51 protein-coding genes (1 of these 51 cut by a window edge) are annotated in these 57,671 nt (G+C 62.0%); 39 read left to right on the top strand and 12 right to left on the bottom strand.

The features are described 5' to 3' along the window. The first annotated feature begins 261 nt into the window (after positions 1-261). From K8B33_RS04940 to K8B33_RS04915, 6 genes are all read left to right on the top strand, one after another. The gene (locus tag K8B33_RS04940; RefSeq protein WP_223423974.1) at positions 262-1,404 is read left to right on the top strand and encodes a ferredoxin reductase; all 1,143 of its coding nucleotides are present in this window, start codon (positions 262-264) and stop codon (positions 1,402-1,404) included. 26 nt (positions 1,405-1,430) lie between these two features. Then, positions 1,431-2,618 carry a fatty acid desaturase family protein gene (locus K8B33_RS04935; RefSeq protein ID WP_223423972.1) on the top strand — a complete coding sequence of 396 codons (1,188 nt, stop codon included), beginning with the start codon at positions 1,431-1,433 and terminating at the stop codon, positions 2,616-2,618. Between the two features lie 204 nt (positions 2,619-2,822). Then, positions 2,823-3,869, top strand: coding sequence for a methyltransferase domain-containing protein (locus K8B33_RS04930; RefSeq protein ID WP_223423970.1), 1,047 nt, complete (start codon positions 2,823-2,825; stop codon positions 3,867-3,869). A 38-nt stretch (positions 3,870-3,907) separates the two neighbouring features. Continuing rightward, a complete protein-coding gene (locus tag K8B33_RS04925; RefSeq protein ID WP_223423968.1) occupies positions 3,908-4,822 on the top strand; it encodes a radical SAM protein in 915 nt (304 codons plus the stop codon). 13 nt (positions 4,823-4,835) lie between these two features. Beyond that, positions 4,836-6,983 (top strand): FAD-dependent oxidoreductase, encoded by a 2,148-nt coding sequence (locus K8B33_RS04920; RefSeq protein ID WP_223423965.1) that lies wholly within the window; start codon positions 4,836-4,838, stop codon positions 6,981-6,983. Then, positions 6,983-7,774, top strand: coding sequence for a DUF547 domain-containing protein (locus K8B33_RS04915; RefSeq protein ID WP_223423962.1), 792 nt, complete (start codon positions 6,983-6,985; stop codon positions 7,772-7,774). Before K8B33_RS04920 ends, K8B33_RS04915 begins: the two co-directional genes overlap by 1 nt. 16 nt (positions 7,775-7,790) lie before the next feature. On the opposite strand, the gene K8B33_RS04910 is transcribed toward K8B33_RS04915, so the two are convergent. Both K8B33_RS04910 and K8B33_RS04905 read right to left on the bottom strand, forming a co-directional pair. After that, positions 7,791-8,807: a PA2778 family cysteine peptidase gene (locus tag K8B33_RS04910; RefSeq protein ID WP_223423960.1), complete on the bottom strand. Its 1,017-nt coding sequence runs from the start codon at positions 8,805-8,807 to the stop codon at positions 7,791-7,793. A 19-nt stretch (positions 8,808-8,826) separates the two neighbouring features. Then, positions 8,827-9,177 (bottom strand): PA2779 family protein, encoded by a 351-nt coding sequence (locus K8B33_RS04905; RefSeq protein WP_223423958.1) that lies wholly within the window; start codon positions 9,175-9,177, stop codon positions 8,827-8,829. 733 nt (positions 9,178-9,910) lie between these two features. Between K8B33_RS04905 and K8B33_RS04900 the strand changes: the two genes are divergently transcribed. The 4 genes from K8B33_RS04900 (at position 9,911) to K8B33_RS04885 (ending at position 13,873) form a co-directional block, all read left to right on the top strand. After that, entirely contained in the window at positions 9,911-10,561 is a 651-nt protein-coding gene (locus tag K8B33_RS04900; RefSeq protein WP_223423955.1) for a TetR/AcrR family transcriptional regulator, read from the top strand. Beyond that, on the top strand, positions 10,533-12,275 hold the full coding sequence (locus K8B33_RS04895) for an acyl-CoA dehydrogenase family protein (protein ID WP_396020960.1): 1,743 nt from the start codon (positions 10,533-10,535) through the stop codon (positions 12,273-12,275). The genes K8B33_RS04900 and K8B33_RS04895 overlap by 29 nt, the downstream gene beginning before the upstream one ends. Positions 12,276-12,423: 148 nt before the next feature. Beyond that, complete coding sequence (locus K8B33_RS04890; RefSeq protein ID WP_223423953.1) at positions 12,424-13,317, top strand: Dyp-type peroxidase; 894 nt, start codon at positions 12,424-12,426, stop codon at positions 13,315-13,317. A 4-nt stretch (positions 13,318-13,321) separates the two neighbouring features. Then, positions 13,322-13,873 carry a DUF2058 domain-containing protein gene (locus K8B33_RS04885; RefSeq protein WP_223423951.1) on the top strand — a complete coding sequence of 184 codons (552 nt, stop codon included), beginning with the start codon at positions 13,322-13,324 and terminating at the stop codon, positions 13,871-13,873. Positions 13,874-13,893: 20 nt separating this feature from the next. Here the strand turns inward: K8B33_RS04885 and K8B33_RS04880 are convergent, their stop codons facing one another. The 10 genes from K8B33_RS04880 to map all read right to left on the bottom strand — a co-directional run bounded on the left by K8B33_RS04880 (position 13,894) and on the right by map (position 26,256). Next, positions 13,894-14,316, bottom strand: a complete 423-nt coding sequence (locus K8B33_RS04880) for a hypothetical protein (protein ID WP_223423949.1) — start codon at positions 14,314-14,316, stop codon at positions 13,894-13,896. Between the two features lie 271 nt (positions 14,317-14,587). After that, entirely contained in the window at positions 14,588-16,285 is a 1,698-nt protein-coding gene (locus K8B33_RS04875; protein ID WP_223423947.1) for an amidase, read from the bottom strand. A gap of 372 nt (positions 16,286-16,657) precedes the next feature. Next, on the bottom strand, positions 16,658-18,256 hold the full coding sequence (locus K8B33_RS04870; RefSeq protein ID WP_223423945.1) for an aldehyde dehydrogenase family protein: 1,599 nt from the start codon (positions 18,254-18,256) through the stop codon (positions 16,658-16,660). Between the two features lie 99 nt (positions 18,257-18,355). Continuing rightward, positions 18,356-18,685: a hypothetical protein gene (locus K8B33_RS04865; protein WP_223423943.1), complete on the bottom strand. Its 330-nt coding sequence runs from the start codon at positions 18,683-18,685 to the stop codon at positions 18,356-18,358. Between the two features lie 69 nt (positions 18,686-18,754). Next, complete coding sequence (dapE, locus tag K8B33_RS04860; protein ID WP_223423941.1) at positions 18,755-19,897, bottom strand: succinyl-diaminopimelate desuccinylase; 1,143 nt, start codon at positions 19,895-19,897, stop codon at positions 18,755-18,757. Between the two features lie 100 nt (positions 19,898-19,997). Further along, positions 19,998-21,032: a 2,3,4,5-tetrahydropyridine-2,6-dicarboxylate N-succinyltransferase gene (gene dapD, locus K8B33_RS04855; protein WP_223423939.1), complete on the bottom strand. Its 1,035-nt coding sequence runs from the start codon at positions 21,030-21,032 to the stop codon at positions 19,998-20,000. A 103-nt stretch (positions 21,033-21,135) separates the two neighbouring features. Continuing rightward, positions 21,136-21,483 carry an arsenate reductase gene (locus K8B33_RS04850; protein WP_223423936.1) on the bottom strand — a complete coding sequence of 116 codons (348 nt, stop codon included), beginning with the start codon at positions 21,481-21,483 and terminating at the stop codon, positions 21,136-21,138. A 6-nt stretch (positions 21,484-21,489) separates the two neighbouring features. After that, the gene (gene dapC, locus K8B33_RS04845) at positions 21,490-22,668 is read right to left on the bottom strand and encodes a succinyldiaminopimelate transaminase (RefSeq protein ID WP_223423934.1); all 1,179 of its coding nucleotides are present in this window, start codon (positions 22,666-22,668) and stop codon (positions 21,490-21,492) included. 22 nt (positions 22,669-22,690) lie between these two features. Further along, positions 22,691-25,402 (bottom strand): [protein-PII] uridylyltransferase, encoded by a 2,712-nt coding sequence (locus K8B33_RS04840; protein WP_223423933.1) that lies wholly within the window; start codon positions 25,400-25,402, stop codon positions 22,691-22,693. 77 nt (positions 25,403-25,479) lie between these two features. Beyond that, entirely contained in the window at positions 25,480-26,256 is a 777-nt protein-coding gene (gene map / locus K8B33_RS04835) for a type I methionyl aminopeptidase (RefSeq protein WP_223423931.1), read from the bottom strand. Between the two features lie 299 nt (positions 26,257-26,555). Here map and rpsB point away from each other — a divergent pair, with 299 nt between their 5' ends. From rpsB to K8B33_RS04690, 29 genes are all read left to right on the top strand, one after another. Next, complete coding sequence (rpsB, locus tag K8B33_RS04830; RefSeq protein WP_223423929.1) at positions 26,556-27,317, top strand: 30S ribosomal protein S2; 762 nt, start codon at positions 26,556-26,558, stop codon at positions 27,315-27,317. A 124-nt stretch (positions 27,318-27,441) separates the two neighbouring features. Beyond that, complete coding sequence (tsf, locus tag K8B33_RS04825) at positions 27,442-28,323, top strand: translation elongation factor Ts (RefSeq protein WP_223423927.1); 882 nt, start codon at positions 27,442-27,444, stop codon at positions 28,321-28,323. Positions 28,324-28,540: 217 nt separating this feature from the next. After that, complete coding sequence (pyrH, locus tag K8B33_RS04820; RefSeq protein ID WP_223423925.1) at positions 28,541-29,293, top strand: UMP kinase; 753 nt, start codon at positions 28,541-28,543, stop codon at positions 29,291-29,293. A gap of 59 nt (positions 29,294-29,352) precedes the next feature. Beyond that, complete coding sequence (frr, locus tag K8B33_RS04815) at positions 29,353-29,910, top strand: ribosome recycling factor (RefSeq protein ID WP_223423923.1); 558 nt, start codon at positions 29,353-29,355, stop codon at positions 29,908-29,910. Positions 29,911-30,025: 115 nt separating this feature from the next. Beyond that, the gene (uppS, locus tag K8B33_RS04810; protein WP_223423921.1) at positions 30,026-30,763 is read left to right on the top strand and encodes a polyprenyl diphosphate synthase; all 738 of its coding nucleotides are present in this window, start codon (positions 30,026-30,028) and stop codon (positions 30,761-30,763) included. Further along, positions 30,764-31,585, top strand: coding sequence for a phosphatidate cytidylyltransferase (locus K8B33_RS04805; RefSeq protein ID WP_223423918.1), 822 nt, complete (start codon positions 30,764-30,766; stop codon positions 31,583-31,585). Next, positions 31,585-32,832 (top strand): 1-deoxy-D-xylulose-5-phosphate reductoisomerase, encoded by a 1,248-nt coding sequence (gene ispC / locus K8B33_RS04800; protein WP_223423916.1) that lies wholly within the window; start codon positions 31,585-31,587, stop codon positions 32,830-32,832. The genes K8B33_RS04805 and ispC overlap by 1 nt, the downstream gene beginning before the upstream one ends. Beyond that, on the top strand, positions 32,832-34,151 hold the full coding sequence (gene rseP / locus K8B33_RS04795) for an RIP metalloprotease RseP (protein ID WP_223423914.1): 1,320 nt from the start codon (positions 32,832-32,834) through the stop codon (positions 34,149-34,151). The genes ispC and rseP overlap by 1 nt, the downstream gene beginning before the upstream one ends. Further along, the gene (bamA, locus tag K8B33_RS04790) at positions 34,148-36,502 is read left to right on the top strand and encodes an outer membrane protein assembly factor BamA (protein WP_223423912.1); all 2,355 of its coding nucleotides are present in this window, start codon (positions 34,148-34,150) and stop codon (positions 36,500-36,502) included. Before rseP ends, bamA begins: the two co-directional genes overlap by 4 nt. A 9-nt stretch (positions 36,503-36,511) precedes the next feature. Continuing rightward, positions 36,512-37,015, top strand: a complete 504-nt coding sequence (locus K8B33_RS04785; RefSeq protein WP_223423910.1) for an OmpH family outer membrane protein — start codon at positions 36,512-36,514, stop codon at positions 37,013-37,015. Positions 37,016-37,035: 20 nt separating this feature from the next. Next, the gene (gene lpxD / locus K8B33_RS04780; RefSeq protein ID WP_223423908.1) at positions 37,036-38,049 is read left to right on the top strand and encodes a UDP-3-O-(3-hydroxymyristoyl)glucosamine N-acyltransferase; all 1,014 of its coding nucleotides are present in this window, start codon (positions 37,036-37,038) and stop codon (positions 38,047-38,049) included. Positions 38,050-38,144: 95 nt separating this feature from the next. Beyond that, positions 38,145-38,594: a 3-hydroxyacyl-ACP dehydratase FabZ gene (gene fabZ / locus K8B33_RS04775; RefSeq protein ID WP_223424503.1), complete on the top strand. Its 450-nt coding sequence runs from the start codon at positions 38,145-38,147 to the stop codon at positions 38,592-38,594. 62 nt (positions 38,595-38,656) lie between these two features. Next, positions 38,657-39,424: an acyl-ACP--UDP-N-acetylglucosamine O-acyltransferase gene (gene lpxA, locus K8B33_RS04770; RefSeq protein WP_223423906.1), complete on the top strand. Its 768-nt coding sequence runs from the start codon at positions 38,657-38,659 to the stop codon at positions 39,422-39,424. After that, the gene (gene lpxB, locus K8B33_RS04765; protein WP_223423904.1) at positions 39,424-40,599 is read left to right on the top strand and encodes a lipid-A-disaccharide synthase; all 1,176 of its coding nucleotides are present in this window, start codon (positions 39,424-39,426) and stop codon (positions 40,597-40,599) included. Before lpxA ends, lpxB begins: the two co-directional genes overlap by 1 nt. After that, positions 40,596-41,252 carry a ribonuclease HII gene (gene rnhB / locus K8B33_RS04760; protein WP_396020959.1) on the top strand — a complete coding sequence of 219 codons (657 nt, stop codon included), beginning with the start codon at positions 40,596-40,598 and terminating at the stop codon, positions 41,250-41,252. The genes lpxB and rnhB overlap by 4 nt, the downstream gene beginning before the upstream one ends. A 44-nt stretch (positions 41,253-41,296) precedes the next feature. Then, on the top strand, positions 41,297-44,800 hold the full coding sequence (gene dnaE, locus K8B33_RS04755; protein WP_223423901.1) for a DNA polymerase III subunit alpha: 3,504 nt from the start codon (positions 41,297-41,299) through the stop codon (positions 44,798-44,800). A 100-nt stretch (positions 44,801-44,900) separates the two neighbouring features. Next, on the top strand, positions 44,901-45,872 hold the full coding sequence (locus K8B33_RS04750; protein WP_223423899.1) for an acetyl-CoA carboxylase carboxyltransferase subunit alpha: 972 nt from the start codon (positions 44,901-44,903) through the stop codon (positions 45,870-45,872). Positions 45,873-45,954: 82 nt separating this feature from the next. Next, complete coding sequence (gene tilS, locus K8B33_RS04745) at positions 45,955-47,367, top strand: tRNA lysidine(34) synthetase TilS (RefSeq protein WP_223423896.1); 1,413 nt, start codon at positions 45,955-45,957, stop codon at positions 47,365-47,367. Between the two features lie 192 nt (positions 47,368-47,559). Continuing rightward, positions 47,560-49,218 carry a CTP synthase gene (locus K8B33_RS04740; protein WP_223423893.1) on the top strand — a complete coding sequence of 553 codons (1,659 nt, stop codon included), beginning with the start codon at positions 47,560-47,562 and terminating at the stop codon, positions 49,216-49,218. Between the two features lie 32 nt (positions 49,219-49,250). Further along, entirely contained in the window at positions 49,251-50,081 is an 831-nt protein-coding gene (kdsA, locus tag K8B33_RS04735) for a 3-deoxy-8-phosphooctulonate synthase (protein ID WP_263284560.1), read from the top strand. Positions 50,082-50,127: 46 nt separating this feature from the next. Beyond that, on the top strand, positions 50,128-51,417 hold the full coding sequence (gene eno, locus K8B33_RS04730) for a phosphopyruvate hydratase (RefSeq protein WP_223423888.1): 1,290 nt from the start codon (positions 50,128-50,130) through the stop codon (positions 51,415-51,417). A gap of 22 nt (positions 51,418-51,439) precedes the next feature. Beyond that, the gene (locus K8B33_RS04725; protein WP_223423885.1) at positions 51,440-51,778 is read left to right on the top strand and encodes an FtsB family cell division protein; all 339 of its coding nucleotides are present in this window, start codon (positions 51,440-51,442) and stop codon (positions 51,776-51,778) included. Next, on the top strand, positions 51,762-52,502 hold the full coding sequence (gene ispD, locus K8B33_RS04720) for a 2-C-methyl-D-erythritol 4-phosphate cytidylyltransferase (RefSeq protein ID WP_223423883.1): 741 nt from the start codon (positions 51,762-51,764) through the stop codon (positions 52,500-52,502). The genes K8B33_RS04725 and ispD overlap by 17 nt, the downstream gene beginning before the upstream one ends. Beyond that, positions 52,499-52,990: a 2-C-methyl-D-erythritol 2,4-cyclodiphosphate synthase gene (gene ispF, locus K8B33_RS04715; protein ID WP_223423881.1), complete on the top strand. Its 492-nt coding sequence runs from the start codon at positions 52,499-52,501 to the stop codon at positions 52,988-52,990. The genes ispD and ispF overlap by 4 nt, the downstream gene beginning before the upstream one ends. Beyond that, on the top strand, positions 52,983-54,116 hold the full coding sequence (gene truD / locus K8B33_RS04710) for a tRNA pseudouridine(13) synthase TruD (RefSeq protein ID WP_223423879.1): 1,134 nt from the start codon (positions 52,983-52,985) through the stop codon (positions 54,114-54,116). Before ispF ends, truD begins: the two co-directional genes overlap by 8 nt. Positions 54,117-54,273: 157 nt before the next feature. Next, on the top strand, positions 54,274-54,909 hold the full coding sequence (locus K8B33_RS04705) for a protein-L-isoaspartate(D-aspartate) O-methyltransferase (RefSeq protein ID WP_223423876.1): 636 nt from the start codon (positions 54,274-54,276) through the stop codon (positions 54,907-54,909). Positions 54,910-54,928: 19 nt separating this feature from the next. After that, positions 54,929-55,858 carry a DUF368 domain-containing protein gene (locus tag K8B33_RS04700; RefSeq protein WP_223423874.1) on the top strand — a complete coding sequence of 310 codons (930 nt, stop codon included), beginning with the start codon at positions 54,929-54,931 and terminating at the stop codon, positions 55,856-55,858. After that, a complete protein-coding gene (locus tag K8B33_RS04695) occupies positions 55,855-56,781 on the top strand; it encodes a peptidoglycan DD-metalloendopeptidase family protein (RefSeq protein WP_223423872.1) in 927 nt (308 codons plus the stop codon). The genes K8B33_RS04700 and K8B33_RS04695 overlap by 4 nt, the downstream gene beginning before the upstream one ends. A 5-nt stretch (positions 56,782-56,786) precedes the next feature. After that, positions 56,787-57,671 carry the 5' portion of a cation diffusion facilitator family transporter gene (locus tag K8B33_RS04690; protein ID WP_223423870.1) on the top strand. Its footprint extends 36 nt past the window's final position, so only the first 885 of its 921 coding nucleotides appear in the window; it begins with the start codon at positions 56,787-56,789; its stop codon lies off the right edge, out of view.

Below are 57,671 nucleotides of genomic sequence, written 5' to 3'. Positions count from 1 at the left end.
GTAATATTTAAAATTCTTCTTTAATAACAATAAGTAACCATTTTTTGACGTGATAATGACGCGTGATATTTTCTTTTTTCAAGTGAATGTTGTGGCGCAACCGATCGCCACTGTCTGAATTTTGTCTTTACAGGACAGCGTGGGATTTGTCAGCGCGGGTAACGCTATGTAAAGCGGGCATTTATCTTTTGACAGCATCCGGTGCTCCTGACCACTATGGAGTTCGGAATATGCAGTCAAGAACAATAAAAGGAGAAAACAATGGCACCTGCTCCCGCTATGCCACCGCCGGAACGTCCCGCCCGGTCGCCCTGGCACTGGCTGACAACCGTGACGGATATGTTCGCTTTCCCGTTGCGCACGTCGCATTACGTTGAACTGGTCAACCCGTTATGGAGTACGCACAAGCTGCAGGCGCGGGTCGAGGCAGTCTGGGATGAAACTCGTGACGCCCGCACGGTAACACTGCGCCCCGGATTGAACTGGCGGGGCCACCGGGCCGGGCAGCATGTGCGAGTCGGTGTGCCGGTGGAGGGCAAGCATTACACCCGCACCTACACCATTTCCTCTCCGCCGGAACGCGATGACGGCTGTTTCACGATTACCGTCAAGGCGATTGACGGGGGGCGTATTTCCCACCATATCGTGCGCAACCTGAAAGTGGGCGACTACCTGCCGGTAGGGTTACCCCAGGGCGATTTTTACCTGCCGGATGCGCAGCCGGTGTTGCCCTTGTTCATTACCGCTGGCAGCGGCATCACGCCGGCCATGAGCATGTTGCGCAGCCTGATTGCACAGCAGCGCCTGCCGGACACCGTGCATTTGCATTATGCGCCACACAGATTTGATGTGGTGTTTGGCAAGGAGCTGGAGCAACTGGCGGCAAAACACGAGCGATACAATTTGCTCATGCAATTCACCCGGGATATTGATGAGGTGCCGGATGCCGCGCAGGCAGGGGCGGGCTACTTCAGCGCGGCGCAGTTGGCGGCCTCGTGTCCTGACTGGCGTGAGCGTGAGGTGTATGCCTGCGGACCACCGGCACTGCTGGCTGCCCTGACAGAACATTTCGAGGAAGCCGGGCGTGGCGCGCATCTGCACATCGAGCGCTTCCGGGCGGAATTTGCCCGGGTGCCTGTGGATGCGGTGGGTGGCAGGGTGCGCTTTGCCAAAAGCAGTGCCGAGGTTGAGGCGGACAGTAATACCAGCCTGCTGCGCGTGGCGGAGGATGCCGGTATGAACCCGCCGCACGGGTGCCGTATGGGTATCTGTCATACCTGTAATACGACATTGCTGTCCGGCTGTGTGCGGGACTTGCGTAATGGCGCCGTCATCAACGAGGTGGGTGCCACGGTACAAACGTGTGTATGTGCGGCGGCCGGCGATTGCGAGCTGGATCTGTGAGCCTGATCTGTTAGAGGAATAACCGCATGACAACTGCAAAATTGCCTGTGAATCTGACCGACGCCCAGATCGCCGAACTGGGCCGCGAGCTGGATGCGATTCGCGAGGAAGTAATGGCATCGCGTGGCGAGCGCGACCGCAAGTACATCCTGCGATTGATCAAGACACAACGCAGCATGGCGGTGCTGGGGCGTATCATCATTTACCTGTCACTGTTCCTGTTGCCCGCCTGGGGGCACGCGCTGGCGGGCTGGTGGCCCTGTCTGCTGGTCATGGGTGTGGGCACGCTGATGCTCGGGCTGGCAAAAATCCTGGAGAACATGGAAATCGCCCACAATGTGTTGCACGGCCAGTGGGACTGGATGAAAGACCCGGAGGTGCAGTCCAATACCTGGGAGTGGGACACCATGAGCCCATCGGATCGCTGGATGCAGTCACATAACGTGGTGCATCACACCTGGACCAATGTGGTGGGCAAGGATCTGGATGTGGGCTACGGCATCATGCGTGTGACGCCGTTGCAGAAATGGCATCCGATGTATCTGTTTCAATCGCTGTATTTTGTGCTGTTGATGCTGTTTTTCGAAGAAGGCGTAGCGCTGCATGAGCAGGCCATTGATGATCACCTCAAGGGTAAGAAGACACTCCGGGAGGTACTGCCGACGCTGAAACATATCGGCCGCAAGGTGCGCGGCCAGGTCATCAAGGATTACGTGATGTGGCCGGGTGCGGCGTTGCTCGTGGCGGTGCCCTTGTCATTCGTGGTGCCGCAGTCGCCCTGGCTGGTGTTTGCACTGGTGGCAGGTGCCAATTTTATCGCCAATATCATCCGTAATATCTGGACCTTCACCATTATCTTCTGTGGTCATTTCCCGGCCGGGTCACACAATTTCACCGTGGAGCAGGTGGAAGGGGAGACGCGGGCGCACTGGTATCTGCGGCAGATGCTGGGGTCCTGCAATATCCGCGGTGGTCGGCTGTTCCATATCCTGTCCGGCAATCTGAGCCATCAGATCGAGCATCACCTGTACCCGGACATGTGCAGTAACCGGTATCCGGAGGTCGCGCCACGGGTCAAGGCGCTGGCGGCCCGTTATGGCATTCCCTACAACGAGGGTTCACTGGCCCGTCAGTTCGGGACCACGACCTGGAAGATCTTCCGCTTGTCCTTCCCCGGCGGCGGCACGGATCCGGGCAGCCGACAGCCCGCCTGAGATACCCCTCGGGTCGCCCGCCAGCGGGTGGCCCTGTCCGTCATTCCCTCTTGCGCCAGCACGTATGCTGGCGCTGTCTTCACAGCGCCTCTTCATTCTGTCGTTCACACTGTCTTCAGATGCCACAAATCGTGACATGATGCATCTCTGTACGAGTCCCCATGGCAACAGCAAGAACGATGATTGAGCAGGAGCGACCCCGCAATGCGCGATGAAGTACGTGAATACTACGGCCAGACGCTGCAATCCAGCGACGATCTGCAAACCAATGCCTGCTGTGATCAGATACCGCCTGACTGGCTCAAGCCGGTGCTGGCGCAGCTGCATGACGAGGTGATCACCCGCTATTACGGCTGTGGGCTGGTGGCGCCGCAGCAGCTGGAAGGCATGCGGATACTGGATCTCGGCTGTGGCAGTGGCCGGGATGTTTACGTGCTCTCCGCGCTGGTGGGCGAGCAGGGCGAGGTGGTTGGTGTGGACATGACCGTCGAACAGCTTGAGGTGGCCGAACGTCACAAGGACTACCATCGTCAGCAGTTCGGCCACGCCAGCAGCAATGTGTCGTTCCGGCAGGGCTATATCGAGCAGCTCGACGCGCTGGGGCTGCCGGATGACTACTTCGATATCGTCGTGTCCAACTGCGTCATCAACCTCAGCCCGGACAAGGCGCAGGTGCTGCGTGAGGTGCACCGGGTGCTCAAGCCCGGTGGCGAGATGTATTTCTCTGATGTGTATGCCGACCGCCGTATCCCGGAACCACTGATGCAGGACCCGGTGCTGTATGGCGAGTGTCTGTCCGGGGCGCTCTACTGGAACGATTTCCTGAACCTGGCCAAAACCGCAGGATTTGGCGATCCACGACTGGTGGAAGACCGGCCCATCACCATCGAGAATCCGGCCATCGCCGGGAAGCTGGCGCCGGCCCGGTTCTACTCTGCCACCTGGCGGCTGTTCAAGCTGGACCAGCTCGAGCCGGCTTGCGAGGACTACGGTCAGGCGGTGATCTACCGGGGCACGGTGGCGCGCTCGCCGCAGGTGTTTCACCTGGATGCACATCACCAGATCGAACGTGGCAAGGTGTTTCCGGTCTGCGGCAACACCTGGCATATGCTCAAGGCCACCCGCTTTGCCGAGCACTTCGAGTTCGTGGGTAATTTTGACACCCACTACGGCATCTTCGAGGGATGTGGTACCGCGCTGCCCTTCAACGACGGTGCGCAACGTGACGGTGCAGCAGCGGCCTGTTGTTGAGCGACTGTTGTAAAGGTTGAATTGTGTGTAAAGGTTGAATGATGCAATTGATCAAGACGCAAGACTGGTTTCGCACACCCGGGGGTGAGCCGCGCGGTTACATCGAAGCGCCGGCCCTGCGAGAGCTGTGGTTCCACACGGGCACGGCCTGCAATCTGGCGTGTCCTTTCTGCCTGGAGGGCTCGAAGCCCGGCGATGACCGTCTGGGGCTGACCACGCTGGCAGATGTACAGCCGTTGATCGACGAGGCCTGTGAGCTGGGTGTGGCGCAATTTTCCTTCACTGGCGGCGAGCCGTTTGTGGCGAAGCAGTTCCCGCAGATTCTCGAATATGCCAGCGCCCGCCGTCCCTGCCTGGTGCTGACCAACGGCACACGGCCATTGTTGCGACGTCTGGATCAGATCGCTCACCTGGCGCAAGCGCCGCATCCGGTGTCGTTCCGCATCAGCATCGACTACCCGGACGTTGCGCGCCATGAAGCGGGCCGGGGCGTTGGCACGTTCGATGAATCGTTTCGTGCCATGCGTGCGCTGCATGATCTGGGTTTCCATGTGTCACTGGCACGCCAGTGGTCGGAAGACGAAGACACCGAGAAGGAAGAGGCGGCCTATCGCGCGCTGTTTCGCCAATACGGCCTCCCGGACGACACGCATCTGGTGTCGTTTCCCGATTTCGCACCCCCGGGCACCGAGCGCGAAACGCCGCACATTACCGAACACTGCATGACGACCTACCAGAGCGAGGCAACGCGCGCGCAGTTCATGTGTGCCTTCAGCCGCATGGTGGTCAAGGACAAGGGTCGCATGCGGGTGTACGCCTGTACGCTGGTTGACGACGATCCGCACTACGATCTCGGCAGTACACTGCGGGAAAGTCTCGATGAGCGCATCATGATGCGCCATCACCGGTGTTACAGTTGCTTCCGGTTTGGTTCGTCCTGCAGCGAGTTATAAAAAGGAATCGACTATGAACAGGCAGAAGGCCCTGATTCTGGCGCTGATCGTGGCGGCACTGGCGGTATTTTTCTGGTTCGACCTCGGGCGTTTTCTCACGCTGGAATATCTGCGCAGCAGCCTGGACGGGTTCCAGACCCTGTACAGCGAACATCGCGTGCTGACACTGGTGGTGTTCTTCGTCATATATGTGGCGGTGACCGGGTTGTCGTTGCCGGGTGCGGCCATCATGACGCTGGCGGCGGGGGCCTTCTTCGGGCTGGTGGTGGGCACGTTGCTGGTGTCGTTTGCCTCCAGCCTGGGTGCCACCATCGCGTTTCTGGTATCGCGCCTGTTGTTGCAGGATAGCGTGCAGCGACGCTTCGGCGAGCGGCTGAAACCGATCAATGAGGGCGTGCGCAAGGACGGCGCTTTTTATCTCTTTACGCTGCGGCTGGTGCCGGCGTTTCCGTTTTTTGTGATCAACCTTGTGATGGGGCTGACGCCCATTCGGACCTGGACCTTCTATTGGGTCAGCCAGGTCGGCATGCTCGCAGGCACGCTGGTGTATGTAAATGCCGGCACGCAGTTGGCCGTGATTGAATCCCCCGGTGATCTGTTGTCGCCGGGGCTGATCGGTGCTTTTGTGCTGCTCGGTCTTTTCCCCTGGATCGCCCGGGGCATCATGGGCCGGGTGCAGGCGATGAGAGTCTATGCCGGCTGGAAAAAGCCGGAAAAGTTTGATGCCAATATCGCCGTAATAGGCGCAGGCTCCGCCGGTCTGGTCACGGCCTATATCGGCGCCGCAGTCAAGGCGAAGGTGGTGCTGGTGGAACGTGACCGCATGGGCGGTGATTGCCTGAATACCGGCTGCGTGCCATCGAAAACATTGATCAAGAGCGCCCGGGTGCAGAAGACCATCGCCGGGGCTGGCAAGTACGGCATCACCACCGAGGCAGGGCAGGTGGATTTTGCTGCCGTCATGCAGCGGGTGCAGCGCGTTATCAGCAAGATCGCGCCCCACGATTCCGTTGAGCGTTATTCGGAACTGGGTGTGGATTGTCGTCAGGGACAGGCAACGATCATCTCGCCCTGGGAAATTGATGTCACTCATGCGGGCAAGACCCAACGCATTACCGCAAAAAACATTGTTATCGCCTCTGGCGGCGAACCCGCGGTGCCGCCGATTCCGGGCCTGACGGATATGGACTACCTGACGTCGGACAGCCTCTGGTCTTTGCAGAGCCGGCCGCAACGTTTGCTGGTGCTGGGCGGTGGCCCGATTGGCTGTGAGCTGGCGCAGAGCTTCGCCGGATTGGGGTCCGAGGTCACGCTGGTGGAAATGGCGCCACGCCTGTTATTGAAAGAAGACGAAGATGCAGCTGCGGCAGTGACCGCAGGCCTGGCCGCCGATGGCGTGCAGGTGCTGACCGGCTTCAAGGCGGTGCGGTTCCGCCGCGAGGGTACGGAGCAATGGGCTACAGTAGAGGGTGATAGTGGGGCGCGGGATATTGCCTTTGACCAGGTGCTGGTGGCGCTGGGGCGTCGTGCCCGCACGCAAGGGCTGGGGCTGGAAACACTGGGCATCGAACTCAGCGAGACCGGCACCGTGGCGGTGGACGAATACCTGCGCACACGCTATCCCAATATCTATGCCTGTGGTGATGTCGCCGGGCCGTATCAATTTACCCATGTGGCCGCACACCAGGCCTGGTATGTGGCGGTGAATGCCCTGTTCGGCCGGCTGAAAAAATTCAAGGTCGATTATTCCGTGATTCCCTGGTGCACCTTTACCTCCCCCGAAGTCGCCCGGGTGGGGCTCAGCGAAGCGGAAGCGACAGCGCAGGGCGTGGCCTTCGAAGTCACACGCTACGGCATTGATGATCTGGATCGTGCCATTGCCGACGGTACGGATGAGGGTTTTGTCAAAGTGCTGACCCGGCAGGGTACAGATCGCATTCTGGGCGTCACCATTGTCGGAGAACATGCCGGGGACCTGATTGCCGAGTATGTGCTGGCCATGCGCCACGGCCTGGGCCTGAACAAGATTCTGGGTACCATTCATATTTACCCGACGCTGGCCGAGGCGAACAAGTTTGCCGCTGGCGAATGGAAAAAAGCCCATGCGCCGCAAGGCCTGCTGCGCTGGGTAGAACGCTTTCACCGATGGAGTCGCTCGTGATGAAACGCCTGCTTTTGATAACATTGCTGCTGCTCGCGCCACTGGCGCAGGGCGCTGACCGTAGCTTCGACCACAGCCATGCCTTGTTTGGCGACGTCCTTGCCGCGCATGTCACCTGGCAGGATGACGGCACCGCCTCGACGGTAGACTATGCCGCGCTGAAGCAGGACGCGGCGTCCTTGCAGCGCTACCTCGATCAACTGTCGGCCGTGCCCGCAGACGACTTTGATGCGTGGCAGGCAGAGCAGCAACTGGCCTTCCTGATCAACGCCTATAACGCGTTCACGTTGAAGCTGATACTCGATAATTATCCGCTGGCATCCATCCGCAACATTGGCCGCTTCTGGGAAAACCCCTGGAAAATGCGTTTCTTCGAACTGCTGGGTGAGTCCATGCACCTGGATCAGCTGGAGCATGAGATTATTCGCGAGCCCGGTCGCTATGACGAGCCGCGCATTCACTTTGCGGTCAACTGCGCGTCAGTGGGTTGCCCGGCGCTACGCGACGAGCCTTACGTTGCCGAACAGCTGGACGCGCAACTCGAGGATGCCACGGAACGTTTTCTGCGGGACCGCACGCGCAATCGCTGGGAAGCCGACCGCGAACGCCTGGCGGTATCGAGCATTTTTCGCTGGTACAGCGAAGATTTTGACAAGGCTGCCGGCAGCCTGAAGAAATGGCTTGCGGGTTACGCGGTGTTGTTCAGTGATGACGAGGCGGTGCAGGCGCAATTACGACGCGGTAATTTCAGCGTGCGCTATCTGGATTACGACTGGTCGCTGAACGAATAAAGCACGTCGAAGCGGGTCATTCATTGCCAGCAGAAGGGTGCTGCGCTTGCAGTGCCTCCAGCGCACTGCGATAGCGGCTGCTCTCATCAGCAGCCATCGCCGCCGCCTGCCGCGCGGGCGCTTCAGCATCACTGAAGCGCTGTTGCCGGATCAAGGCCCAGGCAAGATTGTGCCAACCGGCAGGGTGCGCCGCATCGAGCGTCGTCGCGCGCCGGAACGCGACCTCTGCATCGTCAAACCGACCGCGCTGATACTGCACGTTGCCCAGCCCCATCTGCGCATGAAAACTTTGCGGCCAACGCTCAAGCGCAGCTGAGTAAGCGACTTCCGCCACCCCCGGCGACCCGGTCTGCTCAAATGGCGCAGCGGCCTGTAGCCAGGTTTGCTCCGTGGCATGCGCGGGCACCGCATCCGGCGCGTGCAAGGTCATTCCCCAGTGCGCGGCGCGCGCCCAACTCCGCTCGAACCGCTTCAGCGACAGCGTTTCGCGCTGTTGCGTCCCCGAACGCAAAATGACGTTGCCCGCCTCGAGATCAATGCCCACCACCACCGCGTAATGCCAGATCGGCAAGCGCTCGAATCCCAGATTCTGCATCACCAGCACCGGATAACCCTGCGCGAGATTGCTGGCCAGCATCCGCATATCCGCCGGGTGCGCCAATGGCAGCAGACCATAATCACGCACCGCCGCGCGCATCTCAGGCTGCAGACTACCGCGCCGCGCCGGCACGTAAACCCGGTCCCGCAGCTGCGCGACATCCGCCGGATGCCCGGCATACTCCAACACGGTGGCGAGCGCGGCAGGACCGCACTGGTAGCGACGCTGGGGATGGAAGGGCACGTCCGTCAGCTCAATGACGGATGGCCCTGCTGAGCCGTTCTCTGCTGAGCCATGCTCTGAGAAACCGTGCCGCGAGAGATCATCGGTGAGAGGCGTGCGGCTGGCGCAGGCGCCGAGAAGCAGCGCCAGGACCAGCAGGCAGACCGTGCGGGCGCACGCCGTTCGCGCGGCTGTCCGCGCAACAGAGATCATGTCCGCCGTTACGCCTTGCCTAGCGCAGAATCAGGATCAGCAGAATCAGCACCAGCAGGATGGTCACCGCACCGGCGCCGGCAGGCAGCTCATCCATCTGCGCACCGAAGGCCTGCAATTCCTGCTCACTGAGGCTCGCCACCCGCTCGGCGGCGTCCCCGGCGCTGACGCCATGGGCCATCAACGCGGCTTGCACATCATCCCGTTCCAGCAAGGTTGCCAGTCGTTGCCGTTCCTCGCTTACCGCTTGCTCGTGGAGCAGGTAATCCGTGCCGACAATACCGGCGTGGGCGGCTGGTGCGGTGACGCCGATCAACATGAAGATCAGCAGTGCATTAAGCAGGCGGTGGCGCAGTATCCCCTGGGGCATGATTGTTCTCCTGATCCGGTTCTGGTGGCTGCGGTGTGGGGGGCGCAGCGTGTCTTGGGGTATTGGTGATAGTCAGTATGTCACAGCGTGCGTGGGGAAATTTTCTCCAAGTGTTTGTTTTTACTAAATTTTCATTTTGGCTTCGTTGTTGGGTAGTGCGTGAACTGGTGGGGCTTTCCATTCTTTGTTGGTGTTGATGGTTGTGGCCCTCGGCGGAAGGAAAGGTTTTCAGGACACGCCTTAACGGTCGGCGAGCGACGGTCCTCCGGCGGGACTGGTCACCCTCCAGAGAGTACGCGTTGAGCCGGGGTATGCCCTTCCGGGACCGCTCAAGCCGTCCCTGGGCGCTCGCGCTTTGGCCATCCATGGCCAAAGAGGTCCCTACAGGGCATACCCCGGCTCAACGCTGGCAGGAGATTCCAAGTCTGGTGGTTTGTCTCAACTTTCTGGAGGAACAAAACCGGCAGTTGGCTTCGAGTTTGTTAGTCAGGCTGCGCATGACGGCCCTCGGGGGGCGGGGATGTATTTTCAGGACTGTGTGAGACAGGGATGTCGAACACAAGCCTACAGGGACGTATTTACGGCGGGTCCTGAAAATACATCCCCGCCCCCCGAGGGCCACAACCACCAACACCAACAAAGAATGGCAAACACCCGAAACGAGCTGCTCTGGACTTGCACAAAGGTCGGAACAGTGATTCACTTGTTAAAAGAGTGAATAGAGATTCCGACTATGGCCTACCGAGAAACCCTGCGGGTACGCGAACGCAAGGCTGCACAGCGGCAGGCGCTGTTGGGGGCCGCAGAAGCCCTGGTGCGTGAGGGCGGATTTGCCGCCCTGACCGTGCAGGCGCTGGCGCTGCGTGCCGAGGTCGGCGTAGGGACCGTTTATCGCTACTTCGATGCCAAGGACCAACTGGCCGCAGAAGTATTCCGCGTGGCGACCGAGCGTGAGGTCGCGGCAGTTCGCACCGCGCTTGAGGGTGACGGCGCCGTGGCGAGCCGCTTGGTGGCGGCGATTCGCGTGTTCAGCCTGCGCGCACTGCGCGCACCGAGGCTGGCCTGGGCGTTGATTGCCGAACCCGTGGACCCGGCGGTGGATGAGGCCCGGTTGATATACCGGGCCGCCTACCGCGATGCCTTTCAGGCGCTGATCGAACAAGGCATTCGTACCGGTGAGTTGCCGCCACAGCCCTCGCAGCTTGTGGCGGCGGCGCTGGTCGGAGCACTGGCGGAAGCGTTGATCGGTCCGCTGGCTGCCGACGCCGGTAACGATGAGCTGATTGCCGATATCACGACGTTTTGCCTGCGTGCGACAGGCCTGCCCGACACCACAGAACATGAAGGAGACCGTCATGAACAAGCCCACATCACAGCACGATGAGATGGCCCTGAAGCAGGCGGCCAACGCGGCGCCGCTGGCCAATACCCATGAGGTGTTCAATCAGGCGCCGCCGTTGCAGGACTACAACGCCTATGACACAGATACGGCACTGCGTGAGGCCGTGCAGCGCCACGGGGGCGGGTGGGCGCAAGCGCGCTTGTCTGCCCACGGTGCGCGCACGGGCAGTGCCGAGGTGATCGAGTGGGGGTTTCTGGCCAACGAGTTCAAGCCGCAGTTTCATTCCCATGATCGGCAGGGCTACCGGGTGGATCTGGTGCGCTATCACGATGCCTACCACCGGCTGATGAAACTGGGGCTGGAAGCCGGCGTGCATTCGTCGCCCTGGACCGATCCCCGACCGGGTGCGCATGTGGCACGGGCGGCCATGTGTTATCTGCAGGCCCAGGCGGAGGCGGGGCACGGGTGTCCGTTGACCATGACGTTCGCTTCGGTGCCGTCGCTGAAATTGACGCCGTCTATTGCCGAGCAATGGCTGCCGAAGGTGCTCAACAATGCCTATGACCCGCGTAATGTGCCGCATACCGAAAAGCAGGCGCTGACGATCGGCATGGGCATGACCGAGAAGCAGGGTGGCTCGGATGTGCGCGCCAACACGACGACGGCTGTGCCCCTGGCGGCGACGGGGCCGGGGGAGGCCTATGAGCTGGTCGGGCACAAGTGGTTCACCTCTGCGCCCATGTGCGACGGTTTTCTGGTGCTGGGGCAATCTGCGGGCGGGTTGAGCTGTTTTCTGGTGCCGCGCTGGCGTCCGGATGGCAGCAAGAATCCGATTCAGGTGCAGCGTCTGAAGAACAAGATGGGCAACGTGTCCAACGCCTCCTCCGAAATCGAAATGCGCGGTGCGCTCGGCTGGATGGTCGGCGAGGAAGGGCGTGGTGTGCCGGCGATTATCGAGATGGTGGCCATGACCCGTTTTGATTGCATGATCGGTTCGGCGGCGGGGCAGCGTCAGGCGGTGGCGCAGGCTGTCAATCATGCTGCCGGGCGCAGTGCGTTCGGGCAGACGCTGATTGATCAGCCGTTGATGCGGAATGTGCTGGCGGATTTGCAGTTGGAAGTGGAAGGCTCGCTGGCGATTGCCATGCGTATGGCGGAAGCATTGGACAAGAGCGCCGCAGTGCCGGGCAGTCAGCACGACAGTCAGCACGAAAAGCTGCTGCTGCGACTGGGCCTGCCGGCGGGCAAATACTGGATCTGCAAACGCACGCCGTTTCATGCCTATGAGGCGATGGAGTGCCTGGGCGGTAACGGTGTGACGGAAGATTTCATCATGGCGCGCTTGTATCGCGAGGCGCCGATCAATGCGATCTGGGAAGGCTCCGGCAATGTGCAGGCGCTGGATATGTTGCGCGCGCTGGCAAAAACACCGGCGGTGCTCGATACCTGGTTTGCCGAGATGGCCACCACGACCGGCGCCAGCAAGAGGCTGGATCAGGCGGTTCACGGATTGCAGCAAACCTTCGCCGGGTTGCACAAGGCGCCGGATCAGATCGAGTACCGGGCGCGGCAGCTGGTGGATCAGCTTTCCCTGACCATGCAGGCCAGTCTGTTGGTGCGCGCGGGCAATGATGCGGTGGCGGAGGCGTTCATCGCGTCCCGTCTGGGCAGCCAGGGTGATCGCAACTATGGCACCTTGCCCACGGGGCTGGATATTGCGGCCATTCTTGAGCGTGCGGACCCGCGTATTGCCTGATGCGGCTCCTCGCAACCGTGCCCGGCAACCGAGCGCAAACGGGCTGCCGGGTTCACCGGCAGTTCATGCTGCTGCTGGCAGTGTCCGGGCCTGATTGCTATGGTATAGCCGCCCCGACAGGGGCATTACATCAGGGGAGCCAATCAGCGTGACAGATGTTCAAACAGGGGTGTTTCAGCCCGGAATTTTCGACAAGCGTTTTGGCGATCAGGTCTTTCTCGAATATGCACTGGCCCGCGGAGTAGCCGAGGCGGATGTGCGCGAGGCGTTGTCTGCGGTGCTGGCGCTGGGCGGCGATGATGTCCTGATCACGTTGGCCTTCGGCCCGCAGCTGTGGGCGATGTTGGGTGGGCGCTTTGATTTCCCGCCGTTTTCGCTGGAAGGCCAGGTGCCGGCGACCCAGGGCGATTTGCTGGTCTGGGTCCAGACACCGGATCGCAGTCACGGTTTTGACGCAGCGCTGGCGGTACATCGTGCGCTCGGCGATCGTTTCAGCACGCAGCTGGATATCAATGCCTTTGTGTATCATGACATGCGCGACCTGACTGGTTTTGTTGATGGCATTGGCAACCCGGAGGGGGCGCAGGCGCGCAAGGCGGCGCTGGTCGCGGAAGGACATCCCGGTGCCGGTGGCAGCTTCGTGCTGACACAAAAATGGATTCATGATCTGGATGCGTTCGATGCGCTGTCCGTGCCGGAGCAAGAGCGCGTGATCGGCCGCACCAAGGCAGATGCGGTAGAGTTCTCTGATGAAGACATGCCGGCGGACGCCCATGTGGGCCGCACAGATGTCGCCCGCGACGGTGTGCCGCAGAAGATCTGGCGTCGCGGTGTGCCCTATGGCAATACCACGGAGCATGGCAGTTATTTTGTGGCCTTCAGTTGCGAGCTGGATCGCTTCGATTATTTGTTGCGGCGTATGTACGGCATGATTGAGGATGGCGTGCGCGACAGGCTGACCACTTTCTCGTCACCGGTGATGAGTTCCTGGTGGTATGCGCCGACTACGACATTCCTGAAATCCCTCTCCAGTCCGGAATAGCGTCATGGCAGGATCATTGAAAGACCAGTTGCTCAAGGCCGGCCTCGCGGACAAGAAACGCGCAAGGCGGGCGGAGCATGAAAAGCGCCAGGAAAGCACCAGCAAGGCCAAGGGCAAGCCGGTAGAAGATGTTGCTGCGCGGGCCAAGGCATTGCGTGAGGAGCAGTCGCAGCGTTCGAAGGCACTCAATCAGCAGCGTGAGGAAGAGGCCCGGCGCCGCGCGCTGGCCGCCGAGATCAGCCAGCTGATTGATACGCACAAGCTGGACCGGCGCGGTGGCGAAGCGGCCTATCAGTTCGCCGATCAACGCAAGGTCCAGAAGATTTACGTCACTGCGGCGATGGTGGAGCCACTGGCCCGTGGCCAGATGGCAGTGGTGCGGCAGGGGCGCGGTTATGAAGTGGTGCCTGCGGAGATCGGCAAGCGGCTGCGCGAACGCGACGAGGCCGTCGTGGTCGTGCTTCACGACGCTGCGGGTAACAACCCGAACAACGCACCAGCCGAGGAAGACGATCCTTACGCAGCCTACCAGGTGCCCGACGACCTGATGTGGTAGTCGCCAGTGGCCCGCCTGAATTAATCCTCGACGACGCGGCCGCGATACATGCGCTTGTAGTGGGCCTTGTTGTGTTGGGCCTGGGCAGCGCCAGCCAGTTCGGCAACCGGTGCCAGGGAGGGCAGGCCGTCTTCCTCTGTTTGTTCCTCTTCGGTGTGCATCACCTGGCCACGATAGCGGCGCTGGCTGGGCGTCGCCACGGGGGTGACCAGTAAGGGGTCCGGGCCTTCAAATTCAATCAGCGCCAGGCGCAATTCTGCATACACCCGTTGCAGGGCCTGGGTGCGTGTTCTGCCCGCGTAAGCGGCAAGCTCAACGCGCAGGTTTTCATCGGTCAGGGTAAGGCGCACGCCGAATTCGGACTGGATCAGTCTGCGGCACTGGTTTACCAGGCGCAGCAGCCGGTATTGCATCAGCCAGTTGGTATCTGTCCCGTTACTCATAGGTCTGCGCTCGCAAGTCTGTACGCTTCAGCTGTTTGCAACAGCATGGACACCTACACAGGCGGTGGGCCTGCATCCCTGTCTTGGTGGATGCACTGAGTTACACGCAGAAACCGTGCCAGCATCACATTCCCGCCAAAGCCCCTGAGCATAATGTCTGAGTCGAGAGGGGCGGCCGTAGCAGTGCATCGTCATGTAGCACGACAAAAACGGCGCACCCGATTGGTGCGCCGTTGTCGGTTGCGCCTCGGGCGCGCGACGATCAACTCGGTTACGGGAGCTCACCGCCTGCGTCAGCCACCAGGTCCGGGTAGTGCACCGGTGTGGCGCGGGGCTTGACGGTTTCCTGGAAAGCATAGGCAATGCGGATCAGTGTGGCTTCGTCGAATTCCCGTGCCAGCAATTCCATGCCCACCGGCAGTGCCGGGTCGATGTCGTACTCTTCGCCTGCCATACCTGCGGGCATGCTCAATGCCGGGAAGCCGGAGAAGGGACTCATGCGGTTGGCGCTGCCTGCGCTGGGGCTGCCGCCGAGTGAACCGGCCAGGCCCTGCAGGGTCGGGTAGAGCAGCACATCGTAGGCGGGGCCGGCCGGGCGACCCGTCGCATCAATGTTGTCCAGCGCAGCCATCAGGCGCGGGCGCACAAAACCGGGGCGCTCCACGGTGTTGCGAATGTAGCTTTCATTCTGCGACAGGTCTTCGCCGATGTTGTTACGGGAGGCGATGGTGTTGGCGTTGCGATCCAGATAACCACCGCTGTCCTGCATGGCCTGATAGGTGCGCAGGTGGCCGTCCATATCGCTGGTCCAGCTTTGCAGATAAATCTCCATGTCCCGGGCAAATTCCTGATTGGAGAGGCTGGAATAGCGGCTCAGGATCGTGCTCAGGTCAGGCACCACGACATCCTCGACCACCGCACCGGCAGCGCGCATTTTTGCGATGGCGTCATCGAGCACGGTCTGAACGATCGCATTCTGGCCATTGCCGTTACCGAACAGCGCGCGCACCACACCGATCCGTGCGCCTTTCAGGCCGTCAGGTTCGAGAAATGCAGTGTAGCTTGCGGGGATGCGCGTGACGCTCTGGTACTCACCGGCTGAACTGATCAGCGGCGCGTCAATGGCGAAGGCGGAACGCTGGTTGGCGTAGGGCGAGGTATCAAACCCGACCAGTGCATCCATGGCCAGCGCACAATCCTGCACGGTGCGGCACATCGGCCCCGCGGTGTCCTGCCAGCTGGAGAGCGGCATGACCCCATCCTGGCTGACCAGTCTCATGCTCGGGCGAATGCCCACCAGACCAGCGACCGATGACGGCACGCGAATAGAGCCGCCGGTGTCGGAGCCCAGCGCGAAGATGGCCAGGCTGGCACCGATGCTGGTGCCGCTGCCGGAGGAGGAGCCACCCGCGCCGCGGGAGTGATCGTAGGCGTTTTTGGTCAGACCGCGAATGGAGCTTTCACCACGGAAGCCAAAGGCCAGTTCGTCCTGGTTGGCTTTGCCGATGATGATGGCGCCGGCATCGCGCAGCCGTTCGATGACATAGGCGTCTTCGGTGGGCTGGTTGAACTCGAATGCGGTGATGCCGCCGGAGGTGGGCATTTCAGCGGTATTGATATTGTCCTTCGGCAATACCGGAATACAGTACAGAGGCGAATCGATGCCGGTGACGGCGAAGTTCAGGTCTTTTTCGATGGCCTGATTGAGGGCGTCCGGGTTGGTACGCACGACAGAGCGAAGCTCCGGGCCCGAGATGTCGAAGTCATAGGCTTCGATGCGATCCAGGTAGCCTTGAATGATGTCTTCGCAGGTTTTTTCGCCGGAAGCGATGGCCTCGTGCACGCTGGCGACGGTTGCTTCGACAAAGGAAAACGGTGCGGGTGATGCGCTGTTGCTGCTGGAGCCCCCGCAGCCGGCAAGCGCTGTGGCACACAGGGCGGTGCCAATGATCAGTCTGGTATTCAGCATTTTCTGCGTTCCCGATACGAAGCCACATGCCATACACCGGCCTTCAGGCCGGAAGCAGCAGGATGTGGCGAAGTTGAATTGCCTCCATACGGTTTGTGCATGGCCAATCCATTACGTGGCCGCAGCGGGGAGAGAGCAGGTTGTGTGCCAGTGATTTCACTTTGCCATCACGCGAATGTGAGTGATTGTTTTATAGGGATTTTTTCTGATCTGGCGAGGCGGAGGAGGGTGTCAGGGCGGGAGCGCACCAAGTGTTACTTTGAGTAACATTGGTGCGCGATGCCCTGAAATAATGCAGATTTTTCCGAAAATGACTATAAAAAAATGATAGTTATCAATAAGTTGAGACGTGTGTTCGTTATGACTGCCTGGTCAGTCCGTCTTCCAGCCGGTGAACATCTTCTTCACCAGGAAGGGGGTCAGCGCCAGGCTGCTGCGTAACCATTCGCCGGCAGAGCGCGGGAAGACAAAACGCAGGGCGTTGAGCAGGGCCTTGTAGGTCGTCTCGTCAAAGGGGTACCACCAGAGGTTGCGTTTGCTGGGCAGCATGTCCCAGTTGATCGCCTTGGCCTGGGTCATCTCCAGCAAGCCTTCCGGCCCATGGGTACGACCGATGCCGGACTCCTTCCAGCCGCCCCAGGGGGTTTCGGACAGCCCGTGGGTATAAAGATGGTCGTTGACGGTCGTCACCCCGGACTCGAGGCGCGCACCGATAGCACGGCCGCGCTTGTTGCTGCGCGTCCAGACTGACGAGGTCAGTGCCAGATTGGAGGCATTGGCGCGACGGATGGCTTCCTCTTCATCAGCAACCCGCGCCACGGCGATGACCGGGCCAAAGGTTTCGTCACAGACGGTGATCATGTCGTCAGACACATCGGTCAGCAGTGTGGCGGGATAGAACAGTCCTGCATCCGTGGCGCTGCCCGTGGGTTGCGACTGGGCTGCGATAGTGGCGCCCTTGCCGAGCGCATCCTCGACATGCTGCTGCACGGTGCGCAGCTGCCCCGGGGTGGTGATGCTGCCCATCTCCACGTCGAAGTTGTCATGCCCGGCGCCGTGGCGCATGGCGCGGGTCTTGGCGGCCAGCAACTGTACGAAGGCGTCGTACACCGGGGCCACCACATAGATGCGCTCGACGCCGCCACAGGACTGGCCGGCATTCTGATAGCCCGCCCAGGCGGCGCCATTGGCGGCGCGTTCCAGGTCCGCATCTTCCAGCACGATCATCGGGTCATTGCCGCCCAGTTCCAGGGATACCGGGGTCAGGGTCGCGGCAGCCTGAGCCATCAGTTGCTTGCCGGCATTGACCGAACCGGTGAAGAACAGCTTGTTGATGCCGTTATCGAAAAACGCGGTGGCGACCTTGCTGCCAGAGCCGACGACGTGCTGGAACAGGCCGGGGGGCAGATCGCCGGCAGCGATGATGTCTTCGATGGCGCGGCCCACGGCGGGCGTGGCGGCGGCGACTTTCAGCAACACGGCATTGCCGGCCATCAAGGCCATGACGATCTCACCGAAGGGGATCGACAGGGGGTAGTTCCAGGGGCTGATGATGCCAACGACGCCCAGCGGCACATGCTGCATTTGCGTGCGCTTGTTGATGAACAGCAGGGTGCCCGCAGGGCGCATGCGCGGCTTGAGCACGCTGGCGGCGTGCTTCGCGTACCAGTTACAGGCCAGCGCGCAGGGCAGGACTTCGGTGGCCAGGGCGTCGGTGCGGGTCTTGCCGTTGCTCTGGCTCACGGTCAACGCGAGCTGCTCGGCGTGCTCGACAATATACCGGCGCATGCGCTGGATATGTGTAGCCCGCTCCTTGAAGGACTTCGCCGCCCAGAGGCGCTGCGCCTGGCGGGCATCCGCCATCATGGCAGGCATGCGGGAAAGGTCGGTCTCGGCAATGCTGAAGAAGGCGTGACCGGTGGCAGGATTCACATCCTCCACCATGCGGGCGTCGGGCGCGGCAGCGTTCATGGCTCGGGTCCTTGGTTATTGGTAGATGGGTGCCATGTGTGAATGGCAGCACGTGCGAAAGCTAAAATGGGAACACAAGTGTACGCCCGTCGCAATCGGCTATTCATCCACCCATTGCCAGCGCAGGGGTTCACCGAAATCGTCATAGATGAGCTTGCGGCGGGGTTTGCGGCGCAGGGTCACGCGGCTGCTGCTGCGACGCGCCTGCTTGCGTGCTTCGATGGCGGCAATGACGTGGTTGAGCGGGATGCGCTCCTGGGGCGGCGGCTTCTGTTCCCCTGAAGGGTGACGGCGCCAGTCTCCGCCATGGTGGGCGCCGGAGACGCCGGGAGCGACTTCCTTGATGCGCCCGCCATGGGACAGATAGTCATCTATCTTGCGGCGCAGGGCTTCCCGCTGCTGGGCTTTGTATGACAGATCCTTGGCCATGGCGCGATTCAGACATCGTGACGTGACCCATCAGCATAGCATGAGCGCATCGCTGTTGTGTGAGAGCGCTCACGCACCCGCCAGCAGGCGCGTGAGAATGCCGTGGTAGGCCTGTGCCAGTGGCCCCAGTTCGGCGACCGGGGTGCATTCATCGATCTTGTGAATGCTCGCATTGACCGGGCCCAGTTCCAGCACCTGGGCGCCGGTCGGCGCGATAAAGCGCCCGTCGGAGGTGCCGCCTGCTGTGGACAGCAGCGTTTCCCGGCCGGTGGCGTCGCGCAGCGCGGCCACGGCCGCGTTGACCAACTCGCCGGGCTCGGTCAGAAAGGGCTGGCCGGACAGGGTCCAGGTCAGCGCGTACTCCAGCCCGTGGCGATCAAGAATCGCTACCGTGCGTGCTTTCAGATCATCGGCAGTGAGCGCCGTGGAAAAACGGAAATTGAAGATCACTTCGCAGGTGCCGGGGACCACGTTGGTGGCGCCGGTGCCGGCATGGATATTGGAGATCTGGAAGCTGGTGGCGGGAAAAAAGTCGTTGCCCTCATCCCACTGCTCGGCGGCCAGTTCGGCCAGCGCAGGTGCGACCTGATGCACCGGATTGCGGGCCAGATGGGGATAGGCCACGTGGCCCTGAATACCCTTGACCTCCAGGCGTGCCCCGAGGGAGCCCCGGCGGCCATTCTTGATGACATCCCCGAAAGTATCGCTGGATGACGGCTCGCCGACCAGGCACCAGGTGATCTTCTCGTTACGTGCTTCCAGTGTTTCAACCACCTTGACGGTGCCGTCCACGGACGGCCCTTCCTCATCGGAGGTGATCAGGAAGGCGATGCTGCCCTGGTGATCGGCATGGTCGGCAATGAAATCTTCCACCGCCACCAGCATGGCGGCTATGGAGGATTTCATGTCGGCCGCGCCGCGACCGTACAGCAGACCGTCACGGATTTCGGGGCGGAACGGGTCGGAGGTCCAGGCGGCCAGATCGCCGGTGGGTACCACATCCGTATGGCCGGCAAAGGCCAGCACCGGTGCGGCGTCGCCGCGCCGGGCCCAGAGGTTGTCCACATCACCGAAGCGCAGGTGCTCACACTGGAAGCCCAGAGCGGCCAGTTTGTCGGCGAGCCAGGCCTGGCAGCCGGCATCGTCAGGGGTAACAGACGCCCGGCCGATCAGCTCTTGCGCATAGGCGAGTACGCGTTCCTGTAATGCCATGTTTGCCATGCTTGTCACACTCATATTCTGTTGTTGCTGCAATGCGTTGTCGCAATATGTGGCTGCGCAAATGTGTGGCTGCGCAAATGTGCGGTCGCGATCAATTATGCTTGTGCAGCGCTTCGTTGAGCGTGACGGCGTTCTTGTTGGTCAGGCACTCGACAACGCCGCTTTCGGAATTGCGACGGAACAGCAGGTCATTCTGGCCTGCCAGATCACGGGCCTTGACGCTCTGCACCAGCTGGCCCTGATCGTCCAGCAACTTCACTTTGGTGCCGGCGGTGATATACAGCCCGGACTCGATAGTGCAGCGATCGCCCAGCGGGATGCCGGTGCCGGCGTTGGCGCCCAGCAGGCAGTCTTCACCCAGGGAAATGATGATGTTGCCGCCGCCAGAGAGGGTGCCCATGGTGGAGGCGCCGCCGCCGATGTCGGAGCCTTTGCCGACAAACACGCCAGCAGAAATACGCCCCTCGATCATGCCGGGCCCGGCGGTGCCGGCGTTAAAGTTGACGAAGCCCTCATGCATGATGGTGGTGCCTTCGCCGACATAGGCGCCAAGACGGACCCGTGAGGTATCGGCAATACGCACGCCCTTGGGCACCACGTAGTCAGTCATCTTCGGAAACTTGTCCACCGAATCGACACTCAGCACCTTGCCGTCCAGGCGCGCCATCAGCTGGCGCTCTGGCAGTTCGTTCAGGTCTACCGCGCCTTCGTTGGTCCAGGCTACGTTGGGCAGCAGCGGGAAGATGCCGGAGAGATCAATGCCATGGGGTTTGACCAGCCGATGGGAGAGCAGGTGCAGCTTGAGATACGCTTCGGGCGTCGACACCGGCGCTGCATCGGTTTCGAGAATGGTCAGCACGACCGGCTTGTCGGATTCCTGGAAGGCCACGGCGTAGCTGGCCTGATCCTCATGGTCGCCCTCACGCCAGGCGCGGGCCAGATGACCGACCTGGCGGTGGCTGAGTTCGATGGCCACGTTGCCGCCCTCGTAATCCAGTGTTTCCCGCACGGCCTCTATCAATGCCGCATCCGGGTTCAGGACCGGGGCAGGGTAGTAGACTTCGAGCCACTGCTCATCACGATTCTGTGTGCCACAGCCGAGGGCGAGGGCGAAAACCTTGCTCATGAGAATCCCTTATTTCTGTCTGTCGGTGATCGAGCGGACATTATGCCCGACCTTGCGGTGCATTTCAGTGGCCCAGAGGCTCAGTGGCGCCGTGCCAGGAAAATCAGCGCAGCGCCTCGGCCCAGGCGGCCGGGTCGAAGCCCACCAGAATGCCGCCGGGGTACTCGACGATCGGGCGCTTGATCAGTGAGGGGTTGGCGACAGCGGCGGCGACGGCGGAGGTGTCGTCCATGGCATCACGTTCCGCCTGTGGCAATTTGCGCCAGCTGGTGCCGCGCCGGTTGATGATGGTGTCCCGACCTTTTGCCGTGATCCAGGCGGGCAATTTCTTTTCCGGCGCGCCGGCTTTCTTGTAGTCATGAAATGCGTAGGCAATGCCGTGCTGGTCCAGCCAGGTAAAGGCCTTCTTCATGGTGTCGCAGGCCTTGATGCCGTAAACGGTAAGCGTCATTGGCGGTTATCTCCCTCGCAAAAAAGTGCGGATACGTTCGGCACCTTCGGTGCACTCATCAAGCGTTGCCACCAGCGCCATGCGCACGCGTCCGGCGCCCGGGTTCACCCCGTCGACTTCGCGGGACAGATAGCTGCCGGGCAATACCGTAACGTTCTGTGTGCGTTTCAGTTCCCGTGCAAAGGCTTGGTCATCCATGGGCGTTTCGGGCCACAGATAAAACCCGGCCTCCGGTGCACTGACCGGCAGGGTGTCACCGAGTATATCCAGCACGGCAGCAAATTTTTCCCGATACAGGCGCCGGTTTTCATCGACGTGTGCTTCATCGTTCCAGGCGGCGATGCTGGCCAGCTGATGGTGCGGCGGCATGGCGCAGCCATGGTAGGTGCGATAGCGCAGGAACTGTTTCAGTAGCGCGGCGTCTCCGGCGACGAAGCCGGAGCGCAGGCCGGGCAGGTTCGAGCGCTTGGACAATGAGTGGAACACCGTGCAGCGGGCGTAATCGTGGCGCCCCATGTCCGCGCAGGCTTCCAGCAGGCCCGGCGGCGGCGTCTGGTTGTAGATTTCCGAGTAGCACTCGTCCGAGGCAATGATGAAATCGTGCTCGTCCGCCAGGCGGATCAGACGCTGCATGGTCGCAATGTCCAGCAGGGCCCCGGTGGGGTTGCCGGGCGAGCAGAGATAAAGCAGCTGGCACCGGGCCCAGGTGTCATCGCTGACCGCATCGAAGTCCGGTTGCAGGCCGGTTTCGCCCGTGCAGGGCAGGTACACCGGTGTGCCGCCTGCCAACAGCGCAGCGCCTTCGTAGATCTGATAGAAGGGATTGGGCATCAGCACCAGCGGTGCGCGGCTGCGATCCAGCACCGCCTGGGCGAACGCGAACAGGGCTTCCCGCGTGCCGGTTACGGGCAGCACATTATCCGCGCTCAGTTGGCGCAGCGGATAACGGCGGCACAACCAGTCGACGATGGTGTCTCTGAGTGCGGGGATGCCGGCGGTGGTGGGGTAGCGACACAGTTCGGCGGCGTGTTGCCGCAGGGCCTCCCGGACCAGGGCGGGTGCCGGGTGTTGTGGTTCGCCGATAGACAGGGCGATGGGCGAAAGCGTCGGTGTTTCCAGCCCGGCGAACAATTGCGCGAGCTTCTCGAACGGATAAGGGTGCAGCAGATCGAGATCGGGATTCATCGGTATCCTGTTTGTTCTGGTGTTAAAAGGTCAGTGACGCCGGTGTGGCGTCGTTGACGTCATCGAGTTCTTCCTTGATACGCTGTTGCAGACGCTCACACAGGTCCGGATCGGAAATCGGGCTGCCGTCTTTCTGTGTCACGAAGAAAACGTCTTCTGCGCGCTCGCCCAGTGTGGCAATGCGTGCGTTCTGCAACAACAGGCCGAATTCCATGAACAGTCGCCCGATGCGGGCCAGCAGGCCGGGGCGATCGAGCGTGTGGATATCCACCACCGTGTGGTCATGCACCAGATCGTTGCTGATGATAACGCGCGTTGGCACGCTGAAATGCTTGTGCCGCCGTGGCATGCGGCGTTGCACGATGGCGCGGAACCCACTGGGGTCGGCCAGTGCGCGGGTCAGTGTGTCGCGAATGACATCCAGCCGGGCATGGTCGTTGCCAATCGGTGTGCCGTGTTCATCCAGGACGACATAACTGTCCAGGCTGAAGCCGTCACCGGAGGTGATGATGCGCGCGTCCATGATGGTCAGGTTCAATTGATCCAGTGCGTTCACGGTGGCCGCGAAAAGATTTTCCGTGTCCGGTGTGTAGACGAATATCTGCGTGCCGCCGTCATGCTGGGCGCTGCTGGTGTCGCGAATCAGCACCAGCGGCTGATCGGTGTTGTCACGGGTCAGCATGGCTTCTGTATGCCAGGCGATATCCACCGCGTTTTCGCGCAGGAAATACTCGTCACCAATGCTGGCCCACAAGTGCTCCACCTTGTCCGCCGGTAGCTGGCGCTGTTCCAGAATGCGCAGGGCTTCATCGCGGGTTTCGTCGATCCAGTCCTGCTTGTCCACCGGGTTGTTGAGGCCCCGGCGCAGGGCGCGCTTGGTTTCGATATACAGCTGCCGCAGCAGCGAATCACGCCAGGAATTCCACAGCGCCGGATTGGTCGCGTTGATATCCGACACGGTCAGCAGGTACAGATAATCCAGATGCACCAGATCGCCGACTTGCCGGGCAAATTCATACACCACTTCCGGATCGGCAATATCCTTGCGCTGTGCGGTCACCGACATGACCAGGTGGCTGCGCACCAGCCAGGCGACCAGTTTGGCGTCCCAGGTGGACAGGCCATGCCGCTTGCAGAACGCGATGGCATCATCGGCACCCAGCTCGGAGTGGTCGCCGCCGCGGCCCTTGGCAATGTCGTGATACAGGCCGGCGACATATAACAACTCCGGCTTCGGCAGCCGGTAAAAGACGTCGCAGGCCAGCGGGAAGTGCTCGCGGGTTTCTTCATGGCGCAGGCGGCGCATGTTCTTGACCACCAGCAGTGTATGGGCGTCAACGGTATAAATATGAAACAGGTCGTATTGCATCATGCCGATGATGTTGCCGAACTCCGGCAGGTACTGGCCGAGGATGCCGTAGCGTTTCATGCGCCGCAGTTGCGTGAACAGTGCATGGGGGGAGCGCAACAGTTGCATGAACAGCGCTGTATTGCGCGGGTCGTTGCGGAAATCGTCATCGATCAGTTTGCGTTGCTCAATGGCATGACGAATGGTGCTGGCGCGCACGCCCTTGAGGTCCGGGTGCTGGGCCAGCACCACGAACATTTCCATCAGGGCCGAGGGCTGCCGGGCAAACACATCGGGCGCGGTGATTTCCAGGTAGTCGTTGTGAATCTGGAAGCGGCGGTTCAGCGGCAGTACCCGCTGCGGCTTGTCGTGCTGCAGGATCGCTTCGTCAAACAGCTGCAGCAGCATTTCGTTGAGCACTGACAGGGCGAGCGAGACGCGATAGAAGCGCTTCATGAACACTTCTACGGCCAGATTCGAGCTGGAGTCTTCGTGCCCGAGCAGGGCGGCGACCTGGCGCTGGTGATCAAACAGCAGCCGGTTTTCATTACGGCCGCTGACGTTGTGCAGGGCCCAGCGGATCTGGAACAGGATCTCCTGGCAGCGCTGCAGCATGGAATACTCGCGCTCTGTGAGAAAGCCGAGATCGATCAGTTGTTCGAGGCGATCCACATCGAAGTGCCGTTTGGCCACCCAGCCGACCATCTGCAGGTCGCGCAGGCCGCCGGGCGCATTCTTGGTGTCCGGCTCCAGATTGTATTCGGTGTCGTTGTGCTTCTTGTGGCGGGCGACCTGCTCCTGCCACTTGGCTTCGAAGAACGACGCGGTCGGCCAGATGACGTCCGGGCCGGTGCGGGCGGCTAGCTGCTGGCGCAGGGTGTCGTCACCCGCCAGGGTGCGGGATTCCATGATATTGGTGGCGACGGTGATGTCTTCCCGGGCCAGATCGACGCATTCGTCCATGGTGCGCACGCTGTGGCCGATTTCCAGGCCGGTATCCCAGAGCAGGGCGATGAATTGCTCCAGCTTGCTGCACAGCGCGTCTCCCGGTGCGTTGGCCAGCAGAATCAGCACGTCCACATCGGAGTGCGGGTGCAGTTCGCCACGACCGTAGCCGCCGACGGCAACCAGTGCCAGGGCAGGGCCATCATCGTCGCCGTGCGGGGACGGGTGGTCGAGATCAAATAATGACCAGGCGGCCTGGAGCACCTGATCCACCATGGCAGAGCGCCCGCTGACCAGCTCGCGAATCGGCGTGGCCGGGAAGGCCGCGTCCAGACGCTGCTGCCCCTGCATCAGCAGGTCGCGCGCGGTCATACCGGGCGATGTGCTCTGCCTCAGGGTGTCAGTGATCTGCGCCAGGGTGGCGGCGGGCTCAAGGGTCATGGTGTCCGGGCTCTGCATTCGGGAATCGGGGTGTTGGCACGCAACTATCGGGCCAGTCTCGGATCAGGCCAGGCCAGTCAGGCCAAATCGGTTTCTTCCTGTCGCCGGGTCAGTACCTCGAATCCGTCGCGGGTGACGGCAATGGTGTGTTCCCACTGCGCGGAAAGCTTGTGGTCCTTGGTCACCACGGTCCAGCCGTCCGGGAGCAGTTTGGTCTGGGCCTTGCCCGCATTGATCATCGGCTCAATGGTGAACACCATGCCCTCTTCCAGCACGAGGCCGGTACCGGCCTTGCCATAATGCAGCACCTGCGGTTCCTCGTGGAAGATCTTGCCGATGCCGTGCCCGCAATATTCACGCACCACCGAGAAGCGGTGCTGCTCGGCGTGCTGCTGGATGGCCTGGCCGATATCGCCCAGCCGGGTGCCGGGGCGGACCAGCTCGATGCCCTTCATCATGCACTCGCGTGTCACCTCCACCAGGCGCTTCGCCAGCACCGAGGGCTCGCCAACGAAGAACATCTTGCTGGTGTCGCCGTGCCAGCCGTCCTTGATGACGGTGACGTCGATATTGATGATGTCGCCCTTCTTCAGGGCCTTGCGCTCGTTGGGGATGCCGTGGCAGATGACATGGTTGACCGAGGTGCAGACGGACTTCGGGAAGCCCCGATAGCCCAGACACGCCGGGATCACCTGCTGGGTGTTGACCATATAGTCGTGGCAGATGCGGTCCAGTTCCTCGGTCGTGACGCCGGGCTGGACGTGTTCGCCGATCATGTCCAGGACTTCGCCGGCGAGGCGACCGGCCTCGCGCATGGCCAGGATATCTTCAGGGCTTTTCAGGCTGATGGTCATCGAATGCTCTATTCAGATCAGTGACTTGGGCGCCGGGTTGGCCGTTGTGCGGGGCACAATCGACGGCCTCTATAGTACACCGGATGATTGTTGTCGGGGCGTGATCATGGTATAAAGCGCGCCCCTGACCGGCCCGCAGGGGTACGCATTGTACCTGTGAGGACCGCGCCAAGGGAAATCCACACATGCTCCGTCACATGGCCCTGGGTGCCCCTCGCAGACCGTCACTACTGAAGACAGTCCGGGAGGTTGGGTGATGCGGGAGCATGGAGGCCCAACCCGAAACGGAGAAAACTGAAATGCCTAACGTCACCATGCGCGACATGCTCAAGGCGGGCGTTCACTTCGGCCACCAGACACGTTACTGGAACCCGAAGATGAAGCCGTTCATCTATGGCGCTCGCAACAAGATTCACATCGTGAATCTGGAAAAGACCCTGCCACTGTTCAACGAAGCGCTGAGCTTCGTCAACAAGCTGGCTTCCAGCAACAACAAGATTCTGTTCGTCGGCACCAAGCGTGCGGCACAGAAGGCGGTTGCGGATGAAGCGACCCGCTGCGGTATGCCCTATGTGGACCACCGCTGGCTGGGCGGCATGCTCACCAACTGGAAGACCATTCGTCAGTCCATCAAGCGTTATCGTGATCTGGAAGCCCAGTCCGCTGATGGCACCTTTGACAAGCTGACCAAGAAAGAAGCGCTGATGCGCCGTCGTGAGATGGAGAAGCTGGAGCGCTCCATCGGCGGTATCAAGGACATGGGCGGCCTGCCGGACGCACTGTTCATCATCGACGTGGACCACGAAGACATCGCCGTACAGGAAGCGCGCAAGCTGGGCATTCCGGTTATCGCAGTGGTGGATACCAACAGCAACCCGGACGGTGTCGACTACATCGTACCTGGCAACGATGACGCGATTCGCGCCATCCAGCTGTACGTGGGTGCAGTGGCTGACGCCATCATCGAAGGTCGCCAGTACGCCGCAACACAGGCGCCGGGCGGCGATACCGATGGTTTCGTTGAAGTTCAGGACGCGGCGGCTGAAGAAGCGCGCGGCTGATCCGGCCAGGCGTATTCCGGAAAGCACTTTTCCGGAAAAGCGGTACCGGTGCGGGGGCTTGGCCCCCGCATCCAAATTTCATACCCGGTGTCCCGCCAACGGATGCCGCTGAGAGAGGTGAATCATGGCTGCTGTAACTGCTGCTCTGGTGAAAGAACTGCGTGAACGCACCGGCCTGGGCATGATGGAGTGCAAGAAGGCTCTGGTCGAAGCCGACGCCGATATCGAACGCGCCATTGATGACCTGCGCAAGTCAGGTCAGGCCAAGGCCGCCAAGAAGGCCGGTCGCACCGCTGCGGAAGGCGCTGTCGCCGTCGCGGTCAGTGATGACGGCAAGACCGCCATCATGGTGGAAATCAATTCCGAAACCGACTTTGTTGCCCGTGACGACAACTTCCTGGGCTTTGCCAACAAGGTGGCTGCGGCTGCACTGGCGGCAGGCGAGGCAGACGTAGCGAAAATCGCTGAGCTGACGCTGGAAGATGGCGCCACTGTGGAAAAGGCCCGCGAGGCACTGATCCAGAAGATCGGCGAGAACATCCAGATTCGCCGCGGCGCGCTGCTCTCCGCCGAGACGGCCATTGGTGCTTATGTACACGGCGGCAAGATCGGTGTGCTGGTCGGCCTCAAAGGTGGTGATGAAGCGCTGGGCAAAGACGTGGCCATGCATGTGGCAGCGGTCGCCCCGATGGTCGTCAACACCAACGAAGTGCCGGAAGCGGAGCTGGAGCGCGAGAAAGACATCATTCGTGCACAGCCTGATATGGCGGGCAAACCGGCGGAAATCGTCGAGAAGATGCTCGGTGGCCGGATCCAGAAGTTCCTCAAGGAAATCAGCCTGGTCGAGCAGCCGTTCGTGAAAGATCCCAACACCACCGTTGGCAAGCTGGCGAAAGACGCCGGTGCCGAAATCCAGAGCTTTGTGCGTCTGGTGGTCGGTGAAGGTATCGAGAAAGAAGAGACTGATTTCGCAGCTGAGGTGATGGCCCAGGTCAACAAGGGCTGATTCATCGTGCGACGGTCAACTCAAACGCCTTGCCGGACCCCGTTCGGCAGGGCGTTTTTGTAAGTGCATTCCGCCCGGGAAACAGGTCACAGTGATGGCGATAACCGGGCGAATAGCGCATCATCACAGGCGCTGGTGAACACCATGGCGCCAGCGAAGTCTGATCAGGCAATCACAAGCTGTTGGCTGGTATCTTATGAGTGGTGGAGAGTTGGATATGCCCAGTGCAAGCAAGGACCGATCGCCGCGTTATAACCGCATATTGCTGAAGCTGAGCGGGGAAGCGCTGGCTGGCGATGAAGGCTTCGGCATTGATCCCAAGGTGCTGGACGCCATGTCCCTGGAGATCGGCCAGCTGGTGGGTATCGGTGTCCAGGTCGGCCTGGTCATCGGCGGCGGCAACCTGTTTCGCGGTGCTGCATTGCAGTCCGCCGGCCTGGATCGGGTCGCCGGGGACCACATGGGCATGCTGGCCACGGTCATGAATGGCCTGGCCTTGCGCGATGCGCTGGAACGTTCGAATATTCGTACCCGTCTGATGTCCGCGATTCCCATGAGTGGGGTGGTGGAGCACTATGACCATCGCCACGCGATCCGGTATCTGAAGAACGGTGAAGTGGTGATTTTCTGCGCCGGTACCGGCAATCCCTTCTTTACCACCGACTCTGCCGCTTGCCTGCGGGGGATCGAGATCAATGCCGATGTGGTGCTGAAGGCGACCAAGGTGGACGGTGTGTATGATTCCGATCCGGTCAAGAATCCGGATGCGGTACGCTATGACCGGCTGACGTATGATGATGTGCTGAGAATGAAGCTGGGCGTGATGGATCTTACGGCCATCTGCCTGTGCCAGGATCACAGCATGCCGTTGCGCGTGTTCAACATGAACAAGAAAGGTGCGTTGTTGAGCCTGATGCTGGGGAGCAGTGAAGGGACCCTGGTGGAAGCCGACCGCGCAGAGACCGGGTAAGATTGGGTCAGATTGATTGAGAAATCGAGTAAAAAGTCGAGTGAGAAGAGGATTCGCAAGTGATCGATGAAATCAGGAAAGATGCCGAATCGCGCATGAAGAAGAGCCTGGAAGCGCTGGAAACGGCGTTGCGGCGTGTGCGTACCGGGCGCGCTCACCCGAGCCTGCTGGATACGATCTCGGTGTCCTATTATGGCGCTGATACGCCATTGTCCCAGTTGGCCAACATCGGCGTGGAAGAAGGGCGCACCCTGATCGTGTCGCCGTTTGACAAGCAGCTGGTGCCGGACATCGAAAAGGCAATCATGAAATCCGATCTGGGTCTGAACCCGTCCACTGCCGGCACCGTGATTCGCCTGCCGCTGCCGCCGTTGACGGAAGAAACCCGCCGTGATCTGGTCAAGGTCGTGCGCGCCGAGTGCGAGCATGCGCGCGTGGCACTGCGTAACGTGCGTCGCGATGCCAACAGCGATCTGAAAGAGCTGTTGAAAGAGAAAGAAATTTCCGAAGACGAGGCACGCCACGGTGAAGAGCAGATCCAGCAGCTGACCGATAAAATGGTGGCTGAGGCGGATAAAGCGCTCAAGACCAAGGAAGAAGAACTGATGTCCATCTGACCGGCACGGGTCCGTGGAAACGGGCCTGTCGGTAGAGTGGGTGGCCGGGCTGCATGTCAGCCCGGTTTTGTTTCCGGCAGGTGATGCCGGCGCTGCAGCCTTCAGGTAGATCGTGATGACACAGCAGAAGCAGCCGGTGGCAGCCGCACTGCCACGCCATATTGCCATCATCATGGATGGCAACAATCGCTGGGCCCGGGCCCGGGGCCTGCCCGGTGCAGAAGGGCACAAGGCCGGCGAGGCAGCGGTTCAGGGCGTGATCCGGCGTTGCGCTGAACGGGGTGTCGAGGTGTTGACGCTGTTTGCCTTCAGTTCCGAGAACTGGCGCCGCCCGGAAGACGAGGTGCAGCATCTGATGCGCCTGTTCCTGCATGCTCTGGGAGAGCGGGTCGCTGAGCTGCACGAGAACGGTGTGCGCCTGCGCTTTATCGGCGAGCGCAGCGCCTTCAGCGACGATCTCCAGCGGGGCATGGCGGAATCGGAGGCGCTGACAGCCGCCAACGGCGGTATGACAGTCGCGATCGCCGTGAATTATGGCGGACAATGGGACATCACACGTGCCGCGCGTCATCTCGCAGAGGAAGTGGCTGCAGGGCGTCTGGCCGCAGAGGCCATTGACGAGGACGCCATGGCGGCGCAACTGAGCCTGTCGGACCTGCCGCCGCCGGATCTGCTGATCCGCACCGGCGGCGAATGCCGCATCAGCAATTTCCTGTTGTGGCAGGCCGCTTACAGCGAGCTCTGTTTTACACCGGTTCTGTGGCCCGATTTCGATGATCAGGCCCTGACCGCCGCACTGACGGATTATGCCGGTCGCCAGCGTCGCTTTGGTGGCAGGGTGGAGGATATATAGATGCTCAAACTGCGCGTGATCACCGCATTGGTACTGCTGCCGATCGTACTGGCGGCCCTGTTTCTGCTGGAGCGCACCGCGTTTGCCTGGGTGGCGGGTGTTTTCTTCCTGATAGCGGGCTGGGAATGGTCTGCGCTGATGGGGCGTCTGGCGACACCGACGCGACTGCTCTGGGTGGCGAGTCTGGGGCTGCTGTGCCTGCTTGCAGAATGGCTTCGTCCGCAGTGGCTCTACACGCTGCTGCCGTTGTGGTGGCTGCTGGCGTTGGTGATGGTGGTGACCTATCCGGCGACCGCCGCGCGCTGGGCGCGCCTGCCGGTCATGATGCTGCTTGGCTGGTTGCTGCTGGTGCCCTCCTGGGCGGCAGTGGTGCATATCCAGAGCGCGGGGGTGCTGGGGCTGCCGGGCGCCTGGGCGCTGCTGTTCATCCTGGTCTGGGTCTGGGCGGCGGATACCGGCGCCTATTTTGCCGGCCGGGCGTTTGGTCGGCACAAGCTGGCGCCGTCGGTCAGCCCCGGCAAGACCCTGGAAGGGCTGGTCGGTGGCGTGATCCTGGCGCTGGCCGTTGCCGCGCTGGTGCCGATCTGGGCGCCGGTGTCTGCCGCGCTGCCGTTGTTGCTCATCGCGGCGGCCCTGACCGTGCTGGCCTCCGTACTGGGTGACCTGTTCGAGAGCATGGTCAAGCGCCAGCGCGGCGTTAAGGACAGCGGCACCATACTGCCCGGCCACGGCGGCATGCTGGATCGCATTGACAGTGTGACGGCGGCACTGCCGGTGGCGTTGGCCGCGATCAGCTGGCTCGGCTTGCCCGGGGGCTTCTGATGCGTGCCGGGGCGAAGGGCAACAGGCCGCAACAGATTACCCTTCTCGGTGCTACGGGCAGTATCGGCACGCAGACGCTGGACGTATTGGCGCTGCATCCGGAGCGCTATCAGGTTTATGCCCTGACCGCAGGCCACCGCTGGGAAGCGCTGGCGGAGCAATGCCTGCGTTGGCGGCCGCGTTATGCCGTGCTGGCGGATGAGCAGGCTGCTGAGGCCCTCAGGAACCATCTCCGGGGCCTCGGGTCAGACACCGAAGTGCTGGCCGGGGCGCAAGCCCAGTGTCAGGTGGCCGCCGCCGCAGACGTGGATACCGTGGTGGCCGCCATCGTCGGCGCCGCCGGGGTGTATCCGACGCTCGCCGCCGTGGATGCGGGGAAACGCATCTTGCTGGCAAACAAAGAGGCCCTGGTCGTGACCGGGCAGCTGTTCATGGATGCGGTGCGGCGCAGTGGTGCCGAATTGATCCCGGTGGACTCTGAGCACAGTGCCATTTTCCAGTGCCTGCCCTGGGGATTGCCGGCCGGGGGTGACCGGTTGCGTGGCGTCAGCAAGTTGTTGCTGACCGCATCCGGCGGTCCTTTTCGGGGTATGGACGCTGAAGCACTGGCCCGGGTGACGCCCGCCGAGGCGGTCAGACATCCGAACTGGAGCATGGGGCCGAAAATTTCCGTGGATTCCGCAACCCTGATGAACAAGGGGCTGGAATTGATCGAGGCGTGCTGGTTGTTTGCGGTGACGCCCGCACAGGTAGAGGTCGTGGTGCATCCGCAAAGCGTGCTGCATTCCATGGTCGAATATGACGACGGTTCGGTGCTCGCGCAGCTGGGTTCGCCCGACATGAAAACGCCGATCGCCTGCGCTCTGGCATGGCCGGAGCGCATTCGCTCCGGTGCCGAACGTCTGGACTTCACACGCCTCGGCGGGCTGGATTTCGAGGCACCGGACGAGACCTGCTTTCCGTGCCTGCGTCTGGCCCGTGAAGCGATGGATACCGGCGGTGTGGCAACGGCGGTCCTTAACGCCGCCAACGAGGTGGCCGTGGCAGCCTTTCTGGCCGGTCACCTGGATTTTCCGGGCATTGCGGCGGTGGTCGAGCAGACGCTGGCAACCACGGCGATGCCTGCCTGCAGTGATGTAGAGGCCGTCATGGCGGTGGATGCGCAGGCCCGGCGACAGGCGCGCGACATCGCGGTGAAGGTGGCGAAAGTGGTGAAGCATAAAGACGTCTCTGAGAGGGCACAGTAATGCTGATGACGCTGCTGGCGTTTGCGGTCACCATCGTGATTATCGTGGCGATACACGAATATGGTCATTATCTGAGCATGCGCGCCTTCGGTGTGCGGGTGCTGACATTCTCTGTGGGGTTCGGTCCGCGCCTGCTGGCATGGCGCAGCAAATCCGGTACTGATTTCATCCTGAGTGCTATTCCATTGGGCGGCTACGTCAAGCCGCTGGATCGTCGTGATTGCGACATAGCGCCGGGTGAGGAAGATCAGGAGTTTTCCGGCAAGCCGCCCTGGCAGCGCATCGTGACCTACGCCGCCGGGCCGGCGGCGAATCTGGTGCTCGCGGTGTTTCTCTACTGGATCATCCTCATGGGCGGTCAGACTGGCATGGCGCCGGTAGTGGGCGATGTCGCGCCGGATTCCGCCGCAGCCAGCGCCGGGTTGCAGGCCGATGATGAATTGCTCCGTGTTGGCACTCGTGAGGTGAAGACCTGGGAGCAGTTCGGCATGGCCATGCTCGGCTACGTCGGCGATGACCGGGATGTGACGCTGACAGTGCGAGACGCTGCTGGCCGCGACCGTCAGGTTGCCCTGCCGGTCGCCGCCTGGGCGCGGGATCCGGAGCAGCCGCTGTTGGCGGCGCTGGGCATCACGCCGCAGGCACTGCAGGCCCGGGTGGGCGAGGTGATCAGCGGCGGTGCTGCGGATCGCGCAGGTTTGCGGCAGGGTGATCGCATCACGGCGGTGAACGGCGAGCCGGTGGCAACCTGGGGCGAGTGGGTACAGCACGTCAGTCAGGCACCGGGCGAGCTGCTCCAGCTGGATGTGCAGCGTGGTGGTCGCACCATCGGCATCGCGATGACCCCGGATGCTGTGGAAGCAGAGGGCCAGACGCTGGGGCGGGCCGGTGTCATGGTTGGCGGCTTGCGAGAGATTCGTTACGGACCGGTGGAGGCAATTCCTGCCGCTTTCTCGCGTCTGGGCCAACAGACCAGTATGATCCTCGGCGCGATAGGCAAAATGATTACTGGCGATCTGTCAGTGAAAACCCTGGGAGGGCCGATCACCATTGCCCAGGCAGCAGGTGAAACTGCAGCCATCGGTGTGTTGACGTTCCTGATGTTCCTGGCATTTTTCAGTGTCAGTCTGGGCATCATCAATCTGCTGCCGATTCCGATGCTGGATGGCGGCTGGATTGTATTTTCCCTGGTGGAAATGATTCGGGGCAAGGCGCTGTCGGAGCGTTTTCTTGCTACAGCGCAGGGTGTGGGCATGATGCTGGTATTCGGTCTCATGTCCATCGCCATATACAACGACCTGATGCGGCAGTTTGCATGAGATTTGCTTTAGTTATTCTGACCAGCGCCTGGCTTGCGGCAACATTGACTTTCGGGGCGGCCACGGCGGCGGCCAGCGAGCGGTTCCGCGTCAGTGATATTCGTGTCGAGGGCCTGCAGCGCCTTCCCGTTGACCGGGTATTCACGGCCCTGCCTATCCAGTCCGGTGATCTGGTTGGCACCAGTGAAGTGGCAGAGGCAGTCCGCCGTCTTTACGGCTCTGGTGATTTTGAAGACGTGCAGATTGGTCGCGACGGCGATCAACTGGTTGTCGTCGTGTCCGAGCGCCCCTCCATTGCCCGTCTGGAGATCAAGGGCAACCGCTCCATTGATGAAGATAACCTGCGCGCCGGGCTCCGGGATGCCGGGCTGGCCGAGGGGGAAGTCTTTCGCCGTTCCACGCTGGAAATGATTGCCGGCGAATTGCAGCGTCAGTATGTGTCCCAGGGGCGCTACGACGCCCAGATCGAAACCGAGTCCGTGCCGCTGCCCCGTAACCGCGTAGCGCTGAATATCGACATCTACGAAGGTAACCCGGCGCGCATTCGCGATATCAATATCGTGGGTAATGAGGTGTTCTCCGACAAGGAACTGCGCAGCATCTTCGAGCAACGCCCGCGACGCGCCTGGTGGCCTTTCGGCAGCCGCCACCGCTATTCGCGCGAGCGCTTGTCCGGGGATCTGGAGCGCTTGCGCTCCTATTATCTTGATCGCGGCTATATCAATTTCTCCATGGAATCCACCCAGGTGGGTGTGACGCCAGATCGCAAGGATGTCTACATCACCATCAATGTGGATGAAGGCAAACGCTATCGCGTCGGCAAAGTGACGCTGGCGGGCGACCTGCCGATTGATGAGGAAGAGCTGAAACCACTGCTGGTGGTGCAAGAGGGGCAGGTATTTTCCCAGCAGCTGTCTACCTACACGGCGGATCTGCTGACCCGCCGACTGGGCAATGAGGGGTATTCCTTTGCCGAGGTGAATGATTTCCCTGAAGTCAGTGAAGACGGTGAGACAGTAGACGTTACCTTTTTCGTCGATCCGGGTCGCAAGGTCTATGTGCGGCGGGTGAATTTCAGCGGTAACGCCAAGACCGAGGACGAAGTGCTGCGGCGTGAATTGCGCCAGTTCGAGGGCGCACCGGCCAACACGGCCCTGGTGGATCTGTCTCGCCAGCGGCTGCAACGGCTCGGCTATTTTGGTCTGGTCAACGCCGAGACACCGCGCGTGGTGGGTGCCGAGGATCTGGTCGATGTGGATTATACCGTCGAGGAGCAACCCTCCGGATCCATTGGTGCCAACGTGGGTTATTCTGAGGCCAGCGGGTTTATTTTCGGCGCCAGCATCAGCCAGAACAATTTCATGGGCACCGGTAACCGGGTGTCGTTTGCGCTGAGCCGCAGTGATATCCGGGAAAGTTACAGTTTTTCCCACTTCAATCCTTATTACACACTCGATGGCGTGAGCCGTGGCTTCAGCCTCTATTACTCGAAGATCGATTTCAGCCGTGCCACGGTGGCCTCCTATGCGGCTGACCGTCTTGGTGGCGCCGTGAACTATGGTTACCCGATCTCGGAAACCTCGCGCCTGGACTTTGGTGTCGGTTTTGACAATATCGAGCTGACCGTTGGTAATTTCGTTGCGGTGGACATCCTGCGGTTCCTGGAGGCCAAGGGATACGAGTTCAATCTGTTCAAGGCCAATGCGTCCTGGCAGAAGAGCACGCTGAACCGTGGTATTTTGCCTGACCGGGGCTGGTCGCAAGTGCTGGGTGCTGAAGCCGCTGTACCGGGTAGTGACTATCTGTTCTACAAGGTGACCTGGAACGGGCAGCGTTACTTCCCCGTTGGTGGAGACTGGACGCTGCGGGCACGTGGTGATCTGGGGTATGGTGACGGCTACGGCAATCAGCGAGTGCTGCCATTCTTCGAGAACTTCTATGCCGGCGGCATAGGGTCGGTGCGGGGTTATCGCTCACGTACCCTTGGCCCGCGCTCGCCCGCAGCGGTGTTCGAGTTGCAGAACCCGCCGGTAGTGGACCCGGATCCGGATCCGCTGGGTGGTAACTTGCTGGTAGAGGGGAGTCTGGAATTGATCTTCCCGACGCCCTTTGCCCCGGAGAGCAGAAATGTCCGGACCTTCTTCTTCGTCGACGGGGGCCAGGTGTTTGAAACTGAAATCGAGAATCTGCGGTCTGATTTCGACGTGGATGAAATACGTTACGCCGGTGGTATCGGCTTGACATGGCTGACGGCAATCGGACCGCTCAGCTTCAATATTGCCCGGCCGTTGAACAAGCAGAGCGGTGATGACACCGAATTCTTCCAGTTCTCGCTGGGCCAGGTTTTTTAGGAGATGATGATGACAACAATGAGAACCGCACTCTTCGCCCTGCTGATGCTGCCTTTGCTGGCCGTTGCAGACCAGAAAATCGCAGTGATCGACCCGATGCAGGCATTGGTAGAAACCGAAGAGGTGAAAAGCCGGAATGCACGACTCGAGGCATCGCTGGAAACCGAAAGCCGCCGCTTGCGCACGCTGCGGGACGAGATCGGCAAGATCGAAGAGAAAATGCAGCGTGATGGCATGACCATGTCGCGGCAGGAGCGGGAAAAGCTGACCGACGATCGCGAGGCCAAGGGCCTTGAGTTCCAGACCCTGCAGCAGAGCTTGCAGCGCCGGGTCAACAATGACCGTCAGGAACTGCTGGAGAGCATGGAGCCCAAGTTGCTGCAGGCCATTGAAGCAGTGGCCCAGGCGCGTGGTCTGGATATGGTGATCAGTGCTCAGGCCATGGTGTATGTGAAGCCGGAGCTGGATATTACCCGTGATGTCACGCAGCGTCTCAACCAGCAGCTGAAGTAGTTATCCTGAAGAGAACGACTGTGACATACACCGTAGCGCAGCTCGCCGAAGAGCTGGGCGCCGAACTGATCGGTGACGGGACCGCGCAAGTGCGCGGTCTTGGCACATTGAAGTCCGCCGCGCCCGACCAGCTGGCCTTCCTGGCCAACCCCCGTTACCGACCGCAACTGGCGGCGACCCGCGCAGCTGCGGTGCTGTGCACGGCAGAAGCGCAGGCAGACTGTCCTGTGCCGGCGTTGGTGGTCAAGGACCCGTACCTTGCCTTTGCCCGCCTGAGCGGGCACTTCGACCCGACGCCTGTCGCGGCGCCCGGGGTCCACCCTCGCGCGGTCATCGCGCCGGATGCAGTGCTCTCGGACAATGTTTCCATTGGTCCCAATGTGGTGATCGAAGCAGGTGTCAGGATTGGTGCCGGCGCGGTAATCATGGCCAATTGCGTGGTGGGTGCCGGCTGTGAGCTGGCCGAGCAGGTTACGCTGTTCCCCAATGTTACAATTTATCATGGTGTGAGCATTGGTCCGCGCACTATCATACACGCCGGATCAGTGATCGGTGCTGACGGTTTCGGCTACGCCTTCGGCGAAGGACGCTGGAACCGGGTAGCCCAGGTGGGCGCCGTGAGAATCGGCGCTGACGTGGAAATCGGCGCGAATGTGACCGTTGACCGGGGTGCCATCGATGACACGGTTATTGGTAACGGCGTGATTCTCGATGATCAGGTACATCTGGGCCACAATGTCACTGTAGGCGATCATACTGCCCTGGCCGGCAAGGTCGGCGTGTCGGGCAGCACCCGTATCGGCAGCTATTGCATGATTGGTGGTGCGGCCGGGTTGGCAGGCCACCTGGAGATCGGTGACAAGGTCATGATTCTCGGCATGACGCTGGTGTCCAAATCGATTTCGGAGCCCGGCACCTATGGCTCCAGCCTGACCGTTGACCGGCAGGCGCGCTGGCAGCGTAATGCAGCCAGATTCAGGCATCTTGACGATCTGTTCCGGCGGGTACGGAAGCTGGAACAGAACAGAGATTGATACGATTCATGAAGCGGCGCACCAGCGCCGCTTCTTCCGTGTGTGCTCAGGACGGTTCCTGTGCGGTCTTTTGATCGCCGGACAGCAAGCTTATGATGACCATTAACGAAATCAAGGAATACCTGCCTCACCGTTACCCGTTTCTGCTGATTGACCGGGTACTGGAAGTGGTGCCGGGCCAGCATGTGGTGGCGATCAAGAATGTCACCATCAACGAGCCTTTTTTCAACGGGCATTTCCCCCACGAACCGGTGATGCCGGGCGTGCTGATTATTGAAGCCATGACCCAGGCAGCAGGTGTGCTGGGTTTCATGACGGCGGGGAAGCGCCCGGCGGACGGCTATAACTACCTGCTGGTGGGGACCGACAAGGCGCGCTTCAAGCGCCCGGTGGTGCCAGGTGATCAGGTGGAGTTGCGGGCCAGACTGCTGGTGGTGCGCCGCAATATTCTCAAGTTTGCCTGCGAAGCGCACGTAGACGGCAAGCTGGTCGCCAGTGCTGAAACGCTGGTCGCCGAGCAGAAAATCGTTGCTAACTCTCAGTAGCTCATACAGTAGCCCATAGCATTAGCGTCATTTTCCGCCATTCTTTCGGGTAGCACATAACAATGATACACAAGACCGCCATAATTGATCCCGGGGCCGAGCTGGCCGAAGACGTTCAGGTTGGCCCCTACACGATCATCGGCCCGGATGTAAAAATCGGGGCCGGGACCGTGATTGGCCCGCACGTGGTGATTCAGGGGCCGACCAGCATCGGTCGCGACAATCGCATTTTCCAGTTTGCCTCGGTGGGTGAAGCCTGCCAGGACAAGAAGTACCGGGGCGAGCCCACGGCGCTGGAAATTGGCGACAACAATGTGATTCGCGAGCATGTGACCATTCATCGCGGCACTGTCCAGGACAAGGGCCTGACCCGTATCGGCAATAACAATCTGCTGATGGTGGCGGTGCATGTGGCCCACGACTGCATGATTGGCAATGACAATATTTTTGCCAATACCTGCGGCATTGCCGGGCACGCGCATATTGGTGATGGCGTTATCCTCGGCGGCATGACTGGCGTGCATCAGTTTTGTCGCATTGGTTCCTATGCCATGACGGCGGGGTGCAGCCTGGTGCTCAAGGATATTCCAGCCTACGTCATGGTGGGGGGCAATCCGGCCGCCGCGCGCAGCATGAACTTTGAAGGTATGCGCCGTCGTGGCTGGTCCGCCGACGTGGTCAGCGGACTGCGCAAGGCCTACAAGATCGTTTACCGCCAGGGCAACACGCTGGAACAGGCGCTGACGGAACTGGACGCCATGGACGGTGGTGCGGAGCTGAAACTGTTCGTGGATTCCCTGCGCCATTCGGAGCGCGGGATTACCCGCTGATGCCGAAAGCGCCGCTGTTTGCCATCATCGCCGGCGAGATGTCCGGCGATATTCTTGGCGCAGGCCTGATGCAAGCCCTGCGCCAGCGCTACCCGGATGCCCGCTTTATCGGCGTTTGCGGCCCCGAGATGATCGCTGCCGGCGGCGAGACCCTGTTCCCCATGGAGCGCCTGTCGGTCATGGGCATCACCGAGGTGCTGCCACGGCTGCGGGAGCTGTTTCGCCTGCGCCGCCAACTGGTAGCGCGGCTGTTGTCAGAACGGCCTGTCGCTTGCATCACTATCGATTCCCCGGATTTCACCCTGTCTGTTGCCAAGCGCCTGCACCGGCGTGGTGTGCGTACCGTGCATTACGTCAGCCCGTCCGTGTGGGCCTGGCGCCAGGGTCGGGTCAAGGGCATCAAGGCCAGCATTGATCTGATGCTGACCTTGCTGCCCTTCGAGGCGCGCTTCTACGAAGAACATGACGTGCCGGTGGCCTTCGTGGGCCATCCGCTGGCCGACATGATCCCGCTGGAGGTCGATGTGGCCGCCGCCCGTGCCACCCTGGGGCTGGCCCGTGATCAGCGCGTGCTGGCCGTGCTGCCCGGCAGCCGTGGCGGTGAAGTCCGGCAGTTGCTGCCGGATTTCCTGGCCGCAGTACAACAACTGCGCGCCGCCAACCCGGCGTTGCAGGTGGTGATTCCGGCGGCGACCGGTGAGCGGCACGACGAGATCAGCGCCGGGCTGGCGCAGGCCGGACTGGCGGAGGTCGTGACGCTGGTGTCGGGGCAGAGCCGCACGGTGATGGCGGCGGCGGATGTCATCATGATGGCGTCCGGCACCGCAACATTGGAAGGCACGCTGCTCAAGAAACCCATGGTGGTTGGCTATCGGGTCGGCGCCTTGACCTATTTTATCGCCCGCCGTCTGGTCAATCTGGAAAATGTGTCCTTGCCAAACCTGCTGGCGCAGCGCCCCTGTGTGCCTGAGCTGCTGCAGGATGCGATGACGCCGGATGCCCTGGCGGCGGCGGTGCAGCACTGGCTGGATAACCCGGATGCGGTGGCGGCATTGAAAGCCGAGTTCACCCGCGTGCATGAGCAGTTGCGGCAGGGCGCCAGTGAGCGTGCTGCCACAGCGGTGGCGGCGCTTCTGGGGGCGGAGCCGGACAACAGGGCGCAGGTGCCCCGGTGAGCGCGCAGGCCCCGTTCTCCGAGCACCCGTTTTCCGAGTATCCGGCCGCCGAGCCCTGGCTGCCGACCCTGTTTGTCTGGCGCCCGGCCATGCGTCTTGCCGGCGTGGACGAAGTGGGGCGGGGCCCGTTGATCGGTGCGGTGGTGACCGCTGCCGTGATCCTTGATCCCGCCCGGCCGATTCCCGGCCTGGCGGACAGCAAACGCCTCAGCGAGAAGCGCCGGGACCAGTTGGCCCTGGCCATTCGTGATTCAGCGCTGGCCTGGAGCCTGGGGCGCGCCGAAGCCGCCGAGATCGACACACTGAATATCTACCAGGCCACCATGCTGGCAATGCAACGCGCGGTGGCCGGGCTGGGTCTGGCCGCAGACGGCGTGCTGGTGGATGGTAACCGGGCCCCGGATTTCGGTTTGCCCGCAGAGCCTGTGGTCAAGGGCGATGGCCGTATTCCGGCGATCAGCGCCGCCTCGATTCTCGCCAAGGTGGCGCGGGATGCGGAAATGCAGCAACTGCATGCGCGCCACCCGGAGTATGGGTTTGACCGCCACAAGGGTTACCCCACAGCCGTGCATCTGGCAGCATTGGAGCGCTACGGGCCGTTGCCGGAACACCGCCGTTCCTTTGCGCCGGTGGCGCGCGCCCTGATCGAGTGAATAGCCTGATAAACAGCCTGATGAATACTTGAGGAAGTTGATACGTGTCTGATCCGGCGTTTGTCCACCTTCGTGTCCACACCGACTATTCCCTGGCGGACGGGGTGGTGCGCGTCAAGCCGTTGATCAAGCAGTGTGTTGCCGAAGGGCTGCCCGCCATTGCGGTCACCGACGACTCCAACCTGTTCGGCCTGATCAAGTTCTACCAGAACGCCCAGGGGGCCGGGGTCAAGCCGCTGGCCGGTGCTGACCTGTGGCTGGAAAGCCGCTACCTGGAAGACCCGGCGCGACTGTGCGCGCTGGTGATGAACGACACCGGCTATCACAATCTGCGTTTGCTGATTTCCCGTGCCTGGCAGCACAACCAGTCGCGTGGCCGTGCACTGGTCAAACAGGCGTGGGTGGAAGAGCTGCACGAAGGGTTGATCCTTCTGTCCTGTGCCACCCATGGCGAGCTGGGGCAGTTGCTGCTGGCCGGTAAGGACGACGAGGCGCGCGCGCTGGCGCAGCATTTCAGCACCCTGTGCGGGGACCGCTTCTACGTTGAAGTGCAGCGCACCGGGCGCCCTGGTGACGAGAACTGCCTGCATGCCAGCGTTGCCCTGGCGACAGCGCTGGCGCTGCCGGTTGTCGCGACCAATGACGTGCGCTTTCTCAAGGCGTCGGATTTCGAGGCCCATGAGGCCCGGGTCTGTATCCATGACGGCAATGCACTGGATGATCCCCGTCGTCCGCGCCGCTACAGTGACCAGCAGTATCTCAAGACGCCGGCCGAAATGGCCGAGCTTTTCAGTGATTTGCCTGAAGCGTTGGCGAATACGGTGGAGATCGCCCGGCGCTGCTCGCTGGATATCGAGCTGGGCAAGAACTACCTGCCGGACTTTCCGATTCCGGATGGCAAGACCATCGAGGAATACATCCAGCTGGTGTCACGGGAAGGGCTGGAAAAGCGCCTGACCGGCATTCTCGACCCGCAGGCGGAGGACTATGCCGTACGGCGGCAGGAGTATCATGACCGGCTGCAGTTCGAACTCGACGTCATCAACCAGATGGGGTTTCCCGGCTACTTCCTGATCGTGTCGGACTTTATTCGCTGGGCCAAGGAAAACCAGGTGCCGGTGGGGCCGGGGCGGGGTTCCGGTGCGGGCTCGCTGGTGGCCTATGCGCTGGAAATTACCGATCTGGACCCGATCGAATACGACCTGCTGTTCGAACGTTTTCTGAACCCGGAACGGGTCTCCATGCCCGACTTCGATGTCGACTTCTGCATGGACAAGCGCGATCGCGTGATCGCTTATGTAGCAGACAAATATGGCCGTGAGGCGGTGGGGCAGATCATCACCTTCGGCACCATGGCCGCCAAGGCGGTGGTGCGTGATGTCGCCCGCGTACAGGGCAAGCCCTATGGCCTGGCTGATCGCCTGTCCAAGATGATTCCACCCACGCCCGGCATGACGCTGGAGAAAGCGCTGGAGCAAGAGGAAGTGCTGCGTGATTTCCTCGAGGACAGCGGCAACAGCGATCAGGAATCGGCAAAAGAAATCTGGGAAATGGCGCTCAAGCTGGAGGGCCTGACCCGCAACGTCGGCAAGCACGCCGGGGGCGTGGTTATCGCGCCGGGTCGGCTGACGGACTTTTCACCGCTGCATTGCGACGAGCATGGCGAAAACCTGGTTACCCAGTACGACAAGGATGACGTGGAATCCGCCGGGCTGGTGAAGTTCGACTTTCTGGGTCTGAAGACCCTGACGATTATTGATTGGGCGGTGAAAGCCGCCAACGAGCGGCGCCAGCGAGAAGACCTGCCGCCGCTGCGTATTGAAGAAATTCCCCTGGATGACGCGAAGTCCTTCGAGTTGCTGAAAAAGGGCGAGACCACCGCCGTATTCCAGCTCGAATCCCAGGGCATGAAAGAGCTGATCAAGAAGCTCCGCCCGGATCTGTTTGAAGACATCATCGCATTGGTGGCCCTGTATCGTCCGGGGCCGCTGGAATCGGGCATGGTGGACAACTTCATCAACCGGAAACACGGCCGTGAACCGATGGCCTACCCGGACCCGCAATACCAGCACGATCTGCTCAAGCCGATTCTGGAACCCACCTACGGGGTCATCCTGTACCAGGAACAGGTGATGCAGATCGCCCAGGTGCTGGCCGGTTATTCTCTCGGCGGCGCGGATCTGTTGCGCCGTGCCATGGGTAAGAAAAAGCCCGAAGAAATGGCGAAACAGCGAGAGATTTTTGAGTCGGGCGCCCGCGACAAGGGCATCGACGGTGATCTGGCGATCAAGATCTTTGACCTGGTGGAAAAATTCGCGGGTTACGGGTTCAACAAATCCCACTCCGCCGCCTACGCCCTGGTGGCCTATCAGACCGCCTGGCTGAAGACACACTATCCCGCCGAATTTATGGCGGCGGTGATTTCTGCGGAAATGCAGAACACTGACAAGGTGGTGACCTTCATTGATGAATGTCACGCCATGGGCATCAAGGTATTGCCGCCGGACGTCAACAGTTGCGGCTATCGCTTTACGGTCAACCGGGACGGCGACATCGTCTACGGTCTTGGCGCCATCAAGGGGCTCGGTGAAGGGCCGATTGAAGCGATCGTGCAGGCGCGCCAGCAGGGTGTGATTTTCGAAGACCTGTTCGATTTCTGTCGCCGGGTGGACATGAAGCGCATGAACCGCCGCTCCATGGAAGCGCTGGTGCGTGCCGGTGCGCTGGACAAGCTGGGCCCGGGCGAGGACTTCCGTGACCGGGCCGTGCTCATGGCCAGCCTCGGCGATGCCGCCCAGGCCGCGGAGCAGGAAGCGCGCAACGAAGAAGCCGGTATGGCGGACCTGTTTGGCGGCGGTGGCGCGGAGACATCGGCGCCGCCGGTGGCCTGGAAACAGGCACGCCCCTGGAATGACGAAATTCGCCTGAATGGCGAACGGGATACGCTGGGGCTGTTTCTCACCGGGCATCCCATTGACCAGTTCGAGCATGAAGTGAACCGCTTTGTGACCTCGCGTCTCAATGGACTGACGCCGACCGGCAAGGGCGAAGCAGCCACCGTCGCTGGCCTGGTGGTGGCCATGCGCATTACCCGCAGCAAGAAAAGCGGTGACCGCATGGCGTTTCTGACCCTGGACGACAAGAGTGGCCGGGTTGAAGTGTCGGTGTTCGGTCGCACCTTTGCCCAGTATGGCGATCTGGTCCAGAAAGATGCGTTGCTGGTGATACGCGGCGCGGTGCGTAACGACGATTACAGCGGCGGCTTCAGCATCATGGCGGACGAGATTCTCGACATCGCCCAGGCGCGGGGCTTGTTCGCCCGCCGCCTGATGCTCAATGCCGAGGTGCAGGCACGCTTGCCGGACCTGCTGCAGGGCGCGCTGATGCCGTTTCGCGGCGGCGTTTGCCCGGTGGCGGTGCGCTTGCAGCACCCCCGTGGCAGTGGCCTGCTGTGGCTGGGTGACGAATGGAAGGTCACGCCGGAACAGGCATTGCTGGAAGACCTGCGCAACCGCTTTGGCGAGGACGCCGTGCGGGTGGAATACTGACCCCCGAAACAAGTTGAAACCAGGATTGCGGAGCGGATGGTCGACGTTAGCAGGCCCTTGCCGCTAAACTCCGTGGCAATCGCTGACAAGAGGTCCAGGAATGAACCCCAATTTCCTCGAATTCGAACAACCTATCGCCGATCTTGAAGCGAAAATCGAGGATCTGCGGCTCGTGGGCAGCGGCGCCGAGGTCAATATCTCTGATGAGATCAGCAAGTTGCAGGAAAAAAGCATCTCGCTGACCGAGAGTATCTTCAAGAATCTGTCGCCCTGGCAGATTTCCCAGCTGGCCCGGCACCCGTCCCGGCCTTACACGCTGGATTACATCAAGCGCATCTTCGATGAGTTCGACGAGCTGCATGGCGACCGCACCTTTCATGATGACGCGGCCATCGTCGGCGGCATCGGCCGTCTGGCTGGCAAGCCGGTGATGATCATCGGCCACCAGAAAGGCCGCGACGTGAAAGAGAAGGTGCGGCGCAACTTCGGCATGCCGAAACCGGAAGGGTACCGCAAGGCCCTGCGCCTGATGGAAATGGCCGAGCGTTTCAAGATGCCGATCCTGACCTTCATCGATACCCCCGGCGCGTTTCCGGGGATCGACGCGGAAGAGCGCGGCCAGAGTGAGGCGATTGCCCGCAACCTGCTGGTGATGTCCAGCCTCAAGGTGCCGATCATCGCCACGGTGATCGGCGAGGGCGGCTCCGGCGGCGCGCTGGCCATCGGCGTTTGCGACCATCTGCAGATGATGCAGTACGGCACTTACTCGGTGATTTCACCGGAGGGCTGCGCCTCGATTCTCTGGCGCAGCGCGGACAAGGCGCCGGAGGCCGCCGAGGCCATGGGCCTGACCGCCGTGCGACTGCACGAGCTGGGCATCGTGGACGAGGTGATCCCTGAACCGCTGGGCGGCGCCCATCGCGACTATGACCTCGCGGCGGACCGGCTGCGCAAGAGCCTGATCGCCCAGCTGGATGCCCTGGCCGCCTACGATGCTGCCTCGCTGGTGGATCGCCGCTACCAGCGCCTGGTGTCCTACGGCAACCTCAGTGCGACGCCTGCCGACGAATAACCTGCCGGCGATGGAGCAGCCATGATGCACATCGCCCTGCACATTTCCCTGCATATCGCCATGGCTGTTATGGATGCCCGGTATGGCGACTGACCTGCCCGGTTCCCCCGCCTTCGCAGACCTTGATGCCCGCTTGCGCGCACTGGCGCAGGACGTGCCCGGCACCCTGGTGCTGGGCTACAGCGGCGGGCTTGATTCCACGGTGCTGTTGCATGCGCTGGTGCGCGCCGGGCTGGCCGCCAGGGTGCTGGCGGTGCATGTGCAGCATGGCCTGCAAGCCGCAGCCGACGACTGGTGCCAGCACTGCGCCGATACAGCGCAACAGCTGGGCGTCGCCTTTCACAGCATTCACCTTGCAGTGCCCCACGGCCCCAACCTTGAAGCGCGCGCCCGCGATGCCCGCCGGGCACACCTGTTGGCGCTGACGCCCGCCGACGGCGCGCTGCTGTTGGCGCACCACGCCGATGATCAGGCTGAAACCTTTCTGTTGCGCCTGTTACGGGGCAGTGGCCCGTCCGGGCTCGCCGCCATGGCGGCGGACAGCGAGTTTGCCGGCCGGCGTCTGCTGCGGCCCTTGCTGCCCTGGCGCCGGGAGGCGCTGGCGGACCTGGCTGCCCGCTGGCAACTGCAGTGGGTGGAGGACCCGACCAATGCCGCTACCGAGGCGGATCGCAATTTCCTGCGCCACGCGATACTGCCGCGCCTTGCCGAGCGCTGGCCGGCCGTGGTGGGCACCCTCAACCGTGATGCGCAGCTGCAAGCCGAGGCGGCGACGCTGCAGATGAGCCTGGCCGAGGCAGATCTGGTCGCGCTGGCGTTGCCGAGCGGACCGGGTAGTGTGGCGGAGGGCGCCATCAGCCTGTCCGGGCTGGCGGCATTGCCAGCGGCGCGTCAGCGCAATCTGTTATACGGCTGGCTGCGCCGCAAGGGGCTGCAGGCGCCGCCGCGCAAGGTGCTGCAACGCGTGCTGGACGAAGTGGCCACCGCGCTGCCGGATCGCATGCCGGAAGTCCGCTGGGAGCAGGGCGTCTTCTGCCGCTACCGGGACGGCCTGTACCTGTTGCCGCTGGCGGCACTGACGCCGCTGGAAGGCGAGGTGGTGCTGCCGCTGGCAGACGGTGCCCGATGCACGCTGGGGCCGCTCACGGTAACGGTGCGGGCCGGTGTCTTCTCAGATGTCCCCTCAGATGCCCCCTCAGATGCCTTTACAGATGAGCTATGGCTGCCGCAGCGCCTGACCGAGGTCATTGTGGGGCCGGCGGCGCCGGGTGCCCGGCTGTTGCTGGGCGGGCTGCACCGTGATGTGCGGGAAGGCTGGCGTGCTGCAGGTATTGCCCCCTGGGTGCGCCGCCGCCTGCCCGTGTTCCGTGAATCCGGTACCGCGGCGCTGCTGGCGGTGGCCGGGCTGGGCGTCGCGGATGGCCATCGCCCGTCCCCCGGGGAGAGTGCCTGGGCGCTCCGCTGGCATGCGTCTGAAACGGATTCCCGATTGTGACCCCCGGGGTGTTCTGTTAGCATTTACTCCCGTCCTGACTCAGCGCAATCATCTGAAATTTCCCCGGTTTTTCCGGCGTCCCGAAATTTCTCATGAGGCAGCTGGGTTTTTAATTTTTCACCCGGAAAAGCTGTCCCGGCGCGCCCATGGCGGCGGGTGCGGTCTGTTTTCCGGGGTAGCTGCGGTGGGCGCATGACGCGATTTATATTTGTCACAGGCGGGGTGGTGTCGTCACTGGGTAAGGGAATTACCTCGGCATCACTGGCTTCTTTGCTGGAAGCCCGCGGGCTGTCCGTCACACTTCTGAAGATGGACCCGTATATCAACGTGGACCCGGGGACCATGAGCCCCTACCAGCACGGCGAAGTGTTCGTCACCGAGGACGGTGCCGAGACCGATCTGGATCTGGGCCACTATGAGCGCTTCATCCGTGCGCGTCTGTCCCGTCGCAACAGCTTCACCACCGGCCGTGTCTATCAGGATGTGCTCGACAAGGAGCGCCGTGGCGAGTACCTCGGTGCCACCGTGCAGGTGATTCCCCATATCACCGACGAGATCAAACTCAAGATTCTTCAGGGGGCTGGCGAGGCCGACATTGCCATCGTGGAAATCGGCGGTACCGCCGGTGACATCGAGTCGCTGCCGTTTCTGGAAGCCGTCAGGCAGATGCGGGTCGAGCTCGGTTCCAGCAAATCCCTGCTGGTGCATCTGACGCTGGTGCCCTGGATCGCCTCGGCTGGCGAGATCAAGACCAAGCCCACCCAGCATTCCGTCAAGGAGCTGCGCTCCATCGGCTTGCAGCCGGACATCCTGGTGTGCCGCTCGGATCACGACATTCCCAAAGGCGCCCGCGACAAGATTTCCCTGTTTACCAACGTGGAAGCGCGTGCGGTCGTGTCTGCGCCGGACTGCAAGACCATCTATCAGGTGCCGCGCGTCCTGCACGAACAGGGCATGGATGATTTCGTGCTGGAGAAGTTCGGTCTGGATTGCCCGGCCCCGGATCTCGGTGAGTGGGACCGCGTGGTGGAAGCCCAGCTGAACCCGATCCAGGAAGTCACCATCGGCATGGTCGGCAAATACATCGAGCTGGCAGATGCCTACAAGTCGCTGAACGAAGCGCTGACCCACGCCGGTATCGCCACACGTTCGCGGGTCAATATCGAGTACATCGATGCCGAGGATGTGGAGCGCAAGGGCACCGGCATCCTGTCGCACCTGGACGGCGTACTGGTCCCCGGCGGGTTCGGCGATCGCGGCACGGAAGGCAAGATCATGGCCATCCGCTTTGCCCGGGAAAACAAGGTGCCTTATCTGGGCATCTGTCTGGGCATGCAGCTGGCGGTCATTGAATACGCGCGTCATGTGGCCGGCATCAGCGCGGCGCATTCCACGGAACTGAAGCCGGATACCACCGAGCCGGTCGTGGGGTTGATTACCGAGTGGATTGCCGGTGATGGCCATGTGGAGCAGCGCAGCGAGGCCTCGGATCTGGGCGGCACCATGCGCCTGGGCGGCCAGGAGTGCATTCTGGTGGAAGGCTCTGTCTCGGCAGCCTGTTATGGCGCGCTGAGCATTGTCGAGCGTCACCGTCATCGCTATGAAGTGAACAACAATTATCTGCAACGACTGGAAGCGGCCGGGCTGCGTATTGCCGGGCGCTCCACCAGTGGTGAGCTGGTGGAAGTGGTGGAAGTGCCAGACCATCCCTGGTTTGTGGCCTGCCAGTTCCACCCGGAGTTTACGTCCACGCCGCGGGACGGCCACGGCCTGTTCCGGGGCTATGTCGAGGCCGCACTGGTACGCCATGAGCTGGGCAGTGACGTGCTGGCAACGCAGGAGGCGGAGTGACCGATACGAGCGCGCCAGTAGCGCAAAAAACGCTGCAGCTGGGCACCATTCCTGTTGGCAATCAGCATCCGTTCGTGCTGTTTGGCGGCATGAATGTGCTGGAGTCCCGGGACCTGGCCCTGCAGGTTGCCGAGCACTACGCCAGTGTCACGCAGCGCCTGGGCATTCCCTGGGTATTCAAGGCGTCCTTCGACAAGGCCAACCGTTCCTCGTTGACCTCGTTTCGTGGTCCGGGGCTGGAAGAAGGGCTGCGGATTTTCGAAGAGATCAAGCACACGTTTGGTTGCCCTCTGATTACCGATATTCATGAACCGGCCCAGGCAGCGCCTGCGGCCGAGGTGATTGATGTGTTGCAGCTGCCAGCCTTTCTGGCACGGCAGACTGATCTGGTGGTGGCCATGGCCGCGACCGGACGCATGATCAATATCAAGAAGCCGCAGTTTCTGGCGCCGCAGGAAATGCGGCACATCCTGCACAAGTGCGAAGAAGCCGGAAACAGCCAGCTGATGCTGTGCGAACGCGGCAGCAGTTTCGGTTACAACAATCTGGTGGTGGATATGCTCGGCTTCGGTGTCATGAAGCAGTTCGGTTATCCGCTGCTGTTTGATGTGACCCACGCCTTGCAAATGCCGGGCGCGCGTTCAGATTCGGCCGACGGTCGCCGGCAGCAGGTCGCTGATCTTGGCCGCGCCGGCATGACCCAGGGATTGGCCGGGCTGTTCCTCGAAGCCCACCCCGATCCGGATCGCGCCCTGTGTGACGGCCCCTGCGCCTTGCGCCTGGACCGTCTTGAGCCCTTCCTTGAACAGATGAAAGCAGTGGATGATCTGGTGAAATCGCTGCCTGCTTTCGACAATCGTTGAATTGAAAGCCGTTGAACAGATAACCGCTAAACCGGAGAACAGAGTCATGACCAGGATTGTTGACGTAAAAGCCCGCGAGATTCTCGACTCCCGAGGCAACCCCACCATTGAAGCCGACGTGGTGCTGGAATCCGGCGTGATGGGCTCCGCCTGCGCCCCCAGCGGTGCCTCCACCGGGTCCCGGGAAGCGCTGGAATTGCGTGATGGCGACAAGACACGCTACATGGGCAAAGGGGTGACCCGCGCCGTGGGCAACGTCAATTCAGAAATTCGCGAGTTATTGCTGGGCCGCGATGTGACCGAGCAGCGCGCGCTGGATCAGGCGATGATCGATCTCGACGGCACCGACAACAAGGGTCGTCTGGGCGCCAACGCCATTCTGGCGGTGTCTCTGGCCAGTGCCAAGGCAGCCGCTACCGAATTGAAGAAGCCGCTGTACGAACATATTTCAGATCTGCAGGATGACGACAATGCCTACAGCCTGCCGGTGCCGATGATGAACATCATCAACGGCGGCGAGCATGCGGACAACAACGTCGACATCCAGGAATTCATGATCCAGCCGGTGGGTGCGCCCACCATCGCCGAAGCCATTCGCTACGGCGCCGAAATTTTCCATTCCCTCAAAAGCGTGCTGAAAAAGCGCGGGCTGAACACCGCCGTCGGTGACGAAGGCGGCTTCGCCCCCGATCTGCCGTCCAATGAAGCGGCGCTGGAGGCGATTGTTGAAGCGGTTGATCTGGCGGGCTTCAAACTGGGCGACGAGATCACCCTGGCCCTGGACTGCGCGGCGTCCGAATTCTATCGCGATGGCCAGTATGTGTTGGCCGGTGAAAACCGCAGCCTGAGTGCCGAGCAGTTTGTCGATTACCTGGCCGAGCTGTGTGGGCGTTACCCGATCATTTCCATCGAAGACGGTCTGCACGAGAGCGACTGGGCGGGCTGGAAAGTCCTCACCGATCGCCTGGGCGACAAGGTGCAGCTGGTGGGGGATGACCTGTTCGTGACCAACACCGAAATTCTGCAGCGCGGCATTGACGAGAAAATTGCCAATTCCATTCTGATCAAGTTCAACCAGATCGGCTCGCTGACCGAAACCCTCAATGCCATCAAGATGGCCAAGGATGCGGGTTATACCGCAGTGATTTCCCACCGCTCCGGTGAAACGGCCGATACCACTATTGCCGATCTGGCGGTGGCGACGGCAGCCGGGCAGATCAAGACCGGCTCCCTGTGCCGCAGTGATCGGGTGGCCAAGTACAACCGTCTGATCCGCATCGAGGAAGAGCTGGGGCGCACCGCCTATCATGGCCGCAAGGAATTCCGGTTCCTGTGAGCCCGGGAGCCGTTGAGTTGTCATGAGTCGTCGCGCCGGCACTATCCTGATAGCCAGCATGCTGCTGGCCATCCTGGCATTGCAGGCGCGCCTCTGGTTTGGCGAAGGCAGCCTTCGGCATGTCGCGAGCCTGCGCAAGCAGGTGAGTGAGCTGGAAGCAGAAAACGCCGTGCTGGCGGATCGCAACCGGCTGATGGTTGCCGACGTGGAAGACCTCAAGTCCGGCCTCGACAAGATCGAGGAGATTGCCCGGCGTGATCTCGGTATGATTCGCGAAGGCGAAACCTTTTACCGCGTGCTGGATGCCGACCGTAACGAACAGCGCAACAGGGCCGGGGAACGCAATGCCGATTCCCGCTGAGGTGCGCGTCTTTGCCTTGGTCCCCGCCGGCGGCAGCGGCACTCGCATGGGTGCGCCGTTACCCAAACAATATCTTTCCCTGCATGGCATGACGCTGGCCGAGCATACGCTTGCCCGGCTGCTGGCCTGTGCCCGTATCGAACGCATTGTGGTGGCTGTGGGGGAGGACGATCACTGGTGGTCGGCGTTGCCGGTGGCCAGCCATCGGCGTGTCAGCACGGCGGCGGGCGGCGCGCTGCGCGCACAGTCCGTGCTCAACGGCCTGCAGGCATTGGGACAATGGGCCAGCGACAGTGACTGGGTGCTGGTGCATGACATGGCGCGGCCCTGCCTGCGCGTCTCGGATATTCACAAACTGCTGGCGGCATGCACGGACGAGGGCGCCATCCTCGCTCTGCCGGTGGCGGACACTGTCAAGCAATCGCCGGAAACCGGAGACGCCGTGATCAGCGCCACCTTGCCTCGTGCGCAGATCTGGCGGGCGCTCACACCGCAATTGTTTCCGATTGGCGCTTTGCGCAGCGCGCTGGAAAAAGCGCTGGCAAACGCAGCGAAAGACGCCGGCGAGATCACCGATGAAGCCTCCGCCATGGAAGCACTGGGCTGGCGCCCGGCGCTGGTCGTCGGGCAAGCGGACAATATCAAGGTCACCTGGCCCGCAGATCTCGCACTCGCCGGGTTTTATTTGCGGCAACAACAGCGAGACCCCGGGAGCGCAGCATGAGCATACGTATTGGCCAGGGTTTCGACGTGCACGCCTTCGGGCCCGGTGACCATGTCATGCTGGGCGGGGTGCGCATTGCCCACGACCAGGGGCTGGTGGCGCATTCCGATGGCGACGTAGCCTTGCACGCGCTGTGTGATGCATTGCTGGGTGCGTTGGCATTGGGCGATATCGGTCATTTTTTCCCGGACACCGATGCCGAATGGGCCGGTGCGGATTCGGCGCAACTGTTGCGCGAGGTGTATCAGCAGATCACGGCGCGCGGGTATCGGTTGGGTAATGCCGACATCACCCTGATCGCCCAGCGACCGAAGATGGCACCGCATATTCCCGCCATGCGAGAGCGGATTGCCAAACTGCTGGACTGTGGGCCGGACGCCATTTCAGTGAAGGCCACGACCACGGAACGGTTGGGTTTCACTGGCCGGGAGGAGGGTATTGCGGTGACCGCGGTGGTGTTGCTCGTTCAGGGAGCTGTTCATGAGTGACCAACCTGCAAGTGAGCTGCCCCGCGCCCACGGCGGCGCGCCTGCCACCGGCCGTCTGCGCAGCAGCCCGGAAGATTTTCGCGTCTTTGAGGAGATGGGCGTCGAGCCGGACGGCACCGGCGAGCACCTGTGGCTGAAGATCCGCAAACGGGAACGTAACACCACGGATGTGGCGCTCGATCTGGCACGCCTGGCAAAGCTGCCGTTGCGGGCAGTCGGTTTCAGTGGCCTCAAGGATCGCGTTGCTGTGACCGAGCAGTGGTTCAGCCTGCATTTGCCGGGCAAGCCGGACCCGGCGTTTACCGAAGCGTTGCAAGATAGCCCAACGGACCAGGACGGCGTGACTCTTTCTGACAGCGTGTCCATCGGTGACGGCGTTCCTATTGGTGACGGCCTGACCTTGCTGGCGGCCCGACGCCACAGCCGCAAACTGAACCGGGGTACGCACCGGGGCAATCGTTTTTCTCTGGTGATTCGTGATATCGGCGGTGATCTCGCCGCGCTGGAAGCGCGCCTGGCGGCGGTGGCGCGTGAGGGCGTGCCGAACTACTTCGGTGAGCAGCGTTTCGGTCGCCACGGCGATAATTTCAGCCGCGCCCGGGATTGGCTGCTGGGCACCGGGGACGCCCCGCGCAAGCAGGCCCTGCGCAGCATGTGGTTGTCTGCGGCGCGCAGCGAGCTGTTCAATCAGGTGTTGGCACGGCGGGTGCAGGAAGACTGCTGGCAGCGCGTGTTGCCCGGCGACATCCTGCAACCGGATGGCCGGCGCGGGTTATTTCTTGCCGATGATGAGCCGGAGGCCCAGGCGCGCGCTGCTGCGGGGGAGGTTCACCCCACCGCGCCTATGCCCGGTGCGGGTGGCATGGCATCATCAGGCGCTTGTGCCGCGCTGGAAACGGCGGTGCTGGCACCGCATGGCGCCTTGATCGACGCGCTGGCCGCCGCTGGCGTGGACGCGGCACGGCGGGCAACGCGGTTGCCGGTGGCGGCGATGACGTGGCAGCTTTCGCAGCAGGCGCAGGATAGCGCCCCGTATCTGGTACTGGACATGACGCTGCCCGCTGGCGCGTTCGCGACGACGGTGCTGGCAGAAGTGGTGGATACCCGCGCACAAGTATCACCGTAAGGGAACGCAGCGCATGGGGAGCACCGGGGCTGATACAGCGGCTTATACAGGGGCTTATAGAGGGGCTCATACCAGGGGTTTAATACCAGGGGTTTAATACAGGGGATAGCGAAGGGTGGGGGCAAATGTGACGGAAGTGAATCGTTCCGGAATAGGCATGACCTCGGCACGGACCCGCGAGCGGCTGGTCAGCCGCCTGCGCGAAAAAGGCATTGAGGATGTGCGGGTGCTGGACCTGATCCGTAGCACGCCGCGGCATCTGTTTATCGAGGAGGCGCTGGCACACCAGGCCTACGACGATACCGCTTTGCCTATCGGTCATGGGCAGACCATCTCCCAGCCCTGGGTGGTGGCGCGCATGACCGAGTTGCTGATTGCGCCAGGCGTGCCCCGGCGCGTGCTGGAGGTGGGCACCGGCAGCGGTTACCAGACGGCCATTCTGGCGGCCCTGTGCGAGGAAGTGTACTCGGTGGAGCGCATTCGGCCGCTGCAGGATCAGGCGCGCAAGCGACTGATGTCGCTGGGCATGGCCCGGGTGCAGCTGCGCCATGCGGATGGTGGCATGGGCTGGGCCGCCGAAGCGCCATTCGACGGCATCCTGGCGGCGTGCGGGCGGCCGGACATTCCACAGGAATTGCTGGCGCAACTGGCAGACGGTGGTCGACTGGTGATGCCGGTGGGTGAACTGGACCAGCAATGGCTGACCGTGGTGGATCGTGAGGGTGATACGTTCCGGACCACGCGTCTCGATGCGGTGCGCTTTGTGCCGTTTCAGCGTGGCATTCTGAAGTAGCAACGGGAACAAGAGTGATATGAGGCGTTGGCCCGGTATTTATCTGCGTGGCCTGGCGATGGGCGCAGCCGATGTGGTGCCCGGTGTGTCCGGTGGCACCATGGCGTTGATCACCGGCATTTATGCCGAGCTGATCAACACACTGGCGGGGCTGAGCCCGCGTCTGATCGGCATCTGGCGCCGCGACGGACTGGCGGCAGCCTGGCGCGCAGGCAATCTGTCTTTTCTGCTCGTGCTGCTGGCCGGCATGCTCACCAGCATTGTGCTGCTGGCGCGGGGCATCCTCTGGGTGATGGCCCATTACCCGGTGCCGCTGTGGGCATTTTTCTGCGGCCTGATTATTGCCAGCATCCTGCTGGTGTTGCGCTCCCTGCGTGCTTTCGGTGTGCTGGCCTGGTTGATGACACTGCTTGGTGTGTTGATAGCGGCCTGGGTGAGCACGCGGCCGGGGCTCGACAGTTTTGGTCTGACCCCGCTGATTTTCTTCGTTTCCGGTGCCATCGCTATCACTGCCATGATTCTGCCAGGCATTTCCGGCAGCTTCATTCTGCTGCTGCTGGGCATGTACGCGCCGGTGCTGGCCGCTGTCAGCGATGGGGATCTGGTGCTGCTGGCCGCGTTTGCCGCCGGCTGCGCGACGGGGCTGCTGGCATTTGTCCATCTTTTACGATGGGCGTTGCAGCGCTTCAACGATGCAGTGATGGCGTTGCTGGCCGGTTTTATGGCGGGCTCGCTGGTGCGCCTGTGGCCCTGGCGTATCCCCGCAGAGCCCGGTGCAACGCTGGAACTGACCGTGCTGCCTGCCCGATACACCGAGGTGACCGGGTTGCCCGCCATGGTGCCCGCCGCACTGTTGGGGCTGCTGGGCGGCGTATGCCTGGTCTGGCTAGTTTCCCGTTACGGCAGGCATAATGAGGCGAATCCGGCAGTAGGGACCAGGACGCCTTGAGATTCCGGCAACGCGGGCACCATCACAGAGACCAGGCTGCGCCGTTGGCTGCGGGCCGTTGCCGTCAGCGGCGTGCAGGTGCTGGCGTGGTGCGGCTGTTGTCCGGGGTGGTGACGCTGGCTCTGCTATCCGGGGGCTGCGCTGCCAATAATGCGCCGGTGGTGGAATATGATGCGGGCGGCGCCCGCGCTGGCACCGGCACCATGAGCAGTCGTCCGGCCCAGGTCACCCGGGGCACCCACACGGTCGTGCGCGGGGATACGCTGTTTTCCATTGCCTGGCGCTACGGCTGGGATTATCGCGAGCTGGCGGCCGCCAACAATATCGCAGCCCCCTTTACCATTCGTCCCGGGCAGGAAATCCGCCTGGATCGCCGTACTACAGCCGCCGCACCACAGCCGTCAGCGCCGCCGGCACGGCAGACGCCGCCTGCATCCTCCTCCACACCATCGGCCAGACCGCCTGCGACCAGTGCGCCGTCGACCAGTGCGCCTGCACGCCAACAGCCACCACCGCGCCAGAGCACACCGTCTGTGGCAGGGACCGGTGATGTGAACTGGCGCTGGCCGGCGACCGGGGAGTTGCTGTCCCGCTTTGCGGCCCAGCAGGCCGGACAGAGCGGGATTCGCATTGCCGGTAGCAGCGGCGATCCGGTGGTGGCCGCCGCCAGCGGCGTGGTGGTCTATCGCGGTAATGGCCTGACCGGTTACGGCAATCTGCTGATCGTCAAACACAATGATCGCTGGCTGTCGGCCTATGCGCACAACGACGACATGCTAGTGCGGGAAGGCGACAAGGTCGACGCCGGGCAGCGCATCGCCACCATGGGGGCCACCGGCACGTTCCGTACCCAGCTGCATTTTGAAATCCGTCGAGACGGGGCGCCTGTTGACCCCCTCGGCCTCCTGCCGCGACGGTCCTGAGGGCTATGGCCGCCCCATGCACCCCGGAGCAGGCCGCGTCGCTGCTGCGCCGTGCCACACTTGCTTCGGTCTCCGTTGCCCTGATCCTGATTGTCAGCAAGGCCATCGCCTGGTGGTTGAGCGGTTCCGTGGCGCTGCTGGCGTCGTTGCTGGATTCCATCATGGATGGCAGTGCCTCACTGGTGACGCTGCTGGCCGTGCGCTACTCGCTGGTGCCGGCGGATGCCGAGCACCGTTTCGGCCATGGCAAGGCGGAAGCCCTGGCCGGGTTGGGGCAGGCTACTTTCATTACCCTGTCAGGGCTGTTTCTGCTGTATGAAGGTGTCAGCCGAGTGCTGAACCCGACCCCGGTGTCGGCCACCGGTATCGCGCTGGCAGTGATGGGGCTGTCGGTGGTGCTGACGATCCTGCTGGTGCGTTATCAGCGCCATGTGGTGCGGCGTACAGGCTCCACCGCTATCGCCGGTGATGCGCTGCATTATGTTTCGGACCTGGCCATGAATCTGGCCATCATCGGCGCCATCGTGGCAGCGCATTTCGGTTACCTGCGGGTGGATGCCGTGGTGGCGTTGCTGATAGGGGGATATATCCTGTATGCCGCCTGGCAGATCGGCTATCAATCGGTGCAGCTGCTACTGGATCGCGAGTTGGATGATGCCGAGCGTCAGCAGATTACGGCTGTGATTGCTGCCCAGCCGGGCGTGTTGGGATTTCATGACCTGCGGACCCGGCAATCCGGGCGCACCCGTTTCATTCAGGTGCATGTGGAGCTGGATGGCACGCAACCGCTGGAGCAAGCGCATGCGCGGGTCGTCGAGGTGGGGGATGCGATCCGGGCGGCCTTACCCGGTTCCGAGGTGATTATTCATGCCGACCCGGTCAAGGCTACC

Source organism: Alcanivorax limicola, assembly GCF_019931215.1.
In the GTDB taxonomy this organism is placed as follows: Bacteria; Pseudomonadota; Gammaproteobacteria; order Pseudomonadales; family Alcanivoracaceae; genus Isoalcanivorax; species Isoalcanivorax limicola.
This window is presented reverse-complemented; position numbering and strand designations above follow the sequence as displayed.

Bases quoted from the DNA above. Each gene is read 5' to 3' on its own strand.
- K8B33_RS04920 (WP_223423965.1), top strand. From the start codon at position 4,836: ATGAACAGGCAGAAGGCCCTGATTCTGGCGCTGATCGTGGCGGCACTG.
- eno (WP_223423888.1), top strand. From the start codon at position 50,128: ATGACCAGGATTGTTGACGTAAAAGCCCGCGAGATTCTCGACTCCCGA.
- K8B33_RS04885 (WP_223423951.1), top strand. From the start codon at position 13,322: ATGGCAGGATCATTGAAAGACCAGTTGCTCAAGGCCGGCCTCGCGGAC.
- bamA (WP_223423912.1), top strand. From the start codon at position 34,148: ATGAGATTTGCTTTAGTTATTCTGACCAGCGCCTGGCTTGCGGCAACA.
- K8B33_RS04880 (WP_223423949.1), bottom strand. From the start codon at position 14,316: ATGAGTAACGGGACAGATACCAACTGGCTGATGCAATACCGGCTGCTG.
- fabZ (WP_223424503.1), top strand. From the start codon at position 38,145: ATGACCATTAACGAAATCAAGGAATACCTGCCTCACCGTTACCCGTTT.
- truD (WP_223423879.1), top strand. From the start codon at position 52,983: ATGAGTGACCAACCTGCAAGTGAGCTGCCCCGCGCCCACGGCGGCGCG.
- uppS (WP_223423921.1), top strand. From the start codon at position 30,026: ATGACACAGCAGAAGCAGCCGGTGGCAGCCGCACTGCCACGCCATATT.
- K8B33_RS04850 (WP_223423936.1), bottom strand. From the start codon at position 21,483: ATGACGCTTACCGTTTACGGCATCAAGGCCTGCGACACCATGAAGAAG.
- K8B33_RS04700 (WP_223423874.1), top strand. From the start codon at position 54,929: ATGAGGCGTTGGCCCGGTATTTATCTGCGTGGCCTGGCGATGGGCGCA.
- ispD (WP_223423883.1), top strand. From the start codon at position 51,762: ATGCCGATTCCCGCTGAGGTGCGCGTCTTTGCCTTGGTCCCCGCCGGC.
- K8B33_RS04840 (WP_223423933.1), bottom strand. From the start codon at position 25,402: ATGACCCTTGAGCCCGCCGCCACCCTGGCGCAGATCACTGACACCCTG.
- K8B33_RS04750 (WP_223423899.1), top strand. From the start codon at position 44,901: ATGAACCCCAATTTCCTCGAATTCGAACAACCTATCGCCGATCTTGAA.
- K8B33_RS04925 (WP_223423968.1), top strand. From the start codon at position 3,908: ATGATGCAATTGATCAAGACGCAAGACTGGTTTCGCACACCCGGGGGT.
- K8B33_RS04785 (WP_223423910.1), top strand. From the start codon at position 36,512: ATGACAACAATGAGAACCGCACTCTTCGCCCTGCTGATGCTGCCTTTG.
- K8B33_RS04805 (WP_223423918.1), top strand. From the start codon at position 30,764: ATGCTCAAACTGCGCGTGATCACCGCATTGGTACTGCTGCCGATCGTA.
- K8B33_RS04905 (WP_223423958.1), bottom strand. From the start codon at position 9,177: ATGCCCCAGGGGATACTGCGCCACCGCCTGCTTAATGCACTGCTGATC.
- dapC (WP_223423934.1), bottom strand. From the start codon at position 22,668: ATGAATCCCGATCTCGATCTGCTGCACCCTTATCCGTTCGAGAAGCTC.
- K8B33_RS04895 (WP_396020960.1), top strand. From the start codon at position 10,533: ATGAACAAGCCCACATCACAGCACGATGAGATGGCCCTGAAGCAGGCG.
- K8B33_RS04935 (WP_223423972.1), top strand. From the start codon at position 1,431: ATGACAACTGCAAAATTGCCTGTGAATCTGACCGACGCCCAGATCGCC.
- K8B33_RS04865 (WP_223423943.1), bottom strand. From the start codon at position 18,685: ATGGCCAAGGATCTGTCATACAAAGCCCAGCAGCGGGAAGCCCTGCGC.
- K8B33_RS04705 (WP_223423876.1), top strand. From the start codon at position 54,274: ATGACCTCGGCACGGACCCGCGAGCGGCTGGTCAGCCGCCTGCGCGAA.
- dapD (WP_223423939.1), bottom strand. From the start codon at position 21,032: ATGAGCAAGGTTTTCGCCCTCGCCCTCGGCTGTGGCACACAGAATCGT.
- K8B33_RS04740 (WP_223423893.1), top strand. From the start codon at position 47,560: ATGACGCGATTTATATTTGTCACAGGCGGGGTGGTGTCGTCACTGGGT.
- map (WP_223423931.1), bottom strand. From the start codon at position 26,256: ATGACCATCAGCCTGAAAAGCCCTGAAGATATCCTGGCCATGCGCGAG.
- K8B33_RS04875 (WP_223423947.1), bottom strand. From the start codon at position 16,285: ATGCTGAATACCAGACTGATCATTGGCACCGCCCTGTGTGCCACAGCG.
- K8B33_RS04940 (WP_223423974.1), top strand. From the start codon at position 262: ATGGCACCTGCTCCCGCTATGCCACCGCCGGAACGTCCCGCCCGGTCG.
- K8B33_RS04725 (WP_223423885.1), top strand. From the start codon at position 51,440: ATGAGTCGTCGCGCCGGCACTATCCTGATAGCCAGCATGCTGCTGGCC.
- K8B33_RS04900 (WP_223423955.1), top strand. From the start codon at position 9,911: ATGGCCTACCGAGAAACCCTGCGGGTACGCGAACGCAAGGCTGCACAG.
- K8B33_RS04870 (WP_223423945.1), bottom strand. From the start codon at position 18,256: ATGAACGCTGCCGCGCCCGACGCCCGCATGGTGGAGGATGTGAATCCT.
- rpsB (WP_223423929.1), top strand. From the start codon at position 26,556: ATGCCTAACGTCACCATGCGCGACATGCTCAAGGCGGGCGTTCACTTC.
- K8B33_RS04910 (WP_223423960.1), bottom strand. From the start codon at position 8,807: ATGATCTCTGTTGCGCGGACAGCCGCGCGAACGGCGTGCGCCCGCACG.
- lpxA (WP_223423906.1), top strand. From the start codon at position 38,657: ATGATACACAAGACCGCCATAATTGATCCCGGGGCCGAGCTGGCCGAA.
- pyrH (WP_223423925.1), top strand. From the start codon at position 28,541: ATGCCCAGTGCAAGCAAGGACCGATCGCCGCGTTATAACCGCATATTG.
- lpxB (WP_223423904.1), top strand. From the start codon at position 39,424: ATGCCGAAAGCGCCGCTGTTTGCCATCATCGCCGGCGAGATGTCCGGC.
- tilS (WP_223423896.1), top strand. From the start codon at position 45,955: ATGGCGACTGACCTGCCCGGTTCCCCCGCCTTCGCAGACCTTGATGCC.
- K8B33_RS04930 (WP_223423970.1), top strand. From the start codon at position 2,823: ATGCGCGATGAAGTACGTGAATACTACGGCCAGACGCTGCAATCCAGC.
- rseP (WP_223423914.1), top strand. From the start codon at position 32,832: ATGCTGATGACGCTGCTGGCGTTTGCGGTCACCATCGTGATTATCGTG.
- tsf (WP_223423927.1), top strand. From the start codon at position 27,442: ATGGCTGCTGTAACTGCTGCTCTGGTGAAAGAACTGCGTGAACGCACC.
- dapE (WP_223423941.1), bottom strand. From the start codon at position 19,897: ATGGCATTACAGGAACGCGTACTCGCCTATGCGCAAGAGCTGATCGGC.
- ispC (WP_223423916.1), top strand. From the start codon at position 31,585: ATGCGTGCCGGGGCGAAGGGCAACAGGCCGCAACAGATTACCCTTCTC.
- ispF (WP_223423881.1), top strand. From the start codon at position 52,499: ATGAGCATACGTATTGGCCAGGGTTTCGACGTGCACGCCTTCGGGCCC.
- K8B33_RS04915 (WP_223423962.1), top strand. From the start codon at position 6,983: ATGAAACGCCTGCTTTTGATAACATTGCTGCTGCTCGCGCCACTGGCG.